Source organism: Comamonas serinivorans (assembly GCF_002158865.1).
Classification (GTDB): Bacteria; Pseudomonadota; Gammaproteobacteria; order Burkholderiales; family Burkholderiaceae_C; genus Comamonas_E; species Comamonas_E serinivorans.
Map to the genome: position 1 here is coordinate 2,668,268 of NZ_CP021455.1, position 57,671 is coordinate 2,725,938.

The 57,671-nt window shown below is 69.1% G+C and carries 38 protein-coding genes and 3 pseudogenes (2 of these 41 running past the window's edge); 17 read left to right on the plus strand and 24 right to left on the minus strand.

What is annotated here, in order from left to right; all coding sequences use genetic code 11:
- Both glnS and CCO03_RS11325 read left to right on the plus strand, forming a co-directional pair.
- Window positions 1-600 carry the 3' portion of a glutamine--tRNA ligase gene (gene glnS, locus CCO03_RS11320; protein ID WP_087281109.1) on the plus strand. Its footprint begins 1,278 nt before the window's first position, so 600 of the gene's 1,878 nt are visible here — the last part of the coding sequence; its start codon lies beyond the left edge, outside the window; its stop codon occupies window positions 598-600.
- Between the two features lie 4 nt (window positions 601-604).
- Window positions 605-1,723 carry a restriction endonuclease gene (locus CCO03_RS11325; protein WP_087281111.1) on the plus strand — a complete coding sequence of 373 codons (1,119 nt, stop codon included), beginning with the start codon at window positions 605-607 and terminating at the stop codon, window positions 1,721-1,723.
- Between the two features lie 428 nt (window positions 1,724-2,151).
- On the opposite strand, the gene CCO03_RS11330 is transcribed toward CCO03_RS11325, so the two are convergent.
- On the minus strand, window positions 2,152-2,670 hold the full coding sequence (locus CCO03_RS11330; RefSeq protein WP_087281113.1) for an NUDIX domain-containing protein: 519 nt from the start codon (window positions 2,668-2,670) through the stop codon (window positions 2,152-2,154).
- Between the two features lie 233 nt (window positions 2,671-2,903).
- On the opposite strand from CCO03_RS11330, the pseudogene CCO03_RS11335 reads away from it, so the two are divergent.
- Window positions 2,904-3,492 (plus strand): annotated as a pseudogene (locus CCO03_RS11335) (GNAT family N-acetyltransferase).
- A 56-nt stretch (window positions 3,493-3,548) separates the two neighbouring features.
- Here the strand turns inward: CCO03_RS11335 and CCO03_RS11340 are convergent.
- The 3 genes from CCO03_RS11340 to CCO03_RS11350 all read right to left on the minus strand — a co-directional run bounded on the left by CCO03_RS11340 (window position 3,549) and on the right by CCO03_RS11350 (window position 13,471).
- Complete coding sequence (locus CCO03_RS11340) at window positions 3,549-4,601, minus strand: Bug family tripartite tricarboxylate transporter substrate binding protein (RefSeq protein ID WP_157667651.1); 1,053 nt, start codon at window positions 4,599-4,601, stop codon at window positions 3,549-3,551.
- Between the two features lie 386 nt (window positions 4,602-4,987).
- Window positions 4,988-8,134: a DUF349 domain-containing protein gene (locus CCO03_RS11345; RefSeq protein WP_087284585.1), complete on the minus strand. Its 3,147-nt coding sequence runs from the start codon at window positions 8,132-8,134 to the stop codon at window positions 4,988-4,990.
- Window positions 8,135-8,794: 660 nt separating this feature from the next.
- Window positions 8,795-13,471, minus strand: coding sequence for a DUF748 domain-containing protein (locus tag CCO03_RS11350; protein ID WP_087281118.1), 4,677 nt, complete (start codon window positions 13,469-13,471; stop codon window positions 8,795-8,797).
- 510 nt (window positions 13,472-13,981) lie between these two features.
- On the opposite strand from CCO03_RS11350, the gene CCO03_RS11355 reads away from it, so the two are divergent.
- Both CCO03_RS11355 and glyA read left to right on the plus strand, forming a co-directional pair.
- On the plus strand, window positions 13,982-14,890 hold the full coding sequence (locus tag CCO03_RS11355; RefSeq protein WP_087281120.1) for a lytic transglycosylase domain-containing protein: 909 nt from the start codon (window positions 13,982-13,984) through the stop codon (window positions 14,888-14,890).
- A 450-nt stretch (window positions 14,891-15,340) separates the two neighbouring features.
- Window positions 15,341-16,585, plus strand: coding sequence for a serine hydroxymethyltransferase (glyA, locus tag CCO03_RS11360; RefSeq protein ID WP_087281122.1), 1,245 nt, complete (start codon window positions 15,341-15,343; stop codon window positions 16,583-16,585).
- Window positions 16,586-16,942: 357 nt separating this feature from the next.
- On the opposite strand, the gene CCO03_RS11365 is transcribed toward glyA, so the two are convergent.
- Window positions 16,943-18,016: an MBL fold metallo-hydrolase gene (locus CCO03_RS11365; protein WP_087281124.1), complete on the minus strand. Its 1,074-nt coding sequence runs from the start codon at window positions 18,014-18,016 to the stop codon at window positions 16,943-16,945.
- Window positions 18,017-18,159: 143 nt separating this feature from the next.
- Here CCO03_RS11365 and CCO03_RS11370 point away from each other — a divergent pair, with 143 nt between their 5' ends.
- Entirely contained in the window at window positions 18,160-18,405 is a 246-nt protein-coding gene (locus CCO03_RS11370) for a hypothetical protein (RefSeq protein ID WP_087281126.1), read from the plus strand.
- On the plus strand, window positions 18,402-18,758 hold the full coding sequence (locus CCO03_RS11375; RefSeq protein ID WP_087281127.1) for a cell division protein ZapA: 357 nt from the start codon (window positions 18,402-18,404) through the stop codon (window positions 18,756-18,758). The genes CCO03_RS11370 and CCO03_RS11375 overlap by 4 nt, the downstream gene beginning before the upstream one ends.
- A gap of 344 nt (window positions 18,759-19,102) precedes the next feature.
- Here CCO03_RS11375 and CCO03_RS11380 read toward each other — a convergent pair whose 3' ends face one another.
- The 5 genes from CCO03_RS11380 to xseB form a co-directional block, all read right to left on the minus strand.
- Complete coding sequence (locus CCO03_RS11380) at window positions 19,103-19,630, minus strand: hypothetical protein (RefSeq protein ID WP_157667652.1); 528 nt, start codon at window positions 19,628-19,630, stop codon at window positions 19,103-19,105.
- Complete coding sequence (locus tag CCO03_RS11385; protein ID WP_087281131.1) at window positions 19,630-20,712, minus strand: TRAP transporter substrate-binding protein; 1,083 nt, start codon at window positions 20,710-20,712, stop codon at window positions 19,630-19,632. The genes CCO03_RS11380 and CCO03_RS11385 overlap by 1 nt, the downstream gene beginning before the upstream one ends.
- 104 nt (window positions 20,713-20,816) lie before the next feature.
- Window positions 20,817-22,682, minus strand: a complete 1,866-nt coding sequence (dxs, locus tag CCO03_RS11390; protein WP_087281133.1) for a 1-deoxy-D-xylulose-5-phosphate synthase — start codon at window positions 22,680-22,682, stop codon at window positions 20,817-20,819.
- A gap of 93 nt (window positions 22,683-22,775) precedes the next feature.
- A complete protein-coding gene (locus tag CCO03_RS11395; protein ID WP_236903784.1) occupies window positions 22,776-23,690 on the minus strand; it encodes a polyprenyl synthetase family protein in 915 nt (304 codons plus the stop codon).
- Window positions 23,683-23,898 (minus strand): exodeoxyribonuclease VII small subunit, encoded by a 216-nt coding sequence (gene xseB, locus CCO03_RS11400; protein ID WP_418236020.1) that lies wholly within the window; start codon window positions 23,896-23,898, stop codon window positions 23,683-23,685. Before xseB ends, CCO03_RS11395 begins: the two co-directional genes overlap by 8 nt.
- Window positions 23,899-24,302: 404 nt before the next feature.
- Between xseB and CCO03_RS11405 the strand changes: the two genes are divergently transcribed.
- The 3 genes from CCO03_RS11405 to CCO03_RS11415 all read left to right on the plus strand — a co-directional run bounded on the left by CCO03_RS11405 (window position 24,303) and on the right by CCO03_RS11415 (window position 27,870).
- Window positions 24,303-25,439, plus strand: a complete 1,137-nt coding sequence (locus tag CCO03_RS11405; RefSeq protein ID WP_087281139.1) for an aromatic ring-hydroxylating oxygenase subunit alpha — start codon at window positions 24,303-24,305, stop codon at window positions 25,437-25,439.
- Window positions 25,440-25,758: 319 nt separating this feature from the next.
- Window positions 25,759-26,664 (plus strand): DMT family transporter, encoded by a 906-nt coding sequence (locus CCO03_RS11410; RefSeq protein ID WP_087281141.1) that lies wholly within the window; start codon window positions 25,759-25,761, stop codon window positions 26,662-26,664.
- 336 nt (window positions 26,665-27,000) lie between these two features.
- Window positions 27,001-27,870 (plus strand): sulfurtransferase, encoded by an 870-nt coding sequence (locus CCO03_RS11415; RefSeq protein WP_087281143.1) that lies wholly within the window; start codon window positions 27,001-27,003, stop codon window positions 27,868-27,870.
- A gap of 126 nt (window positions 27,871-27,996) precedes the next feature.
- Here the strand turns inward: CCO03_RS11415 and CCO03_RS11420 are convergent, their stop codons facing one another.
- Window positions 27,997-28,656: an NAD(P)-dependent oxidoreductase gene (locus CCO03_RS11420; RefSeq protein WP_087281145.1), complete on the minus strand. Its 660-nt coding sequence runs from the start codon at window positions 28,654-28,656 to the stop codon at window positions 27,997-27,999.
- Window positions 28,657-28,765: 109 nt separating this feature from the next.
- Here CCO03_RS11420 and CCO03_RS11425 point away from each other — a divergent pair, with 109 nt between their 5' ends.
- Window positions 28,766-29,686 (plus strand): LysR family transcriptional regulator, encoded by a 921-nt coding sequence (locus CCO03_RS11425; protein WP_087281147.1) that lies wholly within the window; start codon window positions 28,766-28,768, stop codon window positions 29,684-29,686.
- Between the two features lie 96 nt (window positions 29,687-29,782).
- On the opposite strand, the gene CCO03_RS11430 is transcribed toward CCO03_RS11425, so the two are convergent.
- From CCO03_RS11430 to recC, 8 genes and pseudogenes are all read right to left on the minus strand, one after another.
- Window positions 29,783-30,250 carry a GNAT family N-acetyltransferase gene (locus CCO03_RS11430; protein WP_205690295.1) on the minus strand — a complete coding sequence of 156 codons (468 nt, stop codon included), beginning with the start codon at window positions 30,248-30,250 and terminating at the stop codon, window positions 29,783-29,785.
- A gap of 157 nt (window positions 30,251-30,407) precedes the next feature.
- Complete coding sequence (locus CCO03_RS11435; RefSeq protein ID WP_087275916.1) at window positions 30,408-31,220, minus strand: IS5 family transposase; 813 nt, start codon at window positions 31,218-31,220, stop codon at window positions 30,408-30,410.
- A gap of 396 nt (window positions 31,221-31,616) precedes the next feature.
- Entirely contained in the window at window positions 31,617-31,943 is a 327-nt protein-coding gene (locus CCO03_RS19800; RefSeq protein ID WP_157667653.1) for a hypothetical protein, read from the minus strand.
- A gap of 107 nt (window positions 31,944-32,050) precedes the next feature.
- The gene (locus CCO03_RS11440) at window positions 32,051-32,353 is read right to left on the minus strand and encodes a hypothetical protein (RefSeq protein WP_157667654.1); all 303 of its coding nucleotides are present in this window, start codon (window positions 32,351-32,353) and stop codon (window positions 32,051-32,053) included.
- Between the two features lie 336 nt (window positions 32,354-32,689).
- Window positions 32,690-34,639, minus strand: coding sequence for an exodeoxyribonuclease V subunit alpha (recD, locus tag CCO03_RS20775; protein WP_418236060.1), 1,950 nt, complete (start codon window positions 34,637-34,639; stop codon window positions 32,690-32,692).
- Window positions 34,640-34,645: 6 nt separating this feature from the next.
- Window positions 34,646-36,901 (minus strand): annotated as a pseudogene (locus CCO03_RS20780) (hypothetical protein); the annotation flags it as partial.
- Entirely contained in the window at window positions 36,898-41,535 is a 4,638-nt protein-coding gene (gene recB, locus CCO03_RS11450) for an exodeoxyribonuclease V subunit beta (protein ID WP_087281153.1), read from the minus strand. The gene recB and the pseudogene CCO03_RS20780, both read right to left, overlap by 4 nt.
- Entirely contained in the window at window positions 41,532-45,662 is a 4,131-nt protein-coding gene (gene recC, locus CCO03_RS20085) for an exodeoxyribonuclease V subunit gamma (protein ID WP_169717467.1), read from the minus strand. The genes recB and recC overlap by 4 nt, the downstream gene beginning before the upstream one ends.
- A 494-nt stretch (window positions 45,663-46,156) precedes the next feature.
- Between recC and miaA the strand changes: the two genes are divergently transcribed.
- From miaA to CCO03_RS11475, 4 genes are all read left to right on the plus strand, one after another.
- Window positions 46,157-47,230, plus strand: a complete 1,074-nt coding sequence (gene miaA, locus CCO03_RS11460) for a tRNA (adenosine(37)-N6)-dimethylallyltransferase MiaA (protein WP_087281155.1) — start codon at window positions 46,157-46,159, stop codon at window positions 47,228-47,230.
- Window positions 47,231-47,237: 7 nt separating this feature from the next.
- Window positions 47,238-47,591, plus strand: a complete 354-nt coding sequence (locus CCO03_RS11465; RefSeq protein WP_087281157.1) for a hypothetical protein — start codon at window positions 47,238-47,240, stop codon at window positions 47,589-47,591.
- 91 nt (window positions 47,592-47,682) lie between these two features.
- Window positions 47,683-48,657, plus strand: coding sequence for a magnesium/cobalt transporter CorA (gene corA, locus CCO03_RS11470; RefSeq protein ID WP_087281159.1), 975 nt, complete (start codon window positions 47,683-47,685; stop codon window positions 48,655-48,657).
- Window positions 48,658-48,718: 61 nt separating this feature from the next.
- The gene (locus CCO03_RS11475) at window positions 48,719-49,459 is read left to right on the plus strand and encodes an ABC transporter ATP-binding protein (protein ID WP_087281161.1); all 741 of its coding nucleotides are present in this window, start codon (window positions 48,719-48,721) and stop codon (window positions 49,457-49,459) included.
- 185 nt (window positions 49,460-49,644) lie between these two features.
- Here CCO03_RS11475 and CCO03_RS11480 read toward each other — a convergent pair whose 3' ends face one another.
- The 4 genes and pseudogenes from CCO03_RS11480 to purH all read right to left on the minus strand — a co-directional run bounded on the left by CCO03_RS11480 (window position 49,645) and on the right by purH (window position 53,979).
- On the minus strand, window positions 49,645-50,844 hold the full coding sequence (locus CCO03_RS11480; RefSeq protein WP_087281163.1) for a low temperature requirement protein A: 1,200 nt from the start codon (window positions 50,842-50,844) through the stop codon (window positions 49,645-49,647).
- Between the two features lie 267 nt (window positions 50,845-51,111).
- Window positions 51,112-51,492 (minus strand): aspartate 1-decarboxylase, encoded by a 381-nt coding sequence (panD, locus tag CCO03_RS11485; RefSeq protein ID WP_087281165.1) that lies wholly within the window; start codon window positions 51,490-51,492, stop codon window positions 51,112-51,114.
- 314 nt (window positions 51,493-51,806) lie between these two features.
- Window positions 51,807-52,253 carry a c-type cytochrome gene (locus CCO03_RS11490; protein WP_236903785.1) on the minus strand — a complete coding sequence of 149 codons (447 nt, stop codon included), beginning with the start codon at window positions 52,251-52,253 and terminating at the stop codon, window positions 51,807-51,809.
- A gap of 119 nt (window positions 52,254-52,372) precedes the next feature.
- Window positions 52,373-53,979 (minus strand): annotated as a pseudogene (gene purH, locus CCO03_RS11495) (bifunctional phosphoribosylaminoimidazolecarboxamide formyltransferase/IMP cyclohydrolase).
- A gap of 226 nt (window positions 53,980-54,205) precedes the next feature.
- Between purH and CCO03_RS11500 the strand changes: the two are divergent.
- Entirely contained in the window at window positions 54,206-54,904 is a 699-nt protein-coding gene (locus tag CCO03_RS11500) for a LuxR C-terminal-related transcriptional regulator (RefSeq protein WP_087284589.1), read from the plus strand.
- Between the two features lie 74 nt (window positions 54,905-54,978).
- A complete protein-coding gene (locus CCO03_RS11505; RefSeq protein WP_236903786.1) occupies window positions 54,979-56,745 on the plus strand; it encodes a sensor histidine kinase in 1,767 nt (588 codons plus the stop codon).
- 462 nt (window positions 56,746-57,207) lie between these two features.
- Here the strand turns inward: CCO03_RS11505 and CCO03_RS11510 are convergent, their stop codons facing one another.
- On the minus strand, window positions 57,208-57,671 hold the end of the coding sequence (locus CCO03_RS11510; protein WP_157667655.1) for an IPTL-CTERM sorting domain-containing protein. It continues 1,627 nt past the right edge of the window; the window shows 464 of its 2,091 coding nt (coding positions 1,628-2,091); its start codon lies beyond the right edge, outside the window; its stop codon occupies window positions 57,208-57,210.

Consider the following 57,671-nt stretch of genomic DNA (forward strand, 5'->3'; position numbering starts at 1 on the left):
TGCCACGCGCCGGTCAACCCGCACGACGAAGCCGCGGGCCAGCGCCACTTCAGCCTGGGTGCCGACCTGTGGATCGAGCGCGAGGACTTCATGGCCGTGCCCAGCAAGGGCTTCCGCCGCCTGTACCCCCCCTACACGGGCGGCGACGGCCAGCCCAAGGACGGCAACAAGGTGCGCCTGAAGTACGGCTATGTCGTGCAGTGCACCGGCTTTGAGCAGGACGCCAACGGTCAGGTCACGCGCGTGCTGGCCGAGCTCATCCCCGACACCAAGAGCGGCACGCCGGGCGCGGACAGCGTCAAGGTCAAGGGCGTGATCGGCTGGGTCGGCCAGGCCGACGCCGTCGCCATCGAGGTGCGCAACTACGAGCGCCTGTTCAACGCCGAGCACCCGGGCAGCGCCGAGCTGACCGAGGAGCTCAACCCGAACAGCCTGCACACCGTGCAGGGCTGGGGCGAGCCCAGCCTGACGCAGGCGCAGCCCGATGTGCCGCTGCAGTTCGAGCGCCTGGGCTACTTCGTGCGCGACAGCCGTGCCTTTTCGCAAGACCGCGACCACCTCGTCTTCAACCGCACCAGCGGCTTGAAGGACAGCAAATGAGGCCATGAGCAGCCGCCCCCGCGCCGACCTGGGCACGCACGCGTCGCTGGGCCTGGTCCTGGCCGCTGCGGGGCTGCTGCTTGCCCTGTCCGGCATGCTGACCTTGTGGTTGGCGGCCGAGTTCAGCCTGTTTGGCCTGAGCCTGCTGGTGCTGGGGCTGGTGGCCGCTGGCCTGGCGTGGTGGTCCGAGCGCCACAGCGCCGGCCCGCTCGACGACGACTTTCCCGAAACCGAGCACCAGGGCCCGGGCAACGGCTGGCTGACCACGGTGCTGCAGCGCAAACCCGGCACCGACCTGCCGCCCGACGTGGCCGAGGACGCGCCGCCCCCCACCTCGGCCGTGGCCAAAGAGCGGGTGCAGTATGTGCTCACCGCCGATCAAAAATTAACGGCAGACGGGGCATACCCCACAAACCATGCAGCCACCGTGGCGCCACAGGTCAGCGATCGCAGCGCCGCCCCGCAGTGGTCCCCCGAGGTGTGGCAGCACATCGAATGGCGGCGCCTGCTCACCGTGGTCACGGGCCTGTTCATCCAGGTCGGGTTTCAGCCCTCGTCGTTCAAGGCCGTGGGCCTGACCGGCGCCGACGTGGTGCTCAGCTCGGGCAAAGGCCCCTTGCTGCTGCGCTGCATCGCCACGCGTGCGGGCATTTCGCGCGCCGACATGCGCGCCTTCGTGCGCGTGGTCAAGGCCCAGCAACTCGTGCACGCCACCCTGGCCACCGGCGGCCAGGTGTCGCCCGAGGCCCGCGCGCTGGCGCGCGAGCATGGCATCCACACGCTGGATGGCGAGCAGCTGCTCAAGCTCATCGCCACACGCACGCCTGCGCAGCAGCACACCCTGCACCTGACCGCCTATGCCGGCGCCTACTGGCGCCCCAGCTGCATGCACTGCGGCATCAAGCTGGTGCCGCGCCTGCGCCCGCAGGACCACCGCCCCTACTGGGGCTGCCGCAACGCACCGGACTGCACGGTGGCGCTGCCCATGGACATGGCGCAGCTGTCGCGGCTCAAGCGTCCAGCCGCCGCGGGACAGGGATCCAGTGCTGCTGTGGCCACAGCCGATGCACGCCCTGTTCAGGTGAACGTTGGCGCGGCAGCCACTCAACCTGCGGCACTCTGAACCCGGCGCGCCCGTCTCGGCTTGGGGCCATGAACATAGCCGCCAGCCATGAAAACCACAAAACGGCACCCGGCGTGGGACGCAGGTTGCTCAGCGGGCACCGCGGCGATGGTGGTGGCTGGCAGGGCGGTGGTCACCATGGCTTCACGACTGTCGAAGAAATTCGCCTCGCCCGCATGGACGTTAGCCCAGGCGGCGACTCGGAAGATCATCGGCCCCGATGCACCCATGCCCAAGGTGCAGGATCACCGTCGGTCACCTCGCCTGGTAGCGACCGTCTCGACCCATGCGTGGGCAAACACCGCGTCGTGCCCCTGGCCGACGGCAGCACCCTGGCGCTGGACACGACAGCTCGGTGACCGGTGCCGACACGCGCCTGCGCCCGTGGCCCCAAGCCGTGGCGCAGACCACTCAGGCTCATGGCCGCGTCAGCGGCGAAACTCCATGAACTCGGGCTCGTGGCCGCGCGAACGCAGCCACTTGGCCAGGGCCTGGCCCGTGCCGGCCGACCAGCATTTGACGTCCTTCAGGTCGAGCAGCTTGTAATCGACCAGTTCCGGCGAGAGCTTGACCTCGCCCGTGCAGACCGCGTGGTAGGCGATGATGACCTGGTTCATGCGCAGAAACTCGTACACGCCGATGAGCTCGAGCGACTCGGTCTGCAACGCGGTCTCTTCTTCAATCTCGCGCCGCACCCCGTCTTCGGGCGATTCGCCCGCCTCCATGAAGCCGGTGATCAAGGCATACATGTCGCCCTTCCACATCGCGTTCTTGGCCAGCAGCACCTGACCGTCTTTTTCGATGATGGCCGCCAGCACGGGCGTGGGGTTGTTCCAATGCGTCCAGTTGCACACCGGGCAGCGCATGCGCTCCTTGGGACCGCCATCCTCCATGTCGGTGACGGCCATCAACTCGGTGGCGCATTGGGGGCAGTAGATGAAGCTCATGCTTGAAAAAATCCTGTTGAGGTCGCGTGCAAAACCGTAGCTTGACACAGCGCCGGGCCGTCGCTTGTCGCCGCCTTGCGGGCGTTCGCCCGGCCATGGCGGCGGCCGACGGACTGGCTGCTGCGACGGTCACCCTCGGGTGTCACGGCACCGAAGAGACTGAGCCGCGTGGGCGTCGCGCGCCGCCGGGTTGCTCAGGCTGGCCGTCCGGCGCAACGGGTTAAGCTGCCGCGATGACCTCGACACCACACCCGCCTTCACCCGCCCCGCCCTGCACCGAACCGGTGGAGCTGCACACGGCTCGTCTGGTGCTGCGCCCGTGGCGGCCCAGCGACTGGCCCGCCTTCGCCCAGCTGAACGCCGACCCCGAGGTGATGCGTCACTTTCCGGCCACGCTGACCGCGGACCAAAGCCAGGCGCTGGCGCAGCGCTGCCAGGCGGGCATTGACGAGCGCGGCTGGGGCTTCTGGGTCACCGAACACCGCGCGTCAGCTGGCGGGCATGATCGGCCTGAACATCCCCTCAGCCGACCTGTCCTGCTCCCCCTGTGTGGAAATCGGCTGGCGCCTGGCCCGGCCCTTTTGGCACCAGGGGCTAGCCACCGAGGGCGCGCGGGCAGCACTGGATTTCGCCTTCGGCACCCTGCAGCTGGACGAGGTGGTCGCGTTCACCACCTTGTCCAACCTGCCGTCACAAGCCGTGATGCAACGCCTGGGCATGCAGCGCGACGCGGCCACGTTTCAGCACCCCGCCCTGCCGCCCGGCCACGCGCTGGCCGAGCATTGCCTGTATCGCATCCAACGCCATCAGCATGGCGTATGAGCGCACTTCCGTTCATTGAATATCGCAAGCAGCGCCATACTCCACACCCAAGACCATCAGGACTTGAGCACCTCGGAATCCTGGATCATCTTCTTCCAGCGCACGCGCTCCTTGGCCAGGAAGCGCTCGTAATCGGCCGCGCCCTGGGCGGTGATGCGCACCCCCTGCTTCTCCAGCGATTGGCGCAGCTCGGCGCCCTTGAGCTGCTGAAGCGAGGCATTCGACAACGCGTCGACCACCGCCTGCGGCGTGCCCTTGGGCACGAACAAGCCGTTCCAGATCGGCATGGCAAAGCCCGGGAAGCCCTGCTCGGCCACCGTGGGCACGTCGGGATAGGCCGGCGCACGTTCGGCGCTCATGCTGGCGATGACGCGCATCTTGCCGGCTTCGACCTGGGGCCGGGTCGTGGGCACCGTCATCACGGCCACTTCGATTCGCTTGGACAGCAAGTCCGGGATGGCCGGCGCCTCGCCCGAGTACGGTGCGTGGATCATCTTCACACCGGCGAGCTTGCACAGGTACTCCATCGCCACGTGCACCGGGCCCAGCGGCCCCGTGGACATGAAGCGCACCTCGCCCGGCCTGGCCTTGGCATCGGCCAGCAGGTCCTTGAGCGATTTGTAGGGGCTGTCGACCGGCACGGTCAGCGAGTAATCCACGTCGAACAGGTAGGCCACGGCGGCGAAATCGCGCTCGGGCTTGTAGCTCAGCGTGGGCATGGTGTGCTCGAGCACGATGTTGGTGCCGATGCCCCCCATGAGCACCGTGTAGCCATCGGCCGGGCTGCGCACCACGGCCGTGGCGCCAATGGCACCCGATGCACCCGGCTTGTTGTCGACGATGACGGTCTGCTTGAGCGGGGTCTCCAGCGCCTTGGCCATCAGGCGCCCCAGCACATCCGTGGCACCCCCCGGTGCAAACGGCACCACCAGCTTGATGGGCTTGCTGGGAAAGTCCGCCGCCAGCGCCAGCTGCGGCGCCAGACCCAGGCCGGCCGCCGTGCCTGCCGCAGCGGCGCCGAGCAGGTGGCGGCGCGTCATGCCGGGGTTGGCGGTCAGGGTGTGGCGGGACGGGGCATGCGGGTTCAGGCGGGGCTTGCGCGGGGTCATGGTGGTCTCCAAAGGCGTTGTGGCGTGGCGACAAGGCTTCGCACGCTGCCCTGTCGGGGCCTGCATCTGACACCAAAGCGAGCCCTGGGTCTGTCACCCTTGGTCGAGCTGCGGGCAGCGGCCACCCACGAGCACGGCCAGCGAGGCCGAGATGCCCAGACTGATGCGGCGCTTGTCTTCGTCATGGCTTTCGCGCCGCTACTCGGGCCCGCGCACCGGCACGCCCAGCGCGAGCAGGACGGTTCGCCCCCAACTTTCGACACCTCAAAAAGCAGTATGGGTTGGTTCCCGTTGTCATTTCAACGGGAACCAACCCATACCCCATCAAGCTTCAGCCAGCTGGCAGACCGGCGCTTGACCGGCCTGCTACCCGCCCGAGCCATGGCTCAGCGCTTGCCGCCCAGCAAGGCCTTGAGGGCCTGTTGCAGGCGGCGCGCCTCGGCCTCGGCATGCGGGCTGGCCAGCACACGGGCCACGTCCTGCGTCCAGGTTTCGGTCGGCGACGGTTCGTTGCGCTGGGTCAGCAGTTGCAGCTGCAGCGCGCGGCGCTCGGCCAGGTGGTCGGCCGGCGTCGGCACCTCGGCCGCCATCTCCAGGCGCAGCAAGGCGTCGCGCGGTTGCGATGCCGCCGGCTGGCTCAGGGCCTGGGCCCATTGCGAGCGCACCTGACCATTTACCTGGCGACCCAGCTCCGCCGCAGCGGGCAGCGCATCGGCCTGCCGGCTTTGCCAGGCCGACAGCAGCTGACCCACGGTTTCGCCGTGGGCCTGGGCGGCCAGCTTGCGCAGCGCCGCCTGGGCGTGCTCGACGGCATCGCGCTGGGCGCGGAAGGCCGCGTCGCCCAGACGCGGGCCGCGATCGGGGCGGTCGCCACGCTCAGGGCGGCCGCCATCGCGGCGGTCAAACCCGCGGCCATCTCGGCCATCGCGGCGGCCGTCACGGCCATCGCGACCTCGGCCGTCGCGCCGCCCATCGCGGCTGTCGCGCGCAGCCGGCTCGGGCCGCTTGGCTCCGGGCCGGTCGTCGCCACGCATGGCGACGACCTTGCGCGGTGCGGCAGGCGGTTTGGCGGCTTCGGCAGCGGCTTGGCCCTCTGCGGCGCCCGATTCGGCGGCTTCGACCCCGTCACCCGTTGCATCAGCGGCGCCCTCCGCGGCCGGCTCGGGGGTGGCTGGCGTCGTGTCACCTGCGGCAGCCGGTGCGGCAGTCGCCTTGGTCGGCTCTGCGGGCTGCTGGGCCTGGGCACGCTGGGCATCGTCCAGCGCCTGCAAGGCGGCACGGATGCGCTGGGCATCGCCCGAAGCGGTGGCAGCTTCGACTTCCTTGGCGGCATCGAGCACGGCCTGATCGCGCGCCGACAGCGCCGCGTGCTGCTGCTGACGCTCGTGGGTCTTGCGCTGGAAGGCCTCGTCGATCGGCTTGCGGAAGGCATCCCAGAGCTTTTGCTCGTGCTTGCGGTCGATGGGCACGGTTTGCGCCTCAGCCTGCCAGCGCGCCTGCAGGTCCTTGATGGCGTCGATGCGCAAGGCGGGCGCGGCGCCCACCAGCTTGGCCTCGTCGATCATGGCGTGGCGGCGGGCCAGGCTGTCTTTTTGCGCCGTGTCCAGCGGCGCCGAGGCCGCGGCCAAGGCCTGCTTCCACTTCGGCTGCAGCTCGGCATAGGCCTTTTCGCTCAGGTGACCGGCATTGCGCCAGCGGTCCGAGAACTGGTGCAGCGCCCGGTTGAACGCCTTCCAGTCGGCCTTGGCCCCGCTGGCCAGGGCCTGCGCCTGGGCTTCACCCCAGGCTTGAACCTCGGCAAGCAAGGTCAGGCGTTCACCGCGGTGCTTGGCGGCTTCGGCACGCACCTGACCCAGCCACTCTTCCACGAAGACGTGGGCGCGGTTGCAGGCACGGTCGAAGCGCTTCCACAGCGCGTGGTTGGGCACGCCGCCCTGGTCGGTCGACTTCCACTGCTCGCGCAGGTTGCGCAGCGCCTCTTGCAGCTTGCGCCCGGTCAAGGTCGGCTGCCACTGGGCCTTCACGCGTTCGGCGGCGTCCTGCGCCTCGGGCTTGGCTTCTTTCTCGGCATGGGCCGCAGCCGGGGCTTCTGCAGCGGCCGGAGCTTCCGCCGCTGCGGGAGCAGCTTGCACAGCAGCCGCAGCCTCTGCGGCGACCGTGTCGGCGGGCTCCGCCGCGCCTTCGGCTGGCGCATCGGCTTGAGCAGGCGCTTCGGCTTGGGGCGCAGCGTCAGCCGGGCTGGCTGCGGCATCGAGCGCGACGTCCGGCGCAGACGGTGCGGCGTCGGTAGCCTCGGCCGAAGCAGCCTCCGGTGCGACCGGCGCAGCGTCGGCAGCGGCTGGTGCGGCAGGCTCGGCGGCATCTGCCGGGGCATCCGCCTTGGCAGGCTTGTCAATGGGTTTGAGCAGGGCTTCGGCCTTGCTCACGAGTTCTTCACGCAGCTGGTCGGCGCGCCACTTCTGCCACCCTTCCAGCTCCTGGGCGGCGGCCAGGCTGGTGTGCGCGCGGGCGACCACGGCCTCGTCGGCACGCTTGCCTGCTTCCTTGAGCGCCTGGCGCAGCGCGTGCGCGGCCGAGGCAATGACGCGTCCCTGGCCGATCTTCACGGCAGCGTCGAGCGACACCACGGCCTTCTCGATCGCGGCATGGGCTTTGGCGCGGACTTCGGGGTTGACTTTGGCTGCTTCGGGCTTGGCGGGTTTGTCGGCGGCCGCTTGCGGCGCCTCGCCGCGCGCCACGCGCAGCTCGTCGGCCCAGGTGGGCACGTCGGGCAGCGGCGCTTCGGCCGACGCCGCGGCAGCTTCCGCCACGGTCAGGGCGCTGGCAAAGGCCTCCCACACGGCTTGCAGCTGCGCCTTGGAAGCGTCGAGCTGGCTGGGGTAGCGCGCATCCACATTGCCCCAGTCGGCCTGGGTGGTCAGGCCCTGGACCTGGGCCTGCCAGTGGGCGACGTCGTGCTCGAGCGCGGCGCGCGCGGCATGGGCATCGGTCCAGGACTTGGTCGACAGCAGCTCGATGCGCTGCGCCAGCAGCACGGCGGCTTCGCGCTGCACCATGGCCTGGTTCTGCAGGTCCTCAACCACCTTGACGCGGTCGGCCAGTTGCGCCCGCAGGCTGGACAGCGGCTCGCGCGACAGCGGCGCACCCGCACGCGCGGCGTCGCGCTGCCAGGCCATGGCGTCGGCGATGTTCAGCCGGCCGGCGGCCAGCAGGGCCTGGGCGCGCTGGGCCCACTCTTCGGCCATGTGCTCTTGCGACTTGGCACGCTTGAGCTCGTCGAGCTTGTCGCGGATGGGGCGAGCAGCGCCCTTGTCGCGGCCGCTGAGCTCCTTGAACACGTCCTGCAGCTGATCGGTGCTGGGCCCCGTGGCGAGCCAGTCGCGGATCTTGGCCGCGCGTTCACCCGAGGTGGCCGCCGAAAAGGCGCCGCCCGTCAGGTCATCGAGCCGGTGTTTGGAGGGCGCTTTGGCCGGCGCTGCGGGCTCGGCGGCGGCAGGGGTATCGGGGGTGGGCTTGCGCGAAAACGGGAACATCGGCGTGAATGCGTTGGGCATGGCAGCTGGCGGGGCCGGCGCCAAGGTCTGGCCATGAAGGCCATAAGGCCTGTCCGGCACACGCGAGCGGTGGGCCGGTACAGGGCGCGAAACCCGCATTTTCGCTCGGAAATCCCCGCGCGAGCGCTGCACGGGCGCAAATCACCCGGCGGACGCTGGCGACGATGCATCGCCCGGTGCACGCCCACGCCCACACGGGGCGTCGCGGTGCCGTGCCGACTGCCGAAATCCCGGGAAGCCGTGGTCCTGCCCAGCGCGGAGAACGACGCTGACGCGGCAGGCCCGGATGCCGTTCAACGGCGCCACATGGTTCGTCGATCAACCGATGAAGCGCCCACGCGAGGGCCAACGAGCTGGCACCCTGGACACCGCCGCCCACCCGCCGAATGCGACGTGCGTTGACGCCGGGCCGGACGCCGGGCTTGTTGTTGCCTGGGTTGTCGAGTTGGACGAGCCTCGCGTTGGACGGCGAACCAGCAGCCGTGGCCGCATGCGCAGCCGTGAACCCGCGCGCGCCCGGTGCTGGCAACCCCAATCACAAGCCCTGAGTGCGCCTCAATATCCATGCATGATTGGAGTATCAACCGAATGCCGATCAAAATACATCGGACATCGCAGCATACTCCTAATCGGTCACACTCAGTTCTTCAGACTCAAGGCTGCATGCGGTGCCCAGGCCTTGCCGGGCTCGGCGGCGGATGCCGACGCAGCCCCTGCCGCAGCCGCGGCCGGTTTGTCGAGCTGCGAGGCGCCCACGAACAGGCGGTCGGCGGGCAACTGTCGGCTGGCCAGGTAGTCCCGCACCGCCGTGGCGCGCGCCTGGGCCAGCTGCCGCATCTGCTCGTCGCCCACGGCGATGCTGTCCATGAGCAGCCGTTCCATCTCGGCCGTGGGCAGGTCCTTGGCCAGGCCAATGGCGTTGCGCGGCTTCTTGATGTCGGCACGCTTGTAGACCTGCTTGAGCAGGGCGTCGTACTCGGCGCCGGTGATGCGCGCAGCCCTGGCCGGGCGGGTCGAAGCCGCCGCAGCGGACGCGGCCGAGGCTGCGGCCTGCAGCATCGCGGTGGCGTCCTGATCGGCCTGCTTGCCGCCGGCGCCCTCGCCGCGGCGCTGCTCCGCCGCCACCAGGGCCTGCAGCCGCTCGCGCTGGTAGCCCGAGCTTTCGCGCTGCAGGTCGGCCGCACCGCTGACGGTCAGCTTCAGCGATGGCCGGTCGGTCAGCGCCTTGGCGATCTTGTCCAGGTTCTGCTGTGCCTGGGGCGTCAGCTCACTGCTGCCAGGCGCGAACACGACCTGCGACATTTCGTCGCCACTGCCGCCAAAGGCCTTGGCCAGCAGGGTGAAGGGCGCGGTGACGGCCTTGCCGATGATGTTGAAGATCGCCTTGACGATGATGGGGCCCACGCTGAACTGCGGGTCGTTGAGCGAACCCGAGATCGGCAGGTCCAGGTCGATCACGCCGTTGCGGTCGGACAGCAGCGTGACCGCCAGCTTGACGGGCAGGCTGGCCGGAGCGCCCTCCACCTTCTCGCCGAAGGTCAGCTGGTTGAGCACCAGCTTGTTGCTGGCCGTGAGCTGGCCGCTCGGCAGGACCTCGTAATGCACGTCGACGCTCATCTTGCCGCGCTCGATGCCGTAGCCCGAGTACTTGATGGCATAAGGCGACAGCGGCGGCAGTTCCAGGTCATGGACCTTACCGGTCACATCCAGCGCCAGCGGCTTGGCCAGTGGGTTGACCTTGCCGCTGATGTCGAGGCCGGCGCTGCCTTCGGCGCGCCCGGTGAGGGACAGGTCGGCCATCTGCACGGCGCCCGAGGGGTCGGGCTCGGAGCTGAAGGCGTTCAGGCTGCCGTTGAGCTCGGTCAGGTCGGCCGAGTAGTTGGGCTTGATGAAGCGGTCGGAGAAGTACACCTTGCCGCCCACCAGCCGGGTGGGGCCAAAGCGCAGGATGGGGCCGGTGCTCGGCGGATTCGCGGGCTGGGCCGCCGCCGTGGCGGTTGATGCAGCGGTTGACGGTGCAGGCGCCGACGCCTGGGCCGCCCCCGACGCTGCGGCTGCGGCCGGCGCGGCAGCGGCCGCCTGCTCTTCGGGCGAAGCCTTGACCAGGTCCTGCAGGTTCAGGCGCCCGTTGGGGAACACGATGACCCGCGCGAAGAAGTCGGCCAGGCGGGTCTCGGCCACGTTGACCACCGGCCGCGCCTGGGGCTGCACCGTCACGTCCAGCCCCCGCACATGCAGGGTCTTCCAGCTCAGCAGCTCTTCGCCCAGGTTCAGCCCACCGCGCCCCTGCCGGCCGCTGACCGGCGCCAGCGGTGCGCCCGAGTTCACGCTGTCCGCACCAGCGGCCACCGTTGGTGTGCCAGCTGAGCCCGCTGACCGGGAAGTGCTGACCTGCGCCTGCTGGCGCTGCGCCTGGGCCCGCGTGGGCACCGGCGCGACGCTGGTGGTCTGGGTCGTGCCACGGCTGCGCTCGGTGCTGCTGGCGGCGGCGGGCTCGGGCGCGCGCTCGTCGGTGATGGAGCCCACCACGCTGTGGGCCCGAAACTCTTCCACGCTGGCATCGCCGGCCAGCTTGAGGCGCGGCCCCTGCTGGCTGTTGGCGAAATCGACCCGACCCTTGAAGCTGGTGTCGGCGCGCAACAGCTCGATGTTGAGCAGACCGGCGAAGTACGGCTCGAACGCATGCACAGGCAGGCGCTGCAGGTTGACCTCGCCCTTGGCGGCCAGCGGCTGCTGCGTCACCGCGCCTTGCCAGGACAGGCGGCCGGGCTCCAGCCGCCCTGCCCCCAGGCGGGACGACAGCTGCACCTGCATGGGCTTGCTGCCGGCGCCGCCGAACTCGAACCCCTTGACCGTGGCCGCCAGGTCGCTGAGCGTGGCCTCGACGGGGCGCTCGGGCACCTCGTCGCGCCAACCCACGCGGCCGCCCTTGAGCTGCAGCTCGCCCAGCGCCACCTGCCAGGCGGGCGCAGCGCCAGCCTTGCCGGACGGCGTTGACGCGGCGGGCTGCGCCACCAGCCAGTCCTCAACCATGAGCTTGCCCTGGGCATTGCGCGACACCTGCGCCTGGGGCTCGGTGACGGTGAGGCTGCCCACCGTGACCCGCTGCGCCAGCGGCAGCACCTCGACATCGCCGACCTCGATGCGTTTGACGGTCGGCAGCCCTGGCAAAGCGGCACCCGGCTTGCGCGCCTTGCCGGCCGATGCCTGCGCCTCACCCGGCTGGCGCAGGGCCAGCTCATCCAGCTGCGCCTGGCTGAGCTGCAAGCGCAACTCGCCGCCCTCGCCCTGGGCATTGGCGGCCGCCCAGCGCAGCGCTGACGCAGCACTCAGGTTCCCGGCCAGTTGGGGCCGCAGGAAAGGCCGCACATACGGGCCGGCCAAGGCCAGCGGCAGGTCACGCAGCGTGGACTGCACGGCGACCGCGCTTTGGGTGGCTTCGCCCGCAAAACTCAAGCCACCGGCCGGCAAGTCGGCCAGGGCCACCAGGGCCGGCAGCGGCACCTCGGCGGCGGGGACGGCCTCGGTAGGGGCCGCGTTGGCGGCCGCTGCGCTGGCAGGCTGAACAGGCGCCGAGGCACCGGGGCGTGCGGCTGATGCCACGGCCTGCGACGGTGCGGCGGCCGAGGCGGTCTGGCCGATGGACTTGGCGGCGGTTACCGGCGCGGGCCGGGCCGCTTGGCCGGCGTCGCCTGCGGGCGACGCCGCGCTGGGCTTGGCCTGGGCTGTGGGCCGCCCGTCGGCCGGCGCGGTGCCCGTGTCGGCACGGGCCTCGCTCAGCACGCCCGAGCCACTGAAACGCACGGGCGTGTTCAGCGGCACCACCAGGCCTGCCGCATCCACCTGCAGCTGGGACAGCCGCAGGTTGGCCGGCTGATCGGGCACGCCCGCCGCCTGGTCGAGCCAGGTGATGTCGCCGCCCACCACCGCGACGCGGTCGACCCGCAGCTTCAGCGCCGAAGGCGCCGGCGCGCCCTGGCGTGCTGCCGATGCCGCAGATGCGGGTGTTGACGCCGATTGCGCCGCCTGACTCGCTGGAGTATCGGCCACCATCGATGATTTTTTCATCGGCGAAGCTGCCATACTCCCAGCCACCGCATCCGAGGCAGGTGCTGCTGCAGCGGACACCGTATCCGCCGGGGTGGACGCCACCGAGGCAGATGCTGCGGGAGCCGATGCCGCGGCGACGGGGGCAGCCTGGGCACCGGGCCCGTCCTGCGCGGTGGCCTTGGCCAGGCGCAACAGGTTCAGCAGGCCTTGCGGATCGCGTGCGAGGTGCATGCGCGGGGCCTCGAGCCGCACCGACTTGAGGTGCACGTCCTGCGTCAAGGGCCGCACCTCGCCCAGCTCCACCACCAGCCGGTCGAACGCGGCCAGCGGCGTGCCGTCGCGTTCCTGCAGGTTGAAGTCGCGGGCCGTGAGCAGGCCACTGAGCATCAGGCTCGGGCTGTCGTGCTGCTCGAAGGACAGCGTGAGGTCGGCATCCAGCATCGCCCCCTTGAGCGCCACCGGCACACTGGCCGGCACGTAGGCGGCGTACTCGCCGAGGTCCAGCGCGTCGACCTTGAAGCGCGCCTGGGTGGCCCGGGTGTCCATGAAGGGCAAGGTTTCGGCCGCGCTGTCGAAATGCGATCCGTCAAGGACGAAGGCCAGCTTGGGCAAGACCTTGATCTCGCGCTGCGAGTCGAGGTTGCTGATGAAGGGCAGCTGCAGGTCCAGCGACCGCAACTCGTGGTGGCCTTGCACAGGGTCGTCGTCGAAGGTGACCTCGCCGCCCTTGATCGCCACGTTGTACAGCGCAAACCGTGCCGGCTTGGCCTCGGGGTCGGGCGGGTCGGCCGGACGTTCGGCCAGGCGCTTCAGGATGTCGTCGAAGTCGTAGTGCCCATTGCCCAGGTGCCGCACGTGGATCTGGGGCGCGTCGACCTCGACCGCATCCAGCACGGGCGCCAGCCGGAACAGCGACTGGATGGCGGCATCGACGTGGATGCGGCCCACCGCCACCTGGGCGCCACGGCCGTCGGCCTTGGCCACCTGCAGGTCGCGCAGCGTGAGTTGCAGCGACCAGGGCTTGAAGTCGATGTCACCCACGGTGACGGCGCGGCCGAGGATGGCGCTGGCCTGCTTCTGCGCCTGCCACTTGAGCACGGGCGGCACCGCCAGCCAACCCACGCCCCAGATGGCCAGGACGGTACCGCCGGTCCACACGAGGCGGCGCGTCCAGCGCTGAACCGGGCTGCGGGCCGGTCGGGCGTCGGTCTGATGTGGCGCAGTGGGCACGGCAGAGGAAGACGGGGAAGAAGCAGGCTCAGTCATGCTGCCAATTGTGTAGCAAGCCGCACAGCTGCCGTGGACGGCAGCGACAGAAAAATGGCGAAAAACACCGGATGCCAGGCATTCTGCGGTCAAACGAAACCAGGTGTAAACAGCCGCTTGTCAAGCGACGATTTCCACCAATTTCGCGAAAAAGCAACAATTCAAGCGGTACTTTGTGGCATCCCACTGGAAAGCCGTTCAGCCAGCATTGGCCGGGCTTGGCCGCCATCGACGGCCTTTCTTATTCACAATTTGATATAAAAAATCAAATCTTTCCATTGACCGGAAATTTGACCCCTTTCTAGAATCCGCCCACCCGTCACGATGACGGCTTCGAGCCGCAGGCCAGCGAACCGCCTGCGGTGCCCGTTTCGGGGGCAGACGCACGATGGCCTGCGGCCATCAGCCAGCGAAGGAGCTGGCCTGCCTTTCCCGATCCATGACGTTCAGCCCGCCTGCCCACCGGCCTTGACCGTGGCCGCGGACTGAATGGACCAAGGACCTTGTCTCATGAACTCAGCGAGCAACTGGATCAGTCTGCGCGACGGCGTCAAAACCGTGGCCTCAGACGTGGTCGATGGCTTCGTTGCAATCACGCACAGCTCGGTGGCCATTCTCGGCCTGGGCGTGCTGCTGGCCAGCGCCGTGCTGGCCACCCAACCCCAGCTGCGCACCGAAGGCGAAACCGCCCTGCGCACCTGGCTGCAGGACCGCCAGATTGCGGCCACCGGCATCACGCCCGAATTGACCGCGATCGAGCGCGCCACCGCGACCAACCCCGCCGACCTGCCCAAGGAACAGGCGCAGGTCGCCTACTGGATCGCCAAGAAATACAAAGTCGCGCCCGAGCCCCTCGCCGCCCTGGTCGCCGAGGCCTATGACATCGGCCAGCAGGCCAAGCTCGAGCCCACGTTGCTGCTGGCCATCATGGCCATCGAATCCAGCTTCAACCCCTTCGCCCAAAGCCCGGTGGGCGCGCAAGGCCTCATGCAGGTGATGACCAGCGTGCACGCCGACAAATACGGCCACTATGGCGGCACCCATGCGGCCTTCGACCCGCGCAGCAACCTGCGTGTCGGTGCGCAGGTGCTGCAGGAGTGCATTCAGCGCGCCGGCTCGTTGCGCGGCGGGCTCAAGCACTATGTGGGCGCGGCCAACCTGGCCCACGACGGCGGCTACGGCGAAAAGGTCATGCGCGAGTTCCAGGACCTGTACCGCGTGGCCAAGGGCAAGGCCCTGCCGGGCAACTTCGAGGTCACGCCGCGCGCGCCGCTGACCGCCCAGGCACCGGCGACATCGGCGCAGACTGTGGCGCTGCGCGACACCGGCCTGTCACACCAGGCCTCAGCACGCGCTGCAGCGCTGTCCTATGTCGATCCCGTGGATCCATCCAGAGGCGACCAACTGGCTGCCCGCTGATCAGAAGCGCCTGGCCACGGTGGTGATCCACCCTTTCCCCGCGGCCAAGGCTCTGTTTCCGCCGGCCCGACGCCATGCTGTCCATGGGCGTTGAGCGCATCCCGCCTTGAGCAGGCGTGGCGTGCCTCGCCCATCCACCCCATTCGGCTGTGGAACCGAAGAGCGCGGCAGCACGTTCGGCCTCAGGTCGTTAAAATGTCCGCCGTGCACAACTGGCGATAGGTTCAGCGCATGTTTCGCCGCTGAATTGATGTGGATGCGTGCCATGCCCCTGAGCATGCGCACCGAACCACCGGGAAGTGCACCTTCGCGCCACACAGGCAGACCTGCAGGTGATGGCGCCGGAGTTGAGCCGCTCGCCTGGGCAGTCCGTGTGGCATGTTCCGCCGCTGAACATGCGGTGACGTCGTCGCCGACACACGGTCGTCACTGTCAGGAAAAGACTCTCTCATGTACCAACGCAACATCCTCATCGAGCAGACCGATCCCGAGCTGTTTGCTGCCATCCAGGCCGAAAACAAGCGCCAGGAAGACCACATCGAGCTGATTGCCAGCGAGAACTACGCCTCGCCGGCCGTGATGGCCGCCCAGGGCACGCAGCTGACCAACAAGTACGCCGAAGGCTATCCCGGCAAGCGTTACTACGGCGGCTGCGAATACGTGGACATCGCCGAGACGCTGGCCATCAACCGCGTGAAGGAACTGTTTGGCGCCGATGCCGCCAACGTGCAGCCGCACTGCGGCGCCTCGGCCAACGAAGCCGTGTTCCTGGCCTTCCTCAAGCCCGGCGACACCATCATGGGCATGAGCCTGGCCGAAGGCGGCCACCTGACGCACGGCATGCCACTGAACATGTCGGGCAAGTGGTTCAACGTGGTCAGCTATGGCCTGGATGCCAACGAAGCCATCGACTACGACGCCATGGAGAAGAAGGCGCACGAAGCCAAGCCCAAGCTGATCGTGGCCGGCGCCAGCGCCTACTCGCTGGAGATCGACTTCGCCCGCTTCGCCAAGGTTGCCAAGGACGTGGGCGCCATCTTCATGGTCGACATGGCCCACTACGCCGGCCTGATCGCCGCGGGCGAGTACCCCAACCCGGTGCCGCACGCCGACGTGGTCACCACCACCACGCACAAGAGCCTGCGTGGCCCGCGCGGCGGCGTGATCCTGATGAAGGCCGAACACGAGAAGGCCATCAACTCGGCCGTGTTCCCCGGCCTGCAAGGCGGCCCGCTGATGCACGTGATCGCCGCCAAGGCCGTGGCCTTCAAGGAAGCGCTGCAGCCCGAGTTCAAGGCCTACGCACGTCAGGTCAAGGCCAACGCCAAGGTGATCGCCGAGACGCTGACCGCCCGCGGCCTGCGCATCGTCAGCGGTGGCACGCAAAGCCACGTCATGCTGGTGGACCTGCGCAACAAGGGCATCACCGGCAAGGAAGCCGAAGCCGTGCTGGGCGCCGCCCACATGACGATCAACAAGAACGGCATCCCGAACGACCCGGAAAAGCCCATGGTCACCAGCGGTGTGCGCATCGGCACCCCCGCCATGACCACGCGCGGCTTCCAGGAAGAAGAAGCCCGCATCACAGCCAACCTGATCGCCGACGTGCTGGACAACCCGCGTGACGAGGCCAACATCGCCGCCGTGCGCGCCAAGGTCAATGCGCTGACGGCGAAGTTCCCGGTTTACCGTTGATTCACAACAGTATCATGCCACTGCCTTTGATTGAACAACGGCAGTGGCAGCATACTCCCTGAAAAAGCGCGGCATTGACCGCGCTTTTTCATGCACTGCGGGGCAGCCACCGCGGATCACGGAGGGCCAACGCCCTGTCGTCAGGCCAACCCCTGCAAGGCCTGCGGGATGTTCATGCGGTGAGCGGATGGGCGATTCAACGAGGACAGTGAAAAGCATCACATCGCTGCGCGGCCGCATGCTGAGCTGCCTGGCTGTTCCAGGCGCGCTGAGCCCTGATACCCCACCGCCCCTGCAGCACCGGGCCAGCCCATGCACGGTGTCGCCGGCTGGCTCTGCCGGAAGCGCTTCTGCGACTCAGACCAGCTCGTACCAGTTCACGCCCTGCGCGTCCGCCTGCACCCGGGCCTGGCCGTCGCCCAGCAGGTGGTTGAGGTAGGCCAGCGCCTCGCCGGTGGCCAACGTGTGCAGGAACGGGTTGGCGAACGACCCCGGGCTGAACAGCGCCGGGTAGACATCGAGCGCACGTTGCGGCCCGTTCTCGCGCAAATGGTCACGCAGCCGGTCGAGCGCACGCAGGCGCTTGGTCGCGAGCTGCCGGGCGCGCTCGGGCAGCCCGCGAAACGGGGCACCATGCGCCGGCAGCACCAGCACGTCTTCGTCGAACAAGGTGGCCATTTTCTGCAGCGAGTTCAGCCAGTCCTTCATGGGGTTGGCCCAGGGCTCAACAGGCATGACGGACACGTTGGACGACACATCGGCCAGCACCTGATCGCCGCCGATCAGCAGCTGTTGGGCGGCGTTGTACAGGCAAGCATGCTCTGGCGAATGGCCACAGGTGGTGATGACCTGCCAGCACTGATCGCCCACCGCCAGCACATCGCCTTCCCGCATGCGGCGGTACTGGCCCGGCAGCGGGGCCATGCTCTTGCCGAAGGCGGCATAACCGGCCAGCATCTCGTCGCTCCAGCCGGCCTGCCGGAAAAACCGCAGGTGCTCGGGCAGCGTGGGACGGGCGTAGTCCTCGATCATCTGCTTGGCTTGCAGGTACTCGCCCCGCGTCATCCACAGTTCACACCCATGGCGGCGGTACAGCTCGCCCGCGTACCCCACATGGTCGGCGTGCATGTGGGTGCCGATGATGCGGGTGGGCGCGCCGCCCAGCGGCCCATCCGGCAGGACCAGCTCGGCCCAGCGCTGGGCGCCGGCGGGTGTGTCCATGCCCACGTCGACCACGGCCCAGCCGTCGCCATCCCGCAGCGCCCAGGTGTTGATGAAGCCCATGCTGGACGCGCTGAGCGGCACCTGCAGCCACATCACCTCCGGTGTCACCATGACGGGCTCCGCGTGCACGCGTTGCAGGCCAAACGGGAAACTCAGGCCATTGCGGACCACGGTTTCATCCACACAGGTGTCGGGGTTTGTACTCATAAGCGGGCAACTGTATGCCAGACGCGCACCCGTGTCAGTCTGCGAAAGCGCAGCTCGGCGACTTCAGGCCGAAGCCCGCGCAAGCCCGATTCAGCGCCAAGGCGTGCCCGCCTACAATCGCCGCTGCATTCCCTGGGCCAGCCATGAACACACCCAACACCCTTGAATTGATCGTTGAGCGCGCCGAGCGCCTGTTGGTGCGCTACGAGGAAACCCAGCGCACGAACGCCCTGCTGTCCAGTGAGCTCAAGCAGGTCCGGGCCGAGCGGGATCTGCTCAAGTCCCGCGTGGACGCCGCCAAAGCCCGTCTGGATGCCGTGCTGGCCCAGCTGCCGCCGGAGTTGCAGGTCACGGATGGCGCATCGCCCCTGCAGGAGACACGAGGATGAAGCAAGTCGAAGTACAGATCATGGGGCAAGCCTACGTGCTGGGCTGCCCCGAAGGCGGCGAAGACCGCCTGGCGCAGGCCGTGGCCAAGGTGGATCAGGCCATGTGCGCCATCCGGGATTCGGGCAAGCTGCGTGCGCGTGACCGCATCGCCGTGCTGGCTGCCTTGAACCTGGCATTCGACCTCGGCGATGCACCCAAGGCAGCCGAAGCCGTTGAAACCGTCGCCCCCCCGGAAGATGCCCCCGCCCCCGACAGCACGCAAGAGGCACAGGACGCCCCCGAAGACACCCGGTTGCAGAGCTTGCTGCAGCGCCTGAACCAAGCCTTGGCCGTGGACGGCAAGCTGATCTGAACGCCGTGGGGCCACGCACGCAGCACCCACCTGCCGCAAGGTCAGACACCTTTCGCAACCCAGGTTTTGCTTGTGACGCCCTTTCATCGCCGTTAGAATGAAGGCGTCTGCAGGTCGTGGAAACTTTATAGTTCCTTGAACCAATGCTCATACGAGCCCGGGCTTGGAAATTGTCCTTCGAGCGTGATCATCTCGCGTCAGATGAACCCAACGTTGGTACTGACCTTGCCCCCCTGAACCCCCGGTTCAGGATGACGGTTTCTGCCACCTGCAGGCACCTGTTTCCAGGCTGATGCACTTTCGGGCATCAGCCTTTTTCATGCCTGCGATTCAAGCGTGCGTGCTCAACCTTTTTTGGCCGCGTTGGGCGCAGGGTCGGTGGTGAACATGAAATCGTTCACCCACGGTGACTTGGGCGGTTGAGGCACCGAACGATTGGACAAGGCCTTGCCCAGGCAGGCCGTGAATGCGTTGCTGGGCGCCAGCACCACCTCATAGCTGTTCGCCGCCTTGACCACGAAATAGCCGAACGCCGTCTGCCGGCCCGGGTGCTGCTTGGTACATGCAGAAATGGCCGGCCGCACGTCGGCCTGGGCCTGCAAGGCCTTGCTCAACGCCTCGTCGTACGCCTTGCCTTCGGCCGTGGTCGCGTTCTGTTTGGCCTGGTTGTACAAATCCTGCGTGAACTCCGCCGCCATCCCCTGAAAAGATGCGCTCGCCACCACGGCAGCCGTCAAACCTTGAAGCAAATATTTCGTCATACCCCATGTCTCATCGCTGGTGACTGACCAGCAAACAGAAAGCGCCCCACCGGGCGCTTTCTGCGGTTGTAGCACAAGCCTTGTTGCCAAGGCCTGGCCGCGGGTTTGCATCAGATCTTGATGCTGGTCATGTACTGGTTGAAGGGCAGTTCCGAGCAACGGTTCCAGAGGATCTGGTCACGCTGGAAGGCCCGCATGTCCTGGTGAATCTTCTTGAACTCAGGCGACTTGGCATCGTGCTCGGCAAACACCTCCATCGAGGCCTTGAAACCTGCATCCATGACGGCCTTGGGGAAGATGGTCAACTTGGTCTTGTCCGCCACCAGCTTCTTCAGGGCCACGGGATTCAGCGCCATGTACTTGGCCTGCATGTCCTGGGCCGCCACCTTGCAGGCGGCATCCAGGATGGCCTTGTTTTCAGGCGACAGCTTGTTGAACGCCTTGTTGTTGATGAAGAACTCCAGGTCGGCGCCACCTTCCCACCAGCCGGGGTAGTAGTAGTAAGGCGCCACCTTGTTGAAGCCCAGCTTCAGGTCGTCGTACGGCCCCACGAATTCGGAGGCGTCCAGCGTGCCCTTTTCCAGCGCCTGGTAGACATCGCCTGCGGGCATGTTCTGCGCCACCACGCCCAGCTTGGCCATGGCCTCACCGAACAAGCCGCCACCCAACCGCATCTTCAGACCCTTGAGGTCAGCGACGGTCTTGATTTCGCGGCGGTACCAGCCGCCCATCTGGGTGGTGGTGTTGCCGGCACTGGCGGTGCGGAAGTTGTACTTGGCAAAGAAGGCATCCAGCAGCTTGCGGCCGTTGCCATGGTCTTTCCACCCCGCCATCTGGTTGGCCGTCAAACCGAACGGCACCGCGCAGCTGAACGCGAAGATGGGATCCTTGCCGGTGAAGTAATAGGCTGCGGTCTGCGCCATCTCGATGGTGTCTTTTTCCAGCGCGTCCACCACGCCAAACGCCGGCATCAGTTCGCCCGCCGGGTGCACGGACACCTCGAATTTGCCCCCCGACAAGGCCTTCACCGTGCGGGACATCACCTCCGCGCTGCCGAAAATCGTATCCAGCGACTTGGGGAAGCTGGATGCGCAACGCCAGCGCACGGCGGCCTGCGCGTGCACGGCCGGCGCAACACCGGCCGCCAGAACACCCGCCACACCAGTCTGCTTGATCAAAGAACGACGATCCATGAACTTAACTCCTCAAAATTTCATGAGCGGGCCGAGTGTAATGAGCCCTGTCGCCGTCTCGTATGGGGAATGTCCCTCTGGCTACCCCGAATCCCCGGCCCTCTTCACGCCACCTTGACCAACGGCGCCACAAACCGCTTGCGGATGCTGGCTTCGATGCCGGCAGCATCCAGCCCCAGGCCAGCCAACAGCTTGGCCGGGTCCCCGTGTTCGATGAAGCGGTCTGGCAAGCCCAGCTGCAGCACGGGCCGGACCAGTTCCAGGCGCTGCAGCGCTTCGAGCACGGCACTGCCGGCCCCACCCAGGATGGCGCCCTCTTCCACCGTCACCAGGCAGTCGTGCGCAGCCGCCACCTCTAGCAGCAAGGCTTCGTCCAGGGGCTTGGCCCAGCGCATGTTGACCACCGTGGCGTTGAGCCGCTCGGCCGCTTCGAGCGCCGGGTACAGCAGCGTGCCGAACGCCAGAATCGCGATGCGCTCACCCGTCCGGCGCACTTCGCCTTTGCCAAACGGCAAGGCATCCAGGTCCGGCAGCGGCTTGACCCCCACGCCGGCACCGCGCGGATACCGAACCGCGACCGGCGACGACTGGGCAAAGCCGGTGCTGAGCAGCTGCCGGCATTCGCGCTCATCGGCCGGGCAGGCCACGCTCAGGTTCGGGATGCAACGCAGGTACGGGATGTCGTAGGCGCCGGCATGCGTGGCACCGTCTGCCCCCACCAAGCCAGCCCGGTCCAGCGCAAACAGCACCGGCAGGTTCTGGATCGCCACGTCGTGGATCAGCTGGTCGTAGCCCCGTTGCAAAAAGGTCGAATAAATCGCCACCACGGGCTTGAGCCCCTCGCAGGCCATGCCGGCCGCAAAGGTCACGGCGTGCTGCTCGGCGATGCCGACGTCGTAGTAGCGGCCGGGAAAGCGCTGCTCGAACTCGACCAGACCGGAGCCCTCGCGCATGGCTGGCGTGATGCCGACCAGGCGCTCATCGTGCGCCCCCATGTCGCACAACCATTGGCCGAACACCTGGGTGAACGTCTGTTTGGCAGGCGCTGCCGATGGCAGCAAGCCGACGGAGGGGTCGAACTTGCCCGGACCGTGGTAGGCCACGGGGTCCGCCTCGGCCAGTTTGTAGCCCTGCCCCTTCTTGGTCACCACGTGCAAAAACTGCGGCCCCTTCAGGCTCTTCAGGTTCTCGAGCGTGGGGATCAGCGACTCCAGGTCGTGCCCGTCGATGGGGCCGGTGTAGTTGAAGCCGAACTTCTCAAACAGCGTGGCCGGCACCACCATGCCCTTGGCCTGCTCCTCGATGCGCTTGGCCAGCTCGAACAAGGGCGGCGCCTTCTTCAGCACATTCTTGCCCGCCGAACGCGCGGCGGCATAAAACTGCCCGCTCATGAGCTGCGCCAGGTAGCGGTTGAGCGCGCCCACGGGCGGGCTGATCGACATGTCGTTGTCGTTCAGGATCACGATGAGCCGGCAGTCCTCGACGCCCGCGTTGTTCAGGGCCTCGAACGCCATGCCCGCCGTCATGGCGCCGTCGCCGATCACGGCGATGGCCATGCGGTCTTCTCCCTTCTGGCGCGCGGCCAGCGCCATCCCCAATGCGGCCGAGATGCTGGTCGACGAATGCGCCGTGCCAAAGGTGTCGTACTCGCTCTCGGTGCGCTGCGGGAAGCCCGACAGCCCACCCAACTGACGCAGCGAGGGCATGCGCTCGCGCCTGCCGGTCAGGATCTTGTGTGGGTAGGTCTGGTGGCCTACGTCCCACACAATCCGGTCTTCTGGCGTGTTGAACACGTGGTGCAGCGCCACGGTGAGTTCCACCGTTCCCAGGTTGGAACTCAGGTGCCCGCCGGTCTTGGACACGTTGTCGAGCACGCACTGGCGCACTTCCTGGGCCACGCGCTTGAGCTGCGAGCGGTCCAGGCGGCGCAACTGCGCGGGCGATTCAATGGTTTCAAGCAATGTGGGCATGGTTGTCAGCCTGGAAACGGCAGTTGGATGGCGTCAGACCCACAGGGACTCTCTGGGCGACACGACAAGGAGGGGCGGTGCGATCACGCACGGTCAATGCTGGCGGTCCACCACCATCAGGGCCAGCTCGCGCAAGGCCTGCACATCGGGCAGGTGGCTCTCCGCCAGCGCCGACAGGGCCTGATCCCGCAGCTGTCCAGCATAGGCGCGCGAGGCCTCCAACCCCAGGATGGACACGTAAGTCGGCTTGTTGTCCTGCGCATCCTTGCCCGCGGTCTTGCCCAGCGTGGCCGAATCGGCGGTCACATCGAGGATGTCGTCCACCACCTGGAACGCCAAGCCCACGGCGTGGCCGTAGCGCTCCAGCTGAGGCCAACCGGCCTGGTCAGGCGCTGGATCCTGGCTCAGCCACCCCATGTGCACGCTGGCCTTCAGCAAGGCACCGGTCTTGGCCTCGTGCATGCGCTTGAGCTGGTCTTCACTCAGGGCCTTGCCCACGCTGGTCAGATCGATGGCCTGACCGCCGGCCATGCCTTGACCACCGGCCGCAACGGCCAGCGCGCGACACAGCCGGGCCTGCACACCGGCCAACGCGTCGTCGCCTTCGGGCGTCAGCAACTCAAACGCCAGCGCCTGCAGGGCATCGCCCGCGAGCAGCGCCATGGCCTCGCCGAACTGCACGTGCACCGTGGGCTTACCGCGGCGCAGCAAATCGTTGTCCATGCACGGCATGTCGTCATGCACCAGGGAGTACGCATGGATCAACTCCACCGCGCAAGCGGCACGAATTGCATACGCCTCGTTTAATGACTTGTCATCTGCCTGAGCAGCAGCCTGCGCGGCTGCCAGCACCAGCAACGGCCGCAGGCGCTTGCCGCCATCGAGCACGGCATAGCGCATGGCGTCGCGCAAGGCGGTGGGCGCAGCCTCGCCGACCCAGCGCGCCAAGCCTTGCTCGACCTGCGCCAGCCCCTGATGCATCCACGCGGAAAAATTGAACTCAGGCATCTTCATCGTCCTCCCCCACCTCCAGCGGCGTGCCATCAAGCAGGCGGACCTGCTGGTCCACCGCATCCAGCCGGGCGCGGCAAAACCCCAGCAGCTGGGCGCCCCGCTGGTAGGAACTCAACAGGGCCTCCAGCGGCATGGCGCCCGACTCGATGGTGCTCACCAGCTGCTCCAGCTCCTGAAGGGCGAGCTCATAGGTCTCGGGCAAGAGGGGAAGAGGTGTGGGGGAAGTGTGTGCCTTGGCCATGTAGAAAGCGCAAAGCGGCCGTTGCCGCGCGTGATGAGACCGACCAGCGGCCCGCATCCAAAGGGAAAGCGCCTGATTTTAAGGGCGCTCGTGCAGCCGGACCTGCGCTGGGGGCTCCGGCGACAAGCGCCGGCCCGGCGTGAGGGATTGGCGCCCGCTTCGGCAAGCGCCCCCCAAGCCGTTACAATACGCGGTTTGCCATTTCGGTTTCAAGCACAGGCTGAATCGGTGGGGCGAGGGCCGATGGCCTGCCTCGTCACCCAGGCTGTGCAAGGAATTCCACACCGACGTGGCTGCTCGCCGCGCTTTTTCGAAAGCGCGCCATCCCTGCCCCTTCATAGGGGGAGTCTCTAGGTCAGGACACGATGTCTGATTTAAGTCTTCAACTCCAGCAGGCGGTTTCTCAACTCCCCGTCTCCAGCTATTTCGACCAGGCGCTGTACGAGCGCGAGATGAGGTTGCTCTTCCAGCAAGGGCCCCGCTATGTGGGGCATGCATTGAGCGTTCCGGAACCCAGCAGCTACTTTGCCCTGCCCCAGGAGGGTGAAGGCCGTGCGCTGGTGCGCGATGCGCGGGGCCACATCCAGCTGCTGTCCAACGTGTGCCGCCACCGGCAGGCCATCATGCTCAAGGGCCGCGGCAACCTGACGACGCAGCAGAAAGGCTCGGCCGGCGGCAACATCGTCTGCCCCCTGCACCGCTGGACGTACTCCGACCGGGGCGAGCTGCTGGGCGCGCCGCATTTCTCGCACGACCCCTGCCTGAACCTGAACCAGTACGGCCTGCGCAACTGGAACGGCCTGCTGTTCGAGGACAACGGGCGCGACATCGCAGCGGATCTGGCGCGCCTGGGCCCGAGCCAGCAGCTGAGCTTCGAGGGCATGGCGCTCGACCACGTCGAGCTGCACGAGTGCAACTACAACTGGAAGACCTTCATCGAGGTCTACCTCGAGGACTACCACGTCGGCCCCTTCCACCCCGGCCTGGGGCAGTTCGTCACCTGCGACGACCTGACCTGGGAGTTCGGCGACGACTACTCGGTGCAGACCGTGGGCGTCGCCAACGAGCTGGCCAAGCCCGGCAGCCCGGTCTACCGGCGCTGGCACGACGAGTTGCTCAAGTACAACCAGGGCAAACAGCCGCAGCACGGCGCCATCTGGCTGACCTACTACCCACACATCATGGTCGAGTGGTACCCGAATGTGCTCACCGTGTCCACGCTGCACCCCCTGGGCCCGCACAAGACGCTGAACATGGTCGAGTTCTACTACCCCGAGGAAATCGTCGCCTTCGAGCGCGACTTCGTCGAAGCCCAGCGCGCCGCCTACATGGAAACCTGCATCGAGGACGACGAGATCGCCGAGCGCATGGACGCCGGCCGCAAGGCCCTGTGGGAGCGCGGCGACAACGAAACCGGCCCCTACCAAAGCCCCATGGAAGACGGCATGCAGCATTTCCATGAGTGGTATCGCAGCCGCATGGGCATGAGCGTGACAGCCTGAGCGCCCGCCCCATGCGATAGTCACCCCGCCTGCTGGCCCCGCACCCACCGTGGTGATGGGGCCATTTTTGAGGGCATCCGGTGTGCGCTGGCACGGCCGACTGGCTGCACCCGCCGCCTGCCCGCAGGACGATGCGGCGGCCACGCCCGCTGTCCGCCCGAACCCTCTGGAACAACTCCTCAAAACAAGCAGTATGCCCTCGTTGCCGTTGATTGAAAAACGGTGGCAACCCCATACTCCCCATTGACTGCAGACGCGATTCACCGCGATTGCACCGTTTTAGCCCCCTTGCCGCGCCCTCGCAGGCGCCCGTAGTCTCATGCAAGCCGCCTGGATGATCGCCGCCGCCTTTTTCTTTGCCAGCATGGCGGTCGGCGTCAAGTACGCATCGGCGCACTACGGCTTCTTCGAGATCGTGATGTACCGCGGCCTCATCGGCATGCTGGTCATGCTCGTCATCTGCCGCGCCCAACGTGTGACGCTGGCCACGCGGCTGCCCGGCATGCACGTCTGGCGCAACGTGGTCGGCGTGTCGGCCATGACGGCCTGGTACTACGCCATCGGCCACCTGCCGCTGGCCACCGCCCTCACCCTCAACTACATGAGCAGCGTGTGGGTCGCCGTCTTCGTGCTGGCCAGCACGCTGCTCACCGGCGGGCTGGGCGACATCCGCCGCCAGATGCCGCTGGCGTTGGCCGTCGTGACCAGCTTTGCCGGCGTGCTGCTCATGCTTCGCCCCACCATGGGCGAGGACCAGCTCTTTCCGGGCCTGGTGGGGCTGATGTCCGGCCTGATGGCCGCCATGGCCGTGCTGCAGGTGGCGGCCCTGGCCCGCATGGGCGAGCCCGAATCGCGCACGGTGTTCTATTTCTCGCTCGCCTGCACCGTCGTGGGCCTGGTCGGCGCGGCGCTGTTCGAGGGCTTCCATTGGCACTGGCCCCAAATCTGGTGGCTGGTGGGCCTGGGCGTGCTGGCCGCCCTGGGCCAGCTGTGCCTGACGCGCGCATACTCGCGCGGCTCGACCATCGTCGTGGCCAACCTGAACTACGCCGGCATCGTGTTCGCCGCCATCTACGGCGCCATCCTGTTCGGCGACCAGATCCCGCTCGTGGGCTGGCTGGGCATCTTCCTCATCGTGGCCAGCGGCATCACCGCCACACTGCTGCGCGGCCGTGCCGTACCGGCCCGCCCCGAACCCAAGGCCATCGCCGCCAAGGCCGACTGAGCCTGGCGTGCGAAAGCCGAGGTCGATGGGGAATGCGGGCGATCATGTTTAACATCGCGCTGTGGGAAGGCCCCTCTGGGAGTGCTGCAACCGACTCAGGCCGGCGACAAGGCACCGATCGACACCGGAGGTCCGCCTTCCCCTGTTGCTCAGGGCTTTGCATCGAAGGCTGCTGCCGTGGCCATTCTCGTCCGCGCCGCGGGCTGCCATCGCGCCACACGCACGAGAGGGCTCATCGCCTCGGACTAGGATGTGCCCCTGCCGAGCGACGCCGCACTGGTCACCCGTGCCTCGCCAGCCGCTCATCCCCTTGCCGCTTCCTGGACCTCTGTCGCCATGACCTACCCCACGCTGATCACCCCCGCCCAGCTGCAATCGCTCGTGACCGCCGGCTCGCCGCTGATGGTGTTCGATGCCAGCAACGAACTCATGGACCAGGCCGCCGGCGATGCGCAGTTCGCCAGCGTGCACATCGCCGGGGCCGTGCGGGCCAATGCCGAGCGCCACCTCAGCGCGCACGACGCCGAACACGCCATCAACGGCGGCCGCCACCCCCTGCCCACACGCGAGCAGGTGGCAAGCTGGCTGTCGCAGATCGGCTTTCGCAACGACATGCAGGCCGTGGTCTACGACCGCCAAAGCAGCGTCTTCGCCGGGCGCCTGTGGTGGATGCTGAAGTGGCTGGGCCACGACGCCGTCGCCGTGCTCGACGGCGGCCTGCCGGCCTGGCAGGCGGCAGGTGGCGCGGTGTCGTCGGGCGACGCCGCCGTCCACCCGGCCAGCACGTTTGCGCTGCAACCGCCGCTGCGCGAATTGCGCACCCAGGCCCAGGTGGCGGCCCTGCTCGACCAGCCTGGCAGCCAGACCTTGATCGACGCCCGCGGCCGCCCGCGCTTTCTCGGCGAGGTCGAGCCGCTGGACCCCGTGGCCGGCCACATCCCCGGCGCGCTCAATCGGCCGTCGAGCGACAACTTCGACCCCCAGGGCCGCTTCAAGGACACCGACACGCTGCGCGCCGACTTCGAGCGGCTGCTGGCCGGGCGCCCGCCCGCCACCGTCGTGCACCAGTGCGGCAGCGGCATCAGCGCCGTGAGCAACATGATCGCCATGGAGCTGGCCGGCTACGCCCCCATGCCGCTGTACGCCGGCAGCTGGAGCGAGTGGTGCAACACCCCTGGCGCCCCCGTGGCCCGCGGCGAGGCCTGACCGGCGCCCACGGACCAGCACTTGCCGCGCGCCTTGCTGCCGACGGGCATCGGCTCTGCCCGCACCGAGCCAACCGGTGGCCCAGGCCCAAGGCCAACGCGGCCGCCTCGCAAGGCTCAGCCCGACTCAGTGCGCGACGGTGAAGCGCCGCTTCACGTGCGCGCCCTGCTCCAGCGCATCCACCAGCGCCACGGCCAGGTCCTGCACCGAGATGTCGCCGGGCGAGCCATCGGCCTGCATCAGCGGCTCATCGGCCCCCGTGCGGTAGTGCCCGGTGCGGCCCAGCGCCTGCGCGGCCGAGCCACCATGAAACCCCACGGGTGGGCTCAACAGGGTCCAGTCCAGCGTCGTTTCGCCTTGCAGCTCGGTGTACATGTCGCGCGCTGCCGAGGCCCCGGGCTTGATCGCCGCCGGAAAATCGGGCGAATCGACCAGCTGCTTGCCGTCCACATACAGGCTGCCCGCACCGCCCACCACCAGGTAGCGCGTCACGCCCGCCGCCTTCAGGCCCTGCACGATGGCGCGCGAGCCGGTCATGAAATCGTCGTAGATGTGGGGGTTCGTCCAGCCCGCGTTGTAGGCGCTGATCACGCCATCGACCCCCGCCACGCCGCGCTGCACGGCCTCGGCCTGCAACACATCGGCCTGCACGGCGTGCACCTGTGCAGACACGGCCAGGGACTCGGGCTTGCGCACCAAGGCCACCACCTCGTGGCCGCGTGCCACCAACTCGGCCAGCACCGCCGCCCCCACAAAACCCGTTGCGCCAATCAATGCCACTTTCACGTTATCACCCCATCGGTGTTTGAACAGACCTGAAGCTTAGGCGCCAGCCAACCCGCGAAAAAGTCCCTGAAACCGCCATCACCTTGAAGCCACACTTCACAATCGCGCGATGGACGACCTCAAACGCATGGCCATCTTCGCCGCCGTGGTGACGCACGGCGGTATGAGCGCCGCAGCGCGCCACCTCGACATGACGCCCTCGGCCGTGAGCCAGCACATCCGCCAGTTGGAGCGCGACGCCGGCCTCACGCTGCTGCACCGCACCACACGGCAGATCTCGCTCACCGACGCCGGCCAGCGCTTCTACCGCCAATGTGCCGCGCTGAGCGACGCCGCCGCCCGGGCCCGGGCCGAACTGGCCGCCGAACACCAAAGCCCCAGCGGCGAGCTGCGCCTGGCCACGCCCGCAGGCTTTGTGCACCACGCGGCGCCCGCGCTGGGCGAGTGGCTGAGCCAGCACCCGGGCCTGCGCCTGTGCCTGCTCGCGGACGACGCCCCGGTCAACCTCGTGCAGGCCCGCGTGGACCTGGCCTTGCGCTTTGGCCACCTGCCCGACTCCAACTGGGTCGCCCGCCACCTGGGCCGCAGCGCCACCGTGCTGTGCGCCTCACCCCGCTGGCTGCACACCCTGGGCACGGTGCCCCGCCACCCGGCCGAGCTGCACACCCTGCCCTGGCTGGGCATGGGGCAAGACGACCACCACCCCATGCAGCGCCTGCAGGCGCGCCATGCCCCCAGTGGCGAGGAGGTGCAGCTGCAACTGCCGCTGGCCCTGGTGAGCAACCAGCGCGCCGCCGTGCAGCATTTTTGCGAAGCCGGCCTGGGCCTGGCCCTGCTGTCGGCCCACGACGTGGCCGCCCGCCTCAGCCAAGGCGCCCTGGTGCGCCTGCTGCCCGACTGGGACCTGGGCCAGCTCGACATCTGGGCGCTCACGCCGCAGCGCGACGCCCTGCCCGCCAAGGTGCGTCAAGGCATCGAGGTGCTGCGGGCCTACTTCGAGCGGCTGGAGGGGGTGAACCCGATGCGGTGAAAAGACAAGTCCACTCCAGATGGCAATGCACTTGAAATATGAGGCTAGCGCCTGAATTAAGCCGCGCCGCGAAGCGGCGTCGGCTTGAATGAATTGTTAGGCAACACTGCCGGTATACCTTAGTGTAAGACGTAACATGTCAAAGAGTTGAATGCCATCCTCGAATATTGGCTCGGGATAGTTTTTCACAAAAAAATCATGATCAATGGCCGTCACCCTGAAGCCCTGTCTCTGGTAGAAGGCCAACTGATATCCAAATGTACCGGTTCCCACCTCTATTTGACTCGCCCCCGATTTACGAAAAAAATCAATGACCCACTGTAAGAGTGCTGCGCCATAGCCGGATTTCTGATGGGCTGGTTGTATGGCAATGCTCATTAGCTCATATGCGGCCGCACCAAGTGGCTGGACGACACATGCACCGACAACAACTCCACCGCATGAAGCAACGAAGCATTTTGATCGTGGAAGGTAGGAGCGAACCTTGTCTTCCGACGGGTCGGCAAGCAGTAGCAACCTCATTGGCGCATCCGCTGTTGGAATTTCATGGATCAGTAGCGACATTTTCGTTCTGTTGCAAACGCCTGAACTAAACCGCGCCGCGAAGCGGCGTCGGCTTGAATGAATTGTTAGGGCCCACTTGCGTGAAACCCAACCGATTGAGCAAGAACCCAGCCAGACAGGCCATAACTTGACTCAATGTGGAACCCACTAGAGCGTGTTATGAACTTCCAGTAGCAGCCAGCACCCGAGCAGCAGCAGGGAGCATGAGCACCGCGAAGACCAGGAAATGCAGACCGCTGAGGACTTCGGATAGCCGCTCGTAGTCCCGCGAAAGCCGGCGGAATCTCGCCAGCCAGCCGAAGCTGCGCTCGACCACCCAGCGCCGGGGCAGCAGCACGAAGCCTTTCTTCGCCTCGGACAACTTCACGATCTGCAAGTCGATGCCGTTGTCCTTGGCTGCCTGACGTGCATTTGCTCCTGTGTAACCCTGGTCTGCCCACGCAGTCTCCACCGTATGGCCAGTTGCTTGCTGCACCGCTTCACACAGCCTGTTCACCTGCACTCGCTCCTGCTCATCGGCCGGGGTGACATGGACTGCCAGGAGATGGCCCAGGGTGTCCACTGCCATGTGGACTTTGCTGCCTCGCTTGCGCTTGTAGCCGTCGTAGCCTGCGCGCGGGCCGCTCTCGCAGCTCGACTGCAAGGTGCGTCCGTCCATCACCGCTGCGCTCGGCTGGCCCTGGCGGCCTTGGGCTACTCGAATGATGGACCGCAGGTCCGACACCATCGCCTCGAAACAGCCGGCGTCCAGCCACCGGCGGCTTTGTTGATACACAGCCTCCCACGGCGGCAGGTCATTGGGCAGCATGCGCCACGGAGCACCTGCCCGGACCAGCCAGCGTAGCGCGTTGAAGACTTCGCGCAGGTCGTGTTCACGCTGTGGGGCGTGTTGGTCCATCAACGTCAGATACGGTGCAGCGAAGCTCCATTCTTCATCGCTGATGTCCGTCGGGTAGGGCTTGCGGGGCATCGCCGCACTCTACCTGCGGCAATTTCTTCATCGATCAAAGTTCATAACACGCTCTAAGACCGTTTGAATCTGCGAAGTCAGTGGCATTGACTAGGCTGTCCGCCCAAGGCCCGGGCCAGCCACCAAGCTTGTATCCCTGCTCAATGGCAGGCCAGTCCTGACGGATAAGGTCGCCGGCGGGTACGCGGGTGATGCCGTAGAGAATGGCCGGCATGACAGGTGTGTCGAAGCTGTGTGCGACGACACCTAGAAACAGAACGGTGAATGGCGCTGGGGCGGAGCCATGAACAGGTTTGATGGAAAGAAGTAACTCCTGGCTCTCGGAGTTGACCGAGTAGCCGACTAAGAGACTGTCATGAACGCCTGGAATCATTCTCGTGGGCCCTAACGCCTGAATTAAGCCGCGCCGCGAAGCGGCGTCGGCTTGAATGAATTGTTAGGCCCTGCCGCCACCGGCGAGCCTGCGGGACAACTTAAGAATGGTGTGGATGCGCTCTGGAAGCCGCTAAACCCACTGCCTTGTACCTCATAGAAGTACGCACCCCTTGAGCCGAGTTGCTTGTGAATTACCTCTGCGCCAAGAGCAGTTACAAGATTGACAATGCCCTCTTCCAGCGTTTCTCTCTGGGGGATTGCAGTATTTTTGGTCGTGGTTATGAAGTAACCGCGGCCTGTGGTTGGAGCTTTGATGATCTTTGCTAACGCCATGATCTGTCCTTGCAAGGCCTAACGCCTGCGGTAAGCCGCGCCGGAGTGCGAAGCACGGAGGGCACCCGCAAGCGGAGCTTGTGGGCGTCGGCTTGACCAACCAGTTAGGCGGCGCTCAGCGCTCATAGGCGAACGCTTCGTTGCCACTGGATAAATTCCTGTTCGTTTGGGGCGTTCCTAAGGTGTTCAAAGAACTGGACGCGATCAGCCATGTTAAGAGACTCCTCCCGCGAGAAGAAGTCAGTCGTTTGCAGCGATAGATCAAAGCGTTCGCAGAAGGAAGCATCCGTGAAGCGCTTGTAGTAGGCATTGATCAGAGCGATGGAGGCCGCTTCGCTATGCCTATATGTCTTCTGCAACTGCTGGGCTATACGCTCAAAAAGCCAAAGCTCATCTTCGTCAGTTATTGATGGATCAAAATGCACGAGCCTCTCCCCTTGGGTTGTTTGTGACGCCTAACTAAAATTAGACGACGAGGAGCATGCTCCGCGCAGTCGGATAAACGGGGTCGTCTCACACGGACCCACACAACCCCAGACACCCACCCATTTAGGCAAACTTCAAATTTTGCGGATCATCTGCTGGACGCGGCATTTCATTTTGTATCACAACAAACAGCATCCGCAGGACATGGGTGCAGCGAAGGTACACGCAAGCTTGGACCCACTGCCACCGCAGGCTGCGCTGCTGCTTGACCAGCAGGCGTCGCCTTTTGGACATGAGCCACAACCGCGCTTGCACCCATCAAGCGGCCAGCAAGCCTAGGCTCGCGACTCATGCCTCGAGCCCTCCAGCGCATCCGCCAGCAGCCCGCTCGCGCGCAGCACGCGGCGTTTCACGGCCAGTTCCAGCACCTCCTCGCCATGGGCGCCGGCCAGCACCAGCGAACACCAGTGGCTGGCGCGCGTGATGCCGGTGTAGACCAGCTCGCGCGTCAGCACGGGGTTCCAGGCCGGCGGAATGACCAGGGCCGCGTGCGTGAACTCAGAGCCTTGCGACTTGTGCACCGTCATCGCGAACACCGTGTCCACCTGCGTCAGGCGGCTGGGCGACACCCAGCGCACGCCGCCGGGCCGGTCGGGCGCGGCAAAGGCCACGGACAGCCGCGTGCCCAGTTCGCTCACCGCTGAGCGCCCGGCCACCGGCCGCGCCAGGGTCACGCCGATGTCGCCATTCATCAGCCCCAGGCCATAGTCGTTGGCCGTCACCATCACCGGGCGCCCGGCCCACCAGCTGCCCTGCACCTGCACCAGGCCGGCGTTCATGGCCCAGCGGGCGATGCGGCGGTTCAAGCCCTCCACGCCCCAGGCGCCCTGGCGCAAAGCGCACAGCAGCTGGAACTGGCGCTGGGCCTGCAGCACCGACAGCGCCCAGGCGTCCAGCGCGGCATCGTCGGGCGCCACGCCCACCTGCTGGGCGCGCGCGCGCCAGGCGGCTTCGCCCGCGCGCATCACGCTCAGGTAGTGGCCGTGGCCTTGCGGGCGCGCCAGACGGGCCGCTGACGAAGGCGCGCCGGGTTGCGGCTCGGCCACAAGGCCGGCGCCCTGCCCGTTGAGCACCAGCTGCGCGAGGGCCGGTGCCTGCGGCTGGGTCACGGCCAGCCACTGCAGGTCGCGCAGGCGGCGCTGGCGCAGCGCCCGCACCGCGCGCGGCTCGCCCGCGTTCACGGCGGCCGCCAGTTGGCCGATGCCCGAATCGGCGCCAAAGCGGTGGCTCTGGCGCAGCATGACCACAGCCTGGTCCAGCGCGGTGCCGTTGGCGTCCTGCAGGTCACGCGGCACGCTGCGCCCGGTCACGGCCTGCAGCCAGTCCGCGGTGGCGGCGCTGAAATGCCCCTTCACCGCGCGGCTGCAGAGTTCGCCCAGCACGGCCCCGGCCTCGACCGACGCGAGCTGGTCCTTGTCGCCCAGCAGCACCAGGCGGGCCTGCGGGGGCAGCGCCTGCATCAGCCGCGCCATCATGTCCAGGTCGACCATGGAGGCCTCGTCCACCACCAGCACGTCCACCGGCAGCGGCCGGTGCGCGTGGTGCCAGAAATGCCGGCTGTCGGCCCGCGGCCCCAGCAGGCGGTGCAGGGTCTGCGCCCCGGTGGGGATGGCCGCGAGCAAGGTCTGTGCGCTGGGTGCCTCGCTCAAGTTTGAAGGGGTATCAACCACTTCCCGTTCATCAAAAAACGAGGATGGCTGCATACTCTGCATGGCCATGGCCAGACCCTGCACATCGAGCCGTGCCAGCGCGCCGCTGATGGACTCGCCCAGGCGCGCCGCGGCCTTGCCCGTGGGGGCGGCCAGCGCGATGCGCAGCGGCGTGCCGGCCGACCGGCCAGCCAGCGGGGCCAAGCCCTCGGCCACCGCGCCGGCACCCACACCGGTCAGCGCCATGGCCTGCAGCAAGGCCAGCAACTTCACCACGGTGGTGGTTTTGCCGGTGCCTGGCCCCCCCGTGATGATGCAAAAGCCCTGCGAGGCCGCCATGGCACAGGCGGCTTGCTGCCAGTCCATGGCGCCGTCGTCGTCCGCGGGCGCGGGAAACAGGGCCGACAGCGCGGCGCGCCACTGGGCTGGCGCCCAGGCATCGCGCTGGGCCCGGGCCGCGGGGCTGCCCACGCGGGCGGCGATGGCGGCGCGCACGGTCTGTTCGTCCTGCCAGGTGCGGCGCAGGTACAGGCGCGGCCCGCGCAGCACCAGCGGCGATGCCCCCTCGCCCGCCATCACCTGGCTGCTGGCGGCGAGCTGTGCCTGCCATTCGGCCAGGGTCACGCCGTGCAGGGCGTCCATGGGCGTGGCAACCGGGTTTGCGGCCTGCCCGGCCGGACCTGCGCCTTGTAAGGGCGCCGCGCCACCCACCGCATCACCCGGCACGCTGCCAGCCGAAAGCCCGGCGGCGTGCTGCACCGCATCCACCGCGCCGGGCACCGCGTCGTTGCCGGACGTGGCAAGCGCCGGCAGATCAGCGGCGCGTGGGCGGTGGCCGGCCGTGGTCGCATCCGACATCGGCGGCCAGTCGCCTGGCGCCGCGTCGCCCCACTCGGGCCACAACGCCGAATCTGGCGAGGCCGACACTGCGGGCGGATCCGCGGGCGTTGCTGCCGCTGGCGTTGCAGTGGTCGCACCGCCCGGCGCTGCGCCCTCGGGCTGCGCTGCCCCCGCCACGGCCTGCCGCACCGCGTCTGCCGCATCGGCCGGCGGCACGGCGACGCTCGCCTCGGGCGATGGGCGCTGCCACCCCAGCGTTCGCGCGCCGTGGCGCAGGCAGGCCGCCAGGTCCAGGCAGACGTGGCCGCGCCCCAGCTGGTGCGAAGCCAGCACGGCCGCCAGCAGCGCCAGCGGCGGCATGGCGGGCTCCAGCTCGAGCAACCAGTCGGCCAAGGCCAGCTCCAGCGGGCGCAGTTGTTCGGCCTGTACCCAGGCCTGAACCTGCGCGCGCAAGGCCTGCTGTGGACTGGCGAGGTCGGCAGGGCTGGGCGCCTCCAGCGCGGGGCGTGCAGCGTCAACCAGGCCGAGGCCTGGCGTCATGTCTGTGGCCGCGGCCGCCACAGGCGCCAGCCACGGTCCGCGTGGCGCTGCCCGCAGCGCATCGCGTGCCAAGCGCGGTTCGCCGGCGTCGACAGCGTGTCGCGGATGGCGGGGTTGGCCCGGTGCCGACCCGTTGCCATCCGCCTCGGCCAGGCTGCCGAACGGCATTTGCGCACGCACCATGGCCGTGTCGTCGGCGTCCTCCGCGTTCATCGTGGTCGGTCGCGCGGCGCCAACCGGCTCAGGGATGACCGGCGCGGGTGTCGGCGCCTCGTCCCGGGCCGGCGTCGGCGCAGCCGCAGGAGCCGTCCCGGCAGCCGTCGCGGGCGCAGCCGGCGCAGAACCGGGCTCGTCCCAGGGGCTGAACGACCACGCGTCGGCGTCCTGCTCACGCGCGCCCGGGACGTCGGCTGGTGCATCGCGCCCCGCCGGCGCCGGCTCATCGAACCAGCCCCAGTCCGGCGCCTCGTCGCGGGCGTCGGCCAGCGCCTGGTTGATCGCGGCATCGTCCAGCAAGGGCGGCGGCCAATCGTCCATGGGCTCTGGCGCCGCGACCGAAGCGCTCTGGCGCGGCGCGGCCGGCCAGTCGTCGCCGCGGTCCGGCGGCGGCCAGTCGTCGGCCTCACCGATTCGGGTGCCGTCGTGTCCGGTCAGACCGCCTTGGACGTCGGACGGGTCAGCCACGCGGACCTCGTCGGCTGGCGCAGGCGGGTTGCCGGCTGCGCGCGCGCGGCGCGGCGCCACGGCGGGCACCGTGGGCCGCTGCAACGGCACGCTGGACTCGGGTGGCGAGCCCAAGTCAGACGCCCGCGGCACGGCCGGCTGCGCGGCCGCCTCGCCTGCGGCGCGGCCCGGCGCCACGGCCCGGCGGTCTGGCGGTGGCGCCGGTGACCGCGACGCTCTGCGCGGCACGGGGTCGGGCAGCGGCGTGGCATCGAGGAAGTCCTCGCCCGAGTCATCCAGCGGCACCAAGGCGGGTGCGGGGCCGGATGCTCCTGGGCCGATGGTCACCGGGTACGAGGTCGCCGCCTCGGCGGCTGCCGCAGGCGGCAGGCGCGGATCGGGCGTCGCCGCCGCTGTGGCATCAGCCGCTGTTTCGTCAGCCGCTGGTTCGCCAGCCGCCGTTTCATCCACCGCTGCTTCCGCCACCGTTTCCTCATCCGCCACGCCAGGGACGGCGGCACCGGGTCCGCGCGGCTCCACCGCCTCGTCCCAGGCGGGCGCATCGAACAGGCCGGCCGATGCGCCCAGACCCTTCACCGGCGCCAGGTTGGGCCTCACCTGGCCGGACCGCGCGGGCGCTGGGGTCTGGGGACGCGACGGGGTCGGCGGCAGGGCCGGCGCAACCGGCGGCACCGCGTTGGGCGGCAGAAACCGCGTGGGCGACGCGTCGGCCCCGGCCAGCGCATCGTCCGGCTCGGCGCCGAACAGGTCGTCAAACAGGTCGCGCGTGCTCATGCCTGCCCCTCCACGTGGCCCGCCGCCTCAAACAGGGCATCAAGCTCGTCCAGCAGGGCCGGCGTCGCCGCGCACCCCCAGACGCCGCCGTCGGCCCGCGCGCTCCCGCGCAGGAACCAGGTCAGGCTGCCGCCCAGGTGGCGTGCGGGGTCGTAGTCCGGCAGGCGCGTGCGCAGCAGGCGGTGCAGCGCCAGCGCATAGAGCGCGGCCTGCAGGTCGTAGCGGTTGGCCAGGGCCGCGGCGCGCACGGCATCGGGATGGTAGCTGGCGTCGTCCGGGCCCAGCCAGTTGCTTTTGTAATCCAGCACGTAAAAACGCCCTGCCTCATCGGAGTATGCACCGGAACCGATTTCCAGTTCATTGGCAGCGTTGCGTACCCCCTCATCGTTCACATCCACGGCCATGCTCGCGTCGTGGTCGGGCAGTGCGCCCGCCTCGGGCACAGGCGCCAACGTCGCAGCCCGCGGCGCCTCGAACACCACGTCCATGTAGCCCTTGAGCATGCCGCGCAGGCGCAGCGGCGACAACGCGGGCCGCGCCCAGCCGGGCTCGATGTGGGCGCGCACCACGGCGTCGATGCGCTGGGCGGCCGCATCGTGCACCGGCAGCCAGAACTCCAGCTCGGCCTGCATGCGCCCGGCCGGCAGGTCCACCAGGCGCACGGTGGGTGCCGTGGGCGCCGGCTCTGCAGGCAGGTCGGGCAGGCCGTGGCCAGCAGCGGCCTGCAGGGGCAGCGGCATGTGCAGCCACTGCAGCAGCCATTGGGTCAGTGCGGGTGCCTGGTCGCCCCAGCCCCGCACGCGGGCGCGGCGCGCCACCAGCTCCCCCAGCTTGTCGGGGGCTTCGGCCATGCGCGCAAAGCCCTGCATGGCCGCCAGCTGCAGCAGCTCGTGCCAGAAGGTGCCGACCTCGGCCCCGCGCGCAAAGGCGTGCAGGCCTTGCGGCGGGGCCGCCAGGCGTGCCGCTTCGCGCCGCAGGCCGTCCCAGTCGGTGTCGTCCAGCGCGGCCTCGCGGGCCTCTTGCTGCGCCAGGGCCAGTTGCGCGTCGACGTGGCTGGCCAGCGCCAGCTCGAAGGCGTCTTCGCTGGCGGGGCTTTCGGGCTCGGCGTGCGGGCGGGTGGGCAATCCCTGCTCCGTCTCACGGGGTATGCTCCATTTGCCGATTTCAGGATGACGGGAATCGATCCATACCCCATTCACCCCATCTCGCTGCTGACCTTGTGCGACCCGGCCATCCGCCGGGTCCGCCGCGCCCGGTCCCGCGGGCTGGGCCAGGGCGTCCGCCGGCAGCTCGCCGGCCATGGGCAGCGTCAAGCCGTCTTCGTGCAGCAAGTCACTGGTCAGCGCCGAGTAGCTGGCGATCCACCACGGCTGCCAGTGGCGCGGCGGGGCCGCACGCGTGACGATGCGGCGCGGGGCCGCGGCCTCGCCAGCCCAGCGCCGGCTGTGGATGGCCGGCGCCGGCAGCCGCTGCATGGTGCGGCCGGGGATGCCCAGGGCGCGCGCGGCCTGGTCGCTGTCGTCGCACAGCGCCTGCACCTGCTGCGCAAAGGCCGGCCCGCTGCGCGGACGCGTGCCGCCCACCAGGTAGCCGATGGCGCTCTCGTGCACCTGGCAGTCTCTGGCCTGCCCCACGACCAGGGGCGCCACGCCCAGCCACACGGCATGCTGGGCGCGCGTCAGCGCCACATAGGTCAGGCGCAGGTCTTCGCGTTGGCGCTCCAGCTCGGCCAGCGGTTTGTCGGCGGGGTCTTTGGGGTCCAGGTTCACGCGCCGCCCGTCCGAGGCCTCGTTCGCCGGCAGCAGCAGGCTGGTGTGGGCGCGCAGGCTCTTCCAGCTGGCCATGAAGGGCAGCAGCACCAGCGGGTACTCCAGCCCCTTGGACTTGTGGATGGTGACGACCTTGATCAGGTCGTCGTCGCTTTCTAGCCGCAGCCGCGCGGCATCGCCGGCCTCGCCCGGGGCGTCCATCTGGCGCGCCAGCTCGCGCAGAAGGGCCTGCGGGCTGTCGTGCAGCGGCGCCTGGGTCTGCAGCCATTCAGCCAGGTGCAGCATGTTGGTCAGGGTGCGCGCGCCCTGCGGCTGGGCCAGCCAGGCCGAGGGCAGCGCGAAGTCCTGCAGCAGCTGACGCACCATGGGCAGCACGCCCTGCGCCAGCCACAGCTGCCGGTAGCCGCGAAAGCGCTGCACCATGTCGTCCCACACGGCTTCGTCGTGGTTCAGGCGCTCCAGCCAGGCATGGCTGCGGCCCATGCTGGCCGTGCCCAGCGCGGCGCGCAGGGGCCGGGCCTGGGCGTCGGCGTGCACGGCTTCGAGCCAGACGGCCAAATCCTGCGCTTCGCGGCTGTCGAACACCGATTCGCGCTCGGACAGGTAGGCGCTGGCGATGCCGCGCGCGGCCATGGCCTGGCGAATGGCCTCGGCCTCGAGGCGATCGCGCACCAGCACGGCGATGTCGCGCGGGCGCAGCGGGCGGATGCGGCCATCGGCCTGCAGGAAACCCGTGTCGCCCTGCGGCACGGCCGTCAGCCAGTCGACCAGCTGCGAGGCGCAGGACTCGGCCATGTGGCGGCGGTACAGGCTGGCGGACACGGTGTCCTGCCCGGCCTCGGGCGCCAGCCACCACCAGGTGAGCGCGCTGGCCTGCTGGCCCGCCAGCACCAGGCGTTCGGCGCGGCCGTGGGCGACCACGGGCGTGAACGGCATGGGGTTGGCCGCGGCGGCCCGGCGCACGGCGCCCGCGCCACCGTCACGCCCCAGCGGCAGCAGGCCTTGCGCGGCCGGCCAGGGCGGTGCGCCCTCGCCCTGGGCGAAGCGGAAAGCGGCTTCGGGAAAGTGCGCCTCGGCCCAGCCAAACACCGCGTTCACGGCGTGGACCATGGCCTGGGTGGAGCGGTAGTTGGTGCCCAGCGAGTGGTGGCGCCCCTCGGTGGCCTGGCGCGCCTGCAGGTAGGTGTGGATGTCGGCGCCGCGAAAACCGTAGATGGCCTGCTTGGGATCGCCGATCAGCAGCAGCGCGTGGTCGTCACCGTCCCCTTGCATGGCAGCACCAGCCTCGCCCGTTTCTGTAGCATCGGCATGGGCACCATACACCGCTTTGAACATGCCCCACTGCAACGGGTCGGTGTCCTGGAATTCGTCGATCATGGCCACCGGGAACTGCGCGCGGATGCGGCCGGCCAGCACCGGGCCATGCGGCGCCGTCAGGGCCTGGTGCAGGCGCCGCAGCACATCGTCAAAGCCCAGCTCGGCCCGGCGCTGCTTCTCGCGCGCCAGCCCGGCCCGGATCTGCCAGGTCGCGTGGGCCAGCAGCTGGGCGCGCAGCGCCTGGTGGTCCCCCTTGGCCTGTTCGTTGTCGGCCACTGCCAGCCAGTCGTCGATGGCGACAAAGGCCGGGTGCGGTGGCGGCAGCTGCCCGCCCGCCAGCCGGATGCCCGACAGCCCGAAGTAGGCGATGTCCTTGCGGCCTTTGCCGCGCGGGGCGTCGCCGCCCTCGCTCCAGCGCCGCAGGTCGGCCAGCCAGGTCTCCAGGTGCTGCTCCTTGCCCCTGTAACGCTGGCCGTTGAGCATGGGCAGCCAGGTGCGGAACTGGCGCTCCAGCCGGTCGGCCGCGGCCGCCCAGGCGGTGCGCGCCGCGTCCTGCAGCCGTTCGGACTCGCGGCTGTGCTGCGCCACCTCGGCCAGCAGGCGCGCCGGGGACACCGTGGGGTCCAGGGCCTGGTCGCCAAACTGCCAGGCCGCGTCGTCCTGCGCCAGCAGCGGCCGGATGGCCTTCACCAGCGCCTCGGGGCCGGGCATGAGCTGGCTCAGCACCCGCGCCTCGTTCGCGTCCAGCGCATAGAACTGCTGCCGCCAGTAATCCTGCGCCGCCTGCAGCAGCAGCTCGCTTTCGTCGCTGAGCAGGGTCTGCGTGAACAGGTTGCCGCTGTCGAAGGCGTGTTCGCGCAGCATGCGGTAGCACCAGCTGTGGATGGTGGACACGGCGGCCTCGTCCATCCAGTCGGCGGCCACGCGCAGCAGGCGCGCACAGCCCGGCCATTGCTCGGGCGTGAAGTCGCCCTTCAGGCGCAGCAGGTCGTCGCCGGCTCCGGCTTCGTCACCGGCCGGCGCCTCGAACGCGGCGGCCGCCTCGCCCAGGCGCTGGCGGATGCGGTCGCGCAGCTCGTGCGTGGCGGCGTCGGTGAAGGTCACGACCAGGATCTCGGGCGGCGTCAGCGCCCGCACGAAACCCGAGCCGTCCGGTCCGCTGCCGCCGTGGCCCAGCACCAGCCGCAGGTAGAGCTGGGCGATGGTGTAGGTCTTGCCGGTGCCGGCGCTGGCCTCGATCAGGTGCGCGCCCCGCAGCGGCAGGCGCAAGGCGTCGAGCGTCGGCAGCGGCCGGGGTTCAGGCCGTGGCTCGCCACGCAGACCCGGCGAGGAGGCCCGTGCGGTGGTTGCGTCATCGAATGCGCCGGCTGCATCCAGCGGACGGTGGGCGGTGGGTTCGCGTCCCACGGCCTCCGCCCAGGGAGCGGCCGCCATGCCCCCCTCGGCCGGCAGGTCGTCCCAGGGCGGCGTGGCGTGGGCCGGCTGGCCGGGCTCGGCACCGGCGTCGTCATGGGGGTCGAAGCCCGAATCAAACCACTCGGTGCTCATGCCTCGCCCCTTTCCCACAGCGCAGGGTCGATGTCCTGGCCGAACCCTTCCTGGCCGGAGCCATGGCCTGCGTCCTCATCCGCCGACCAGGACCCACCCGCATCGGGCCCAGCCCCCGGCCCCTGGCCGTGCCCGCCGTCGCCCTGCCCGTTCGACGCCCATGGCTGGCCGTGGCGCAGCAGCGGCTGGTACAGGCGCAGGGCCCAGTCGGCAAAAGCGTCCGGCTCGTGCAGCAGGTCGTCGAACCGCGGGTAGCTGCGCTTGAGCGAGGGCGACTGGTCGCACTCGCCGCGCAGCTGAAACCCGCCCTCGTACACCTGGCGCGCGGCCTGCAAGGCCTGGGCGCTGGCGGCGTTGGGCGCCGGCCAGCGCGCCAGCACGGGCTCGCCGCCCCGCGTCTGCAGCGCCTGGCGCTTGTCCAGCCAGGCCAGCGCCGTGCTGCAGGCCACCGGCAGCGGCCGGCACATGCCGTGCAGCCAGGCCTCGACGATGGCCCGCCAGGCGGCGGCGGCCTGGTCGGGCGCCAGCGGCGCCAGGCACCAGATGCCGGATTCGCTGACGATGAGGCTGCGCGCGCCCTGCGGCAGGCCCGCATCGGCCAGGGCCAGTTGCCAGGCCAGGTGCTGCACCCAGGGCCGCACCAGCAGGTGTTGCTTGACCTGCTTGCCGCGGTGCAGGCGCCCCGGCAGCAGCTGGATGTGGGCCAGGCCGCCGTCCGGCGCGCGGCGCAGGCCCTGCAGGCTGGCCTGCACGCTGACGGCCGGCTGCAGGGCCGTGGCCGGCCGCGACCAGTCGAGCGCGAACACCGCGTCGAGCGCCTGCGGCCAGGCCTGGGCCGCTTGCGCATGGCGGGCCATCAGCCGGCCCAGGCTGGCGTGCAGCTGGGTCTGGGCCACCTCACCAAAGCCATGCAGCGGCAGCTTGCCGGCCAGCTGCTGCGCCTGCAGCAGCGGCGCCAGGGGCGAGGCCGGGTCCGCGCCATCCTGCCACCGGTCCACGGCATGTTGCAGCGGCTCGATCAGCTCGGCCTGCAGCTGCCACTGGGCCAGGCCATCGAGCGCAAACGCCTCGTCGTCGCGCACGGCCTCGGCCGCGTCCACGGGTTGCACGCGCAGGCGCTGGGCAAAAAACGCCGCCACCGGGTTGGCCAGAAAGCGCGCAAGCTGGGCCAGGTCCAGGCGCTGGGGCTCGGCATCGGCCGGCAGCGCGGCCTGGGGCGCGCCGGGCAGCACCCAGTCGGGCGGCAGCGCCACCGGCGCCCACTCGCTCGCAAAGGTGAAGACGGCCGGCAGGCGCTCGGCCTCGAAGGGCAGCACCTGGGGCTGGGCCGCCAGCGCGGCTGCGGGCGCCTCCGGGTCAGCCGCCGGGCCGGCCTGCGACACCGGCGCGGGCGCACCGCCCCGGGCTTGGCCCTGCTCGCCACCCGGCGGCATGTCGGCCGTCATGGCGGAGGCACCAACGGCCCGGCCCACGCTGCCGGGGCGCAAGCCGTCGTCGGCCTCGGCCCCATCGTCCGCCGTGGCGAAGTCATCGCCGCCGAAGTCCTCCTCGTCATCCAGACGCGGGGACATGCGCTGCGGCGGCAAGGTCTCGCGGGCCAGCGGGGCCGTGCCCACGTCGCTGGCCTGGCTCGCCACGGCCGGCCCCGGCGGGCCTTCGAAGTACACGGCAGAAAACGGCTGCAGCGGATGATCCGTCGTCAAACAGTTGAGCAGTACCTTGCCGTCACCGTTTTCTACACAACGGGGATCGGGTGATACTGCGCCACCGCCCTGCAGGCACCAGCCCGCCGCCACGTGGTCGCGCAGCTGGCCCACCAGGGTGGACGGCGCCACCTCGGTGTTGTCGCGGATGTCGCGCCCGACCCAGCTCACGTACAGGGCGTCCCGCGCCGAGAGCACGGCCTCGAGGAACAGGTAGCGGTCGTCCTCGCGCCGCGAGCGGTCGCCGGGCCGGTGGTCGCGCTGCATCAGGTCGAACGCGGCGGGCACGCTCTGGCGCGGGTAATCGCCATCGTTCATGCCCAGCAGGCACACCAGGCGAAACGGAATCGCCCGCATGGGCATGAGCGAGCAGAAGCTCACGCCGCCACTCAAAAAGCGCCGGCCCAGCTGCGGGGCGTCGAGCAGGCCCTGCCAGGCTTCGCGCACCACGGTGGCGGGCAGCGGCTCGTCGAAGCCGGCCAGCTCGCACTGCGCCAGCCAGTCGTCGCCCAGCTGGCCCAGCTGCACGATGAGGGCCCGTTCGGCCTCGTTGCTGGGCGCGAAAAACCGCGTGAGCAAGGCTTGCAGCCGCGTGACCCAGGCCTCGGGCGTGGCGGCGCTGCGCCACTCGCGCGTGGTCTCGGCCAGCGCGGCGATGAAGGCCGTGAGCGGCCCGAGCACGGCGGCCGTCAGCCCCGCCACCTCGTCGTAGGGCAGCACGCCCTGCCAGACCTGATCGGGCCCGGCGCCGCCGGTGGCATAGCCCAGCAGCATGCGGCGCAGGCCGAACTGCCAGCTGTTGAGCTCGCCCACCTGGTCAAAGCCCAGTTCCGCGCGGTGCGCGGCGTTGAGGCCCCAGCGCACGCCCGCGCCCTCGATCCAGCGCTTGGCCAGCGCCGCATCGCCCTCGGCCAGGCCGAAGCGCGCCTGCACGGCGGGCACGTCCAGCCAGTCCAGCACCTCGCTGGCGCGCAGCCGGTCTTCGGGCAAGGCCATGAAGCGCTCGAGCGCCAGCAGCATGGGCTGGCGCGTGCGCTCGGACTGGTCGAGGATGGTGTGGGGGATGTGGCGCGCATCGCCGGGCGCCATGCGGCCGAACACGGCCGCGATGTGCGGTGCGTAGTCTTCGATGTCGGGCACCATGACCACGATGTCGCGCGGGGCCAGCGTGGCGTCGCGCCCCAGGCAGGCCAGCAGCTGGTCGTGCAGCACCTCGACCTCGCGCTGCGCCGAATGCGCGCGGTGAAAGCGCAGCGAATGGTCCCGCGTCACGTCCACGGGCGGCCACAGCGCGCGGCTCTCGTGCAGCGGGCGCAGGTTGAGCATGTCGTCCTGCAGCTGCGCGAGCAGGTGGACGGGCTCGGGCGGCTCGAACACATCGATGCGTCCGCCGTTGAGCGGCATGAAGCGGTCGCGGTACTGCTCGGGCTCGTCGTGCCGGTCGATGAGGCCCACGTAGTCGCGCCCCTGCCGGCCCCAGGCCGACAGCAGCGGGTGGCCGCCCGCCTCGCCCACGCGCAGCGCCAGTTCGGGCGCCGGCAGGCTGGGGTTGCGGCGGTAGGCGCTGCGCCACAGGTCGCGCTCGGGCCGCGTGTCGGACCAGTGGTGCATGCTGGGGTTGTGCACGCACAGCACGACCTGCACGGTGCTGGCCAGCGCGGCCAGCGCCTCGAGCGCCTGCGCCGGCATGCTGGAGATGCCGAACACGATCACCCGCGCCGGCATGTCTTCGGCATGGACCGGGGCACGTCCCGATTGCCGGTGCGCCAGGAAACGCCGGTGCACGCTGGCCCGGCTGCTGTGCATGCCGGCCTCGCCCACGTCGGCCAGCACAGCCTGCCACAGGCGGGCCTGCCACACTTGGTCCTCGGGCAAGGGGCGCGCATCGCCGGGCTGGCCGCTCACCCCCTGCAGCACCCAGCGGCCGGCGGCCCAGTCGCCCAGCCAGTCGGCCCGGTAGACCTGGTATTGGTCAAAGAGGTCGGCCAGGCGCTCGGCCAGCTGGAACCGCTTGCGCCCCTGGTCGTCCTGGCCCAAAAAGCGCGACAGGCTGGGGCTTTGCCCATCGGCCACGAAGCGCGGCAGCAGTCGCATCAGGCGCCAGGTGAGGGCCTGCTTGTCGAGCGGCGACTGTTCGGGCACCTGCGCCCGACCCAGCTCGGCCCGGTAGGCGCGCCACAGGAACAGCGAGGGCAGGCTCATGGCCATGGCCGCGCAGACACCGAGACCGCCGGCCTCGGGCGGACGCGCCCAGGCCATCTTCAGCCACTGCGCGATGCCGTTGCTCTGCACCAGCACGCTCTCGTTGGCCAGGGGCGGCAGCGGGTGGCGCCGGCACCAGGCGAGCACCAGCTCCGACAGCGCCTCGGGCCGGTTGCCGTGGATGACCATGAGGCCGGGGGTCAAACGGGTGGCCTGGCTCATGCGCAGCCCCTCACCGTGCGGCCCACGCCGCCGCCGGATCCAGGCCCACCGGCCTGGCATCCCTTGCGATCACACCACCTCACACCATCCAGAACCCGCATGCGCACCCACTCAACGAAACACCCACCAACGACCCGCGATTTGAACCGCACATTGTCCCATTCATCCGCCGTTTCAAGACCGCCCGCGGCGTCGGCAAGGGCGCTTGGGCGCTGGTCCGCCTTGCGGATCGACAGGCACCAGCCCGGCCTCACAGGCCCGCCTCAGACCACGGCCTGCTGTGCCTGGCTCGGCGCACCGACATCGCGACGACGGCAAGGGCAGCGACCGACACGCCGGAAGCCGACAGACTTGAGCCTGAACCCCTTGCAACCGTGCGTGGAAGCCGCAAAGCCACCAGCGAGTATGTGGCACTTCGCGATCACCCACCCAACGCCCTGACCGAATACCCAGCTCGGTACAATGCATCCCCCGTCCCTCACCCCCAGCCCGAAATGTCCGCTTCGCGCCTGCCCATCCTGGCCATCGCCGGTCCCACGGCTTCCGGCAAGACCGCGGCTGCGCTGGCACTGGCGCAGGCGGCTCCGGTGCCGGTCGAGATCATCAGCGTGGACTCGGCCCTGGTCTACCGCGGCATGGACATCGGCACGGCCAAGCCCACGGCCGACGAGCGCGCGGTGTGCCCGCATCACCTGATCGACATCCGCGACCCGCTGCAGCCCTACAGCGCGGCCGAGTTCGTGCGCGATGCCGTGCGCCTGGTGGCCGAGATCCGCGCCCGCGGCGCCCTGCCGCTGCTGGTCGGCGGCACCATGCTCTACCTCAAGGCCCTGGTCGACGGCATGGACGACATGCCCGCAGCCAACCCCGGCGTGCGCGCCGCGCTCGACGCCGAGGCCGCGCAGGTTGGCTGGCCCGCCATGCACGCGCAACTGGCGCAGGTCGACCCCGTGACCGCCGCGCGGCTGGCGCCAGGAGACAGCCAACGCATCCAGCGGGCGCTCGAGGTCTGGCGCGTCACCGGCAAGCCCTTGTCCAGCCTGCACGGCCGCCGCGCTCCGGCGTCTGGTCTGGCCGAACCGACGGATGCGTCGGCAGCAGGCAGTCCGGCGACCGGCCTGCCCGCAGCGAGCCCATCGGCATCCAACGTGCCGGCGGCGGACGCCGCGACCGCCAAGCCGCTCGGCGACGAGCCGGTGCACCTCATCAGCCTGGAGCCGGCGGAGCGCAGCTGGCTGCATGCGCGCATCGCCCAGCGCTTTGACGCCATGCTGGCCGCCGGCTTTCTGGACGAGGTGCAGGCGCTGCGCGCGCGCGGCGACCTCGACCCCGATCTGCCCAGCATGCGCGCCGTGGGCTACCGCCAGGCCTGGGAGGCGCTGGACAGCCGCTTTCCCCTGGCCGAGCTGCGCGAGCGCGGCGTGGCCGCCACCCGCCAGCTGGCCAAGCGCCAGATCACCTGGCTGCGCGCCATGCCCCAGCGCCACGTCGTCGCCGCCGACGCGCCCGACGCGCTGGCCCGCACCCTGGCGGCAGCGCACACCCTGCTGAACCGTGCCGGGGCATGATGCCGGCATGACACGCCCCACTTGGCTCACCGTGCTGCTGCTCGCCGTGCTGGCGCTGGCCGCCACCGCCTGGTGGACACGCTGGCTGGACCCCCATGTGCCACCGCTGGCCGGCTGGCGTGAACAGGCCCAGCGCAGCGCCATGGGGGCAGCCCTGTCGCCCGAGCCCGAGGCCAGCTGGGTGACCACGCCCGGCCGCAGCAAGGCCGACTGCCTGCGCCACAGCCAGGGCGAGCTGAACCCGGCCTTCGTGCTGTGCCGCAGCGGCAAGCGCGAGCTGGTGCGCGTGGCGCGCGACGGCTCGCGCACCGTGCTGCGGACCGAGCCGCTGCCGGAGCCGCAGGGCCTGTTCCGGCCCTGAAGCCGCGCCAGCGCGGCCTGGCCACCCCCGGCCGGACGCCAGCGGCGTTCATGGCACCATCGACCTCATTCACTGCTTCACAGGGGGTGCCATGCTGATCAACTGCGTTGCCTACGAAGACGGGGCCAAACTGGCCGACATCGCCACCGACCAGATCGGCCACTACCTGGCCCGGCCCGGCTGCTTCGTCTGGGTGGCCCTGGCCGACGCCACGCCGGCCGAGCTGGAGGTCATGCAGCAGGTGTTCGACCTGCACGAGCTGGCCGTGGAAGACGCCCGCAATGGCCACCAGCGCCCCAAGATCGAGGAGTACGGCCAGTCGCTGTTCGCCGTGCTGCACCTGGTCGAGGCCGACCCCGCGCAGCCCGACGACGTCAACCTCGGCGAGATCGACATCTTCGTCGGCCCCAACTACATCCTCTCGGTGCGCAACCGCAGCCGCCAGGGCTTTCTGGGCGTGCGCAAACGCTGCGAACACGAGCCCGAGCTGCTCAAGCACGGCTCGGGCTTTGTGCTCTATGCGCTGATGGACGCGGTGGTGGACCGCTACTTCCCCGTCATCGAGACGCTGGAGGCCGAGCTGGAAGACGCCGAACACCAGATCTTCACCCAGCGCGCCGCGCGCGACAGCATCAAGCGGCTGTACCGGCTCAAGCAGCGCGTCATGGTGCTCAAGCACGCCGTGGCGCCGCTGCTCGAGGCCGCGGCCAAGTTGCATGGCGGCCGGGTGCCCCAGATCTGCAGCGGCTCACAGCATTACTTTCGCGACGTGAACGACCACCTGGTGCGCATCAACGGCCTCATCGAATCCATGCGCGACACCATCGCCACCGCCATGCAGGTGAACCTGTCCATGGTGGCCATCGAAGACAACGAGGTGAACAAACGCCTGGCGGCCTGGGCGGCCATCTTCGCCATCTGCACCGCCTTCGTCGGCGTGTGGGGCATGAACTTCGAATTCATGCCCGAGCTGAAATGGCGCTATGGCTATCCGGTTGCCCTGGTGCTGATCGGCGTTGTCTGCGCTTACGTGTACTGGCGGTTTCGCCGTGCCAAATGGCTTTGAGGGCAGTACAGGCCAATCTCCGTTTCATTCACATCGACAACCACCCCATACTGCTATTCACATGACGAACGCCCCCGCGCCCATGCTGCAGGTGAACGCCCTGGCCAAACGCCACGGCGACACCCCCGTGTTCGAGCAGGTGAGCTTCGAGACGCAACGCGGCGAATTCCTGGCGCTGATGGGGGAATCGGGCGTGGGCAAGTCCAGCCTGCTCAATTGCCTGGCCGGGCTGGACACCTGGCAAGACGGCACCGTGACCGTGGCGGGGCAGGACCTGGCGCAGCTGAACGACACCCAGCGCGCCCACTGGCGCCGCCACGCCGTGGGCTTTGTGTTCCAGGCCTTTCATGTGCTGCCGCACCTGGACGTGGCCCAGAACGTGCGCCTGCCCCTGCTGCTGGTGCACGAGGCCGCAAAGGGCCGCGGCACGCCCGGCTCCGCGCCCGAGCTGAGCGCCCGGGCCATGGACGAGCGCGTGCAGGCCGCCCTGGACGGCGTGGGCCTGGGCGCCCTGGGCCACCGCCTGCCGCGCGAACTCAGCGGCGGTCAACTGCAGCGCGTGGCCATCGCGCGCGCCCTGGTCCACCGGCCCCCGCTGGTGCTGGCCGACGAGCCCACCGGCAACCTCGACCCCGACACGGCCGCCACCGTGCTGCAGACGCTGGTGCAGCAGGTGCGCGCCACCGGCGCCACCCTGGTCATGGTCACCCACGCCGACAGCGCCGCGCAACGGGCCGACCGCGTGCTGCGCCTGACGGCACACGGCGTGGTGGCACAGCCGCCCTTTGCGGCGCAGCGTTGATGCGCCACCTGCGTGCAGGGTTCAGGGAGCCATCTCGCCTGGCCTGACTTGGCTTTGGATGGCGATGGCGGCCGACCCGTCAAGCTGCAGCGCAGCGCCATTCCCGCAGCAGCAGGCGCAACGCCTGGCCAGGAGAGGCCGGCGCGCCGTATGGCTCAGGCTTTGGAGGCGTTCCGGCCAGGGGCTCAGCCGTGGCTGGCTACAGCCTGGGATCGGTCGCGGCGGTACAGCAGCCCATCCCAGACGCCGATGGCCAGCATCACCGCACTGGTGAGCCAGCCCAGCGTCAGCAGGCTCCAGGCCGAGGCCAGGGGCACCAGCGCCGCCAGCACGGCCATGCCCACCAGGTGCGACGGCGGCACGCGCCCGTACACCACCTTTTTGTACACGGCGCTGCCGAGCAGGTAGATCATGGGACCGGCCGACAGCACCAGGGCGTAGGCCAGCTTGGGCAGGTCGTGCGGATGCGCGAGCACCAGGTCGTTGCCCACGGCCGAGGCGATGATGCCGGCGATCAGGACGGCATGGATGTAGTGGAAGTAGGACCCGATGCGACCCGGATCGTCCGACGCCGTGATGCGCTGGCTGGCGTCCTTGCTGGAGATGCCGAAGTACAGCCACCACATGGCCAGCGTGCCGAGGAAGGTGGCCAGCATGGCCGACAGCATGGGCGCATTCCAGGCCTCGGCCCCGGCCAGCGTGGCGCCCGTGGCCAGCAGGGTTTCGCCCAGCGCGACGATCACGAACAGCTGGCAGCGTTCGGCAAGGTGCCCCCCTTCGATGGTCCAGTCCTGCGTACGCGAGCGCCCCAGCCCCGGCAAGGCAAAGCCGAACATGGGCGACACGTACTCGCACAGCACCGCCACCACCCACAGGCCGATGCGCCAGCCGCCGTCCGCCATGGCCCCGGCGACCCAGAACACCGCAGCAATCGACACCCAGCCCAGCATGCGGCGGTAGTTGGCCGACAGCGCGTGATTCGGCCCCAGCTCGATCAGGATGTAGGCCGTTCGCCCCACCTGAATCGCCACATAGGCCAGCACGAACACCCAGGCGCGCTCGCCGAACGCCTCGGGGATGGCGGCGGCCATCACCAGCGCCGCCAGCATCAGCCCGAACAGCAGGGTGCGGATGCGCGGCGTTTCGGGGTCGAACCAGTTCGTCACCCAGCAGGTGTACTGCCAGCCCAGCCACACGGCGAACCACAGCACCAGGGTCTGCAGCACCCCGAGCGGCGACAGGCCATGCAGCAGCTGATGGCTGAGCTGCGTGACCGCAAAGACGTAGATGAGGTCGAAGAACAGTTCTTCGAAGGTGACCCGCGCATGGTGGCCATCGCGGTGGCGCAACAAGGGGTGCTGGGTGGCTGAACTCGACGCGGTCATGGCATGTCCTCCCTGCCGAAGCGGCCAGGCCAGGGCCGCGACAGTGGGCCTGATCGAGGCGACTTCAGCTCAACGCGGTGACCCCGTCCACAAGGCCCCGCGCGCGCTGCAACGGCGCGCTGAAATCATACGCCCGGGCCCCTGCGCCTGGGTGCCCCGCCACGCCTGGATGCGCCGGGCTGAGGCCGGCACACCACAGTGCCCGCGGCGCACCGCCTGTGCACGCGCGGGCACGGACCGCCGCCCGACTGGGGCAGCGGCCGCGCCTCACTTCATCTGCGTGGGCACCTTGTGGCGCAGCTCGGTCTGGCGGTTGTGCTCGTCCACGAACACCAGCTGCGGCTGGTGTGCGGCCACCTGGTCGTCGTGCACCTGGGCAAAGGCCGCGATGATGAGCAGGTCGCCCACGGCGGCGCGGCGCGCGGCCGAGCCGTTGACGGAAATCATGCCGCTGCCGCGCTCGCCCTTGATGGCGTAGGTGACGAAGCGCTCGCCGTTGTCGATGTTCCAGATGTGGACCTGCTCGTTCTCGGCGATGTTGGCCGCGTCCAGCAGGTCTTCGTCGATGGCGCAGGACCCCTCGTAGTGCAGCTCGCACATCGTCGTTTTGACGCGGTGGATCTTGGACTTGAGCATGGTGCGGAACATGGGAAATCTCCTGTGATGTGGGTGTGGTGCGTCCCGTCGGGACGGCGTTCAAGGGTGAATCGGATCGGCGGCAACCGGATCAGGGCGAGTCGGCCCGGCAACCCCGCTCCGGGCGGCGTGTCCGGACACGGGCGGACGCCCTGCCGCGAGCCGTTTCGCGGGCGCGTGGTGGGTCACCCCGCGTGCGACGACAAGACATGCTGGGGCGAGATTGGAAGTCAACTTGGCCGCGCCGGCAAGCACATGCGGTATGCCCCGTCCGCCGTTCACATGTCAACGGCTGGCCAGGTGTACCCCAACCGCATATCCTGGCCTCAGGACTTGCCGGCCTCCGCGTGGCTGAGCACCCAGCGCGCGATGAGCGTGGCGTCGGCGTCGCTGATCTGCGGGTGGCGCGGCATGATGACCGTACCCCAGGTGCCCACGCTGCCGCTGCGGATCTTGCCGGCCAGCAGGCTGACGGCATCGGCCTGCCCCGCATAGCGCTCGGCAATCGCCACGTAGCCCGGCCCCACGGCCTTGCGATCGACCATGTGGCAGCGCGCGCAGTCGCTGGCCTGGGCCAGGGCCAGGCCACGCTGCAGTTCCGGGTCGGCCGACACGCGCTGCGCCTGGGCCTCCTCGGCCGGGCTGTTCTGCAGGATGCGCCAGCCCACGTTGACCACGCCCAGCGTGATCAAGACCATCATGACCACGATGAGCACGCCCACCCATCTGGGGCGCGGTGCGTCGTGGTCGTCGTCGGGTGGCAAGGTACTCACGGTCGTGTCCATCCAGGGTGGTCGGCAGCATGGCGATGTTTGCGTCAGCAAATCATCGCCCGCTGCGGCATACCCCAATGCAACACGGCATCGGGGCGGCGTGACGGCTGAGTAACGGATCAGTGGCGGAAATGACGCACGCCGGTGAAGACCATGGCCACGCCGCGCTCGTTGGCGGCGTCGATGACCTCCTGGTCGCGCATGGAGCCACCGGGCTGGGCGACGCAGGTCGCGCCCGCGTCCACCACCACGTCCAGGCCGTCGCGGAACGGGAAGAAGGCATCGCTCGCGACCACGGTGTTCTGCAGGCTGAGCTTGGCCGCTTCGGCCTTGATGCTGGCGATGCGCGCCGAATCGAGGCGGCTCATCTGGCCTGCGCCCACGCCCATGGTCATGCCGTTCTTGCAGAACACGATGGCGTTGGACTTGACGAACTTGGCCACCTTCCAGGCAAACAGCAGGTCATTCAGCTCTTCGGGGTGGGCTGCTTGACGGTGACGACCTTCAGCTCGGCCAGCTGCAGCTCGTGGTTGTCGGCCGACTGCACCAGCAAGCCCGAGCCCACGCGCTTGGTTTCGAGCGCGTTGCGCACGGCGCCATAGCCGGCCGGCAGCGCAATCTTCATCAGGCGCACGTTGACCTTGGACTTGAAGATCTCGAGCGCCTCGGCCGAGAAGTCAGGCGCCATCAGCACCTCGGTGAACTGCTTGGCCACGGCTTCGGCCGCGGCTTTGTCCACCGGACGGTTGAAAGCGATGATGCCGCCGAAGGCGCTGGTCGGGTCGGTCTGGAAGGCCTTGCTGTAGGCCTCGTGCGCGTTCTGGCCCACGGCCACGCCGCAGGGGTTGGCGTGCTTGACGATGACGCAGGCCGGGCCCTCGAAGCTCTTGACGCATTCCCAGGCGGCGTCGGCGTCGGCGATGTTGTTGTAGCTCAGCTCCTTGCCCTGCAGCTGCACGCCCGTGGCCAGCGAACCATCGGCCACGTGGACATCGCGGTACCAGGCCGCCTGCTGGTGGCTGTTCTCGCCATAGCGCAGGTCCTGCACCTTGACGTACTGCTCGTTGAACTGGCCCGGGAACTGGGCGCGCTCGGGCACGTAGGTCTCGGCCAGCTTGGCGGCGTCGAGCTGCACGGACGACAGGTAGTTGCTGATGGCCCCGTCGTACTGGCTGATGCGGTTGAACGCAGCGACCGACAGCGAAAAGCGCAGCGCGTCGCTGAGCTTGCAGCCCTGGGCTTGCGTGGCCTTCAGCTCGGCCAGCACGGCGTCGTACTGGTCGGCGGCGGTCAGCACGCCCACGTCGGCCCAGTTCTTGGCGGCCGAGCGCACCATGGCCGGGCCGCCGATGTCGATGTTCTCGATCGCATCGGCCAGCGTGCAGCCGGGCTTGGCCACGGTGGCTTCGAACGGGTACAGGTTGACGACCAGCAGGTCGATGGTGCCGATGCCGTGCTCCTGCAACGCAGCCTGGTGCGCAGGCAGGTCACGGCGGGCCAGCAAGCCGCCGTGCACCTTGGGGTGCAGGGTCTTGACGCGGCCATCGAGCATTTCGGGGAACTGGGTCACCTCGGCCACTTCGGTGACGGGCAGCCCCTGATCGGCCAGCAGCTTGGCCGTGCCGCCGGTCGACAGCAGTTGGATGCCCAGGCCGTGCAAGGCTTGGGCGAACTCGACGATGCCGGTTTTGTCGGAAACGGAAATCAGGGCGGTTTTGACGGTCATGGCGGTGGTGGCCCGGCGGCGGCGTGGCGCGGTCAGGCTCGGGCTCACTGTGAAGGTTGGCGGGAAGGCGGCCCCGGTCGCCCCGGAAACGGGTCAAGGCGCGGGCGCTGGGGGGAAACCCGAGATTTTAAAGCGTGCCGGTCCCCACGCCAGACCACGGTGTCCGCTGCGCCGCATCCCGCAAATGCGGGATGGCAGCACCCAGCCCCTGCGCCACAATCGCGCGATGCCCTGCCCGCCCCGCGTCCTCCTGGTCGAAGACGACCCGCCCATGCTCGCGCGCCTGAGCGATGTGCTGGCCACCGCAGACATCACCGCCGATCAGTTGCAGCATGCGGGCTCGCTGGCCGAGTGCCGGAACCTGGCGACCGCCCCCGATGGCACGCTGCACCCCAGGGCCATGGCGCTGGTGGACCTGGGCCTGCCCGACGGCAGCGGCATCGACCTCATCAGCTGGCTGCGCGAGCGCGGCGCCGCGTGGCCCATCCTGGTCATCTCGGCCTGGAGCACCGAGGAGATGATCCTGGGCGCGCTGCGCGCCGGGGCCAACGGCTACGTGCTGAAAGAGCGCGACGACCTCGAGATCGCCTTCTCCATCCGCAACGTGCTGCAAGGCGGCGCGCCCATCGACCCCTTCATCGCGCGGCGCATCCTCGATCTGGCGAACCCGCTGGCCAATCCTCAGGCGAACCCACCCGCGCCTGCGGAGCCGACGGCACCCGCACTGCGCGAGGCGCTGAGCGAACGCGAGCGCCAGATCCTTCACCATGTCGCCACGGGCATGAGCAACCGCGAGATTGCCGACAGCCTGCACCTCTCCCGATGGACCATCGACACCCACATCCGGCACATCTACGACAAGCTGGCCGTCAACTCGCGCACCCAGGCCGTGCATCGCGCCCGCGCGCGTGGCTTGTTGCGTTAGCGGCGCTGCTGCTCTGGCTGTGCCCGGCTCTGCAGGGCGCGCAGGCCCAGTCCTGGCCGGGCACGGTCGAAGCGGTGCGTGGCGACTGGCACGACACCGCGCCCCCCGCCACCGGCTGGGAAGCCGCCCGCACGCCCGACGACTGGACCCGCCGCTGGCCGGGCCACGACGGCGTGGTGTGGTACCGGCTGCGCTGGGACATCGAGGGCGCGCCGCAGACGCAGGGCCTGTACATCCCCTTCGTGATGCAGGCCGCCGTCATCACCGTCAATGGCGTGGAGCTGCAGCGCGACGACCACCTGGTGGAGCCGCTGTCGCGCTCGTGGAACCGGCCCCGTTTCGTGCTGCTGCCGGCGCCGGTGCTGCACACCGGCCGCAATGAACTGCTGATCCGCGTCAGCGGCTACCACCTGTACCAGCCGGCGCTGGGGCCTGTGACCATCGGGCCGCCCGGCCCGCAGCATGCCGCCTGGCGCGACGCCTGGCTGACCCGCCAGAGCCTGAACTGGCTGAGCCTGGGCATCTGCGCCACGCTGGGCGCCTTTTTCATCGCGCTGTGGCTGATGCGGCGGCGCGAAACCGCCTATGGCTGGTATGGCGCGCAGCAAGCGGCACGCTTCGTGTTCACCGCCAACTTCGTGGCCACCAGCCCCTGGCCGTTCACGCACAGCGACACCTGGGCCGCCGTGGTCTCCATCGCCTACGTGCTGTTCCATGGCTGCAATGCCATGTTCGTGCTGCGCTTCATGGGCCAGCGCTGGCCGCGCCGCGAGGCCGTGCTGTGGCTGCTGATCGGCTTGCTCTGCGCGGCCACCCTGCTGGCCCCGCATGAGCAGTTGCGGACGATGCGGAACGTCATGGCCTGGGCCTCGTCGGCCCTGTTGCTCGCCATCGCCGGCGTCTTCGTCACGCTGGCCTGGTGGCGCGGGGGCACCCTGCCCCAGCGGCTGCTGTCGCTCACGGCGCTGGCCAGTGCCGCGGCCATGGTCAACGACCTGCTGGTGTTCACCCGCATCGTGGACAGCAACTTCTACCTGGCGCCCTACACCGACGCCCTCTCCACCGTCGGCATCGCGCTGACCCTGGCCTGGACCTTCGTGACCAACACGCGGCGCATCGAAAGCTTTGCCGACGAGCTGCAGCACAGCGTGGCGGCGGCGCGGGCCGACCTCGCCGCCTCGCTGGCCCACCAGCACGCACTGGCGCTGCTGCACGCCCGCCTGGGCGAGCGCGTGAACCTGGCGCATGACCTGCACGACGGCCTGGGCAGCATGCTGATCGGCCACATCAACACGCTGGAGCGCCGCCACCAGCCGGTGCAGCCGACCGAGGTGCTGGACATGCTGCGCGGCATGCGCGACGACCTGCGGCTGATCATCGACACCGCCGCCGCCCAGCAATATGGCGAGCTGATGCTGGCCGACCTGCTCGCGCCGCTGCGCCACCGCTGCAGCCGGCTGTTCGAGCTGCACGGCATCGACGTGCACTGGCAGGTCGCCCACATCGACCGCCTGCACCTGAGCACCACCCAAAGCCTGGACGTGCTGCGCATCCTGCAGGAGGCCCTGACCAACGTGCTCAAGCACAGCCAGGCCACGCGCGTGGACGTGGCGCTGGTGCGCGAGGACAGCCACTTGGTCCTGAGCGTGCGCGACAACGGCATCGGCCTGAGCGACCCGTCCACCCGCGGCTCGCCGGGCGCCACCGGCCTGCACAGCATGCAGGCCCGCGCCCAGCGGCTGAAGGCCGAACTCCGCATCCACTCGTCCGGCCGGGCCACCGAAGTGAGGCTGCGCATGCCCTGGCCCGAGCCGGCGGCCTCGACCGACGCCGGCGCCTGAGGCAGCACCGTGGCGGCTGGCTCGATGCGCGTGCTGCAACGAACCATTAAGCAGTATGGTCATTTTCTCGATTCAGTTAAAACGAGCACCAAGCCATACTCCATGAGCATCATTCGCTGACCGATTCAGCCGGCACCCAAAGCACGCAGCGGCCTTCGTGGGGCGCGCGTGGGCGCTTGACCGGACCACCTTGGAACACGGTGGCCAACGTGCCCGCAGGCCTGTGTCGCACCGCGCGCGGCTGGCGATCCAACGCGTTCCAGACGCCTGTGGCAGAAGTTGCGGTCGCCGCTGTCGGCGTTCGAAGGTGCGCGTCGCTCCCAACGAGCGCCAGGCTCTTCAACGGCCTGCTCACCCTGACGCGTGCCACCTCCTCCACAGCATGCGTGCAGCATGGCCACCTTGGCGTTCATCTCAAAACGACAATGCCGCCATACCATGTCTACATGCCGGTGGTGTGCGTCAGCCCTTGCGGCGTGCGCGACGCAAACCAACCGCGCCCGCCAACACCGTCAACATGGCCAGGGCCCAGGGGCCCAGCGCCGGCACGGGCACCGGGGTCGGCGCGACGACCGCGTACGTGGCGACCACGCTGCGCGGGCCGGTGACCGGGGACAGCGTGCACGTGTGCTCGTTCACGGCGTCGCAACCGGTGAAGCCCACCAGGCGGTAGCCGGTGTTGGCGGTGGCCGTGCAGCTGGCACTGTCGCCGTGGCTCACGCTCGCCGGGCACAGCAAGGTGCCGCCTTCAGCGGGGCTGACGCTGGCGACGACGGGGTAGCTGTTGGCCAGGAACTGGGCCGTGACGGTGCAGGCCTCGGTGATCGGCCCGGTGGTGTACGCGTTCTCGCCCGCACCCGACGGGGTGCCGCCACAGCCGCTGATGAGGGCGGTGGTGTGGCCCGGTGCGGGCACGGCGGTGCAGG

Bases quoted from the DNA above. Each gene is read 5' to 3' on its own strand.
- CCO03_RS11380 (WP_157667652.1), bottom strand. From the start codon at position 19,630: ATGCAAACCCGCGGCCAGGCCTTGGCAACAAGGCTTGTGCTACAACCG.
- glyA (WP_087281122.1), top strand. From the start codon at position 15,341: ATGTACCAACGCAACATCCTCATCGAGCAGACCGATCCCGAGCTGTTT.
- CCO03_RS11370 (WP_087281126.1), top strand. From the start codon at position 18,160: ATGAACACACCCAACACCCTTGAATTGATCGTTGAGCGCGCCGAGCGC.
- CCO03_RS11355 (WP_087281120.1), top strand. From the start codon at position 13,982: ATGAACTCAGCGAGCAACTGGATCAGTCTGCGCGACGGCGTCAAAACC.
- CCO03_RS11395 (WP_236903784.1), bottom strand. From the start codon at position 23,690: ATGCCTGAGTTCAATTTTTCCGCGTGGATGCATCAGGGGCTGGCGCAG.
- CCO03_RS11430 (WP_205690295.1), bottom strand. From the start codon at position 30,250: ATGTCGCTACTGATCCATGAAATTCCAACAGCGGATGCGCCAATGAGG.
- recB (WP_087281153.1), bottom strand. From the start codon at position 41,535: ATGAGCACCGAGTGGTTTGATTCGGGCTTCGACCCCCATGACGACGCC.
- CCO03_RS11435 (WP_087275916.1), bottom strand. From the start codon at position 31,220: ATGCCCCGCAAGCCCTACCCGACGGACATCAGCGATGAAGAATGGAGC.
- CCO03_RS11425 (WP_087281147.1), top strand. From the start codon at position 28,766: ATGGACGACCTCAAACGCATGGCCATCTTCGCCGCCGTGGTGACGCAC.
- recD (WP_418236060.1), bottom strand. From the start codon at position 34,639: ATGGCGGGCGAGGGGGCATCGCCGCTGGTGCTGCGCGGGCCGCGCCTG.
- CCO03_RS11325 (WP_087281111.1), top strand. From the start codon at position 605: ATGAGCAGCCGCCCCCGCGCCGACCTGGGCACGCACGCGTCGCTGGGC.
- panD (WP_087281165.1), bottom strand. From the start codon at position 51,492: ATGTTCCGCACCATGCTCAAGTCCAAGATCCACCGCGTCAAAACGACG.
- recC (WP_169717467.1), bottom strand. From the start codon at position 45,662: ATGAGCCAGGCCACCCGTTTGACCCCCGGCCTCATGGTCATCCACGGC.
- CCO03_RS11415 (WP_087281143.1), top strand. From the start codon at position 27,001: ATGACCTACCCCACGCTGATCACCCCCGCCCAGCTGCAATCGCTCGTG.
- CCO03_RS11340 (WP_157667651.1), bottom strand. From the start codon at position 4,601: ATGACCCCGCGCAAGCCCCGCCTGAACCCGCATGCCCCGTCCCGCCAC.
- CCO03_RS11365 (WP_087281124.1), bottom strand. From the start codon at position 18,016: ATGAGTACAAACCCCGACACCTGTGTGGATGAAACCGTGGTCCGCAAT.
- CCO03_RS11465 (WP_087281157.1), top strand. From the start codon at position 47,238: ATGACACGCCCCACTTGGCTCACCGTGCTGCTGCTCGCCGTGCTGGCG.
- CCO03_RS11410 (WP_087281141.1), top strand. From the start codon at position 25,759: ATGCAAGCCGCCTGGATGATCGCCGCCGCCTTTTTCTTTGCCAGCATG.
- CCO03_RS11405 (WP_087281139.1), top strand. From the start codon at position 24,303: ATGTCTGATTTAAGTCTTCAACTCCAGCAGGCGGTTTCTCAACTCCCC.
- CCO03_RS11350 (WP_087281118.1), bottom strand. From the start codon at position 13,471: ATGACTGAGCCTGCTTCTTCCCCGTCTTCCTCTGCCGTGCCCACTGCG.
- dxs (WP_087281133.1), bottom strand. From the start codon at position 22,682: ATGCCCACATTGCTTGAAACCATTGAATCGCCCGCGCAGTTGCGCCGC.
- CCO03_RS11375 (WP_087281127.1), top strand. From the start codon at position 18,402: ATGAAGCAAGTCGAAGTACAGATCATGGGGCAAGCCTACGTGCTGGGC.
- CCO03_RS11500 (WP_087284589.1), top strand. From the start codon at position 54,206: ATGCCCTGCCCGCCCCGCGTCCTCCTGGTCGAAGACGACCCGCCCATG.
- CCO03_RS11330 (WP_087281113.1), bottom strand. From the start codon at position 2,670: ATGAGCTTCATCTACTGCCCCCAATGCGCCACCGAGTTGATGGCCGTC.
- corA (WP_087281159.1), top strand. From the start codon at position 47,683: ATGCTGATCAACTGCGTTGCCTACGAAGACGGGGCCAAACTGGCCGAC.
- miaA (WP_087281155.1), top strand. From the start codon at position 46,157: ATGTCCGCTTCGCGCCTGCCCATCCTGGCCATCGCCGGTCCCACGGCT.
- CCO03_RS11480 (WP_087281163.1), bottom strand. From the start codon at position 50,844: ATGACCGCGTCGAGTTCAGCCACCCAGCACCCCTTGTTGCGCCACCGC.
- CCO03_RS11475 (WP_087281161.1), top strand. From the start codon at position 48,719: ATGACGAACGCCCCCGCGCCCATGCTGCAGGTGAACGCCCTGGCCAAA.
- CCO03_RS11385 (WP_087281131.1), bottom strand. From the start codon at position 20,712: ATGGATCGTCGTTCTTTGATCAAGCAGACTGGTGTGGCGGGTGTTCTG.
- CCO03_RS11345 (WP_087284585.1), bottom strand. From the start codon at position 8,134: ATGTTCCCGTTTTCGCGCAAGCCCACCCCCGATACCCCTGCCGCCGCC.